General features: G+C 56.9%; 56 protein-coding genes, 1 tRNA gene and 1 pseudogene (2 of these 58 only partly in view). 25 read left to right on the top strand and 33 right to left on the bottom strand.

All coding sequences use genetic code 11. The features are described from left to right. From nuoL to B9Z44_RS11170, 22 genes are all read right to left on the bottom strand, one after another. Positions 1–1,506: the 5' portion of an NADH-quinone oxidoreductase subunit L gene (nuoL, locus tag B9Z44_RS11275; protein WP_108359110.1), read on the bottom strand. Its footprint begins 522 nt before the window's first position; only the first 1,506 of its 2,028 coding nucleotides appear in the window; it begins with the start codon at positions 1,504–1,506; the stop codon falls past the left edge of the window. Positions 1,507–1,512: 6 nt separating this feature from the next. Beyond that, positions 1,513–1,821 (bottom strand): NADH-quinone oxidoreductase subunit NuoK, encoded by a 309-nt coding sequence (nuoK, locus tag B9Z44_RS11270; RefSeq protein ID WP_104799163.1) that lies wholly within the window; start codon positions 1,819–1,821, stop codon positions 1,513–1,515. Then, entirely contained in the window at positions 1,818–2,573 is a 756-nt protein-coding gene (locus tag B9Z44_RS11265) for an NADH-quinone oxidoreductase subunit J (protein ID WP_108402479.1), read from the bottom strand. Before B9Z44_RS11265 ends, nuoK begins: the two co-directional genes overlap by 4 nt. An 11-nt stretch (positions 2,574–2,584) precedes the next feature. Further along, positions 2,585–3,097 carry an NADH-quinone oxidoreductase subunit NuoI gene (nuoI, locus tag B9Z44_RS11260; RefSeq protein WP_108359112.1) on the bottom strand — a complete coding sequence of 171 codons (513 nt, stop codon included), beginning with the start codon at positions 3,095–3,097 and terminating at the stop codon, positions 2,585–2,587. A gap of 15 nt (positions 3,098–3,112) precedes the next feature. Further along, positions 3,113–4,195 carry an NADH-quinone oxidoreductase subunit NuoH gene (gene nuoH / locus B9Z44_RS11255; protein ID WP_108359113.1) on the bottom strand — a complete coding sequence of 361 codons (1,083 nt, stop codon included), beginning with the start codon at positions 4,193–4,195 and terminating at the stop codon, positions 3,113–3,115. Beyond that, positions 4,195–6,318 carry an NADH-quinone oxidoreductase subunit NuoG gene (gene nuoG / locus B9Z44_RS11250; RefSeq protein WP_108402478.1) on the bottom strand — a complete coding sequence of 708 codons (2,124 nt, stop codon included), beginning with the start codon at positions 6,316–6,318 and terminating at the stop codon, positions 4,195–4,197. Before nuoG ends, nuoH begins: the two co-directional genes overlap by 1 nt. 14 nt (positions 6,319–6,332) lie before the next feature. Beyond that, the gene (gene nuoF / locus B9Z44_RS11245; RefSeq protein ID WP_108359115.1) at positions 6,333–7,685 is read right to left on the bottom strand and encodes an NADH-quinone oxidoreductase subunit NuoF; all 1,353 of its coding nucleotides are present in this window, start codon (positions 7,683–7,685) and stop codon (positions 6,333–6,335) included. Between the two features lie 2 nt (positions 7,686–7,687). Further along, the gene (gene nuoE, locus B9Z44_RS11240) at positions 7,688–8,203 is read right to left on the bottom strand and encodes an NADH-quinone oxidoreductase subunit NuoE (protein ID WP_108359116.1); all 516 of its coding nucleotides are present in this window, start codon (positions 8,201–8,203) and stop codon (positions 7,688–7,690) included. Then, a complete protein-coding gene (locus B9Z44_RS11235; protein ID WP_108359117.1) occupies positions 8,200–9,453 on the bottom strand; it encodes an NADH-quinone oxidoreductase subunit D in 1,254 nt (417 codons plus the stop codon). The genes nuoE and B9Z44_RS11235 overlap by 4 nt, the downstream gene beginning before the upstream one ends. A gap of 2 nt (positions 9,454–9,455) precedes the next feature. After that, positions 9,456–10,067, bottom strand: coding sequence for an NADH-quinone oxidoreductase subunit C (locus B9Z44_RS11230; RefSeq protein ID WP_108359118.1), 612 nt, complete (start codon positions 10,065–10,067; stop codon positions 9,456–9,458). Positions 10,068–10,091: 24 nt separating this feature from the next. After that, the gene (locus tag B9Z44_RS11225; protein ID WP_100132916.1) at positions 10,092–10,568 is read right to left on the bottom strand and encodes a NuoB/complex I 20 kDa subunit family protein; all 477 of its coding nucleotides are present in this window, start codon (positions 10,566–10,568) and stop codon (positions 10,092–10,094) included. 40 nt (positions 10,569–10,608) lie between these two features. Beyond that, on the bottom strand, positions 10,609–10,968 hold the full coding sequence (locus tag B9Z44_RS11220) for an NADH-quinone oxidoreductase subunit A (protein WP_108359119.1): 360 nt from the start codon (positions 10,966–10,968) through the stop codon (positions 10,609–10,611). 89 nt (positions 10,969–11,057) lie between these two features. After that, positions 11,058–11,142 (bottom strand) — tRNA-Leu (locus tag B9Z44_RS11215). Between the two features lie 109 nt (positions 11,143–11,251). Further along, positions 11,252–11,590 carry a preprotein translocase subunit SecG gene (secG, locus tag B9Z44_RS11210; protein WP_108359120.1) on the bottom strand — a complete coding sequence of 113 codons (339 nt, stop codon included), beginning with the start codon at positions 11,588–11,590 and terminating at the stop codon, positions 11,252–11,254. A 25-nt stretch (positions 11,591–11,615) separates the two neighbouring features. Next, complete coding sequence (gene tpiA, locus B9Z44_RS11205) at positions 11,616–12,374, bottom strand: triose-phosphate isomerase (protein ID WP_108359121.1); 759 nt, start codon at positions 12,372–12,374, stop codon at positions 11,616–11,618. Then, entirely contained in the window at positions 12,374–13,375 is a 1,002-nt protein-coding gene (locus B9Z44_RS11200) for an NAD(P)H-quinone oxidoreductase (RefSeq protein WP_108402903.1), read from the bottom strand. Before B9Z44_RS11200 ends, tpiA begins: the two co-directional genes overlap by 1 nt. A gap of 29 nt (positions 13,376–13,404) precedes the next feature. Continuing rightward, positions 13,405–15,537, bottom strand: a complete 2,133-nt coding sequence (gene pnp / locus B9Z44_RS11195) for a polyribonucleotide nucleotidyltransferase (protein ID WP_108402477.1) — start codon at positions 15,535–15,537, stop codon at positions 13,405–13,407. A 196-nt stretch (positions 15,538–15,733) separates the two neighbouring features. Continuing rightward, positions 15,734–15,997, bottom strand: a complete 264-nt coding sequence (rpsO, locus tag B9Z44_RS11190; protein ID WP_104799150.1) for a 30S ribosomal protein S15 — start codon at positions 15,995–15,997, stop codon at positions 15,734–15,736. A gap of 127 nt (positions 15,998–16,124) precedes the next feature. Next, positions 16,125–17,165 carry a tRNA (adenosine(37)-N6)-threonylcarbamoyltransferase complex transferase subunit TsaD gene (tsaD, locus tag B9Z44_RS11185; RefSeq protein WP_108359123.1) on the bottom strand — a complete coding sequence of 347 codons (1,041 nt, stop codon included), beginning with the start codon at positions 17,163–17,165 and terminating at the stop codon, positions 16,125–16,127. Between the two features lie 47 nt (positions 17,166–17,212). Next, entirely contained in the window at positions 17,213–19,192 is a 1,980-nt protein-coding gene (locus B9Z44_RS11180; protein ID WP_108402476.1) for a tellurite resistance TerB family protein, read from the bottom strand. 98 nt (positions 19,193–19,290) lie between these two features. After that, positions 19,291–20,676, bottom strand: coding sequence for a sensor histidine kinase (locus B9Z44_RS11175; protein ID WP_108402475.1), 1,386 nt, complete (start codon positions 20,674–20,676; stop codon positions 19,291–19,293). A 3-nt stretch (positions 20,677–20,679) separates the two neighbouring features. Next, the gene (locus B9Z44_RS11170) at positions 20,680–21,360 is read right to left on the bottom strand and encodes a response regulator transcription factor (RefSeq protein WP_108402902.1); all 681 of its coding nucleotides are present in this window, start codon (positions 21,358–21,360) and stop codon (positions 20,680–20,682) included. A gap of 170 nt (positions 21,361–21,530) precedes the next feature. Between B9Z44_RS11170 and B9Z44_RS11165 the strand changes: the two genes are divergently transcribed. The 6 genes from B9Z44_RS11165 (at position 21,531) to B9Z44_RS11140 (ending at position 25,735) form a co-directional block, all read left to right on the top strand. After that, positions 21,531–21,827: a hypothetical protein gene (locus B9Z44_RS11165; RefSeq protein WP_108402474.1), complete on the top strand. Its 297-nt coding sequence runs from the start codon at positions 21,531–21,533 to the stop codon at positions 21,825–21,827. A gap of 71 nt (positions 21,828–21,898) precedes the next feature. Continuing rightward, on the top strand, positions 21,899–22,801 hold the full coding sequence (gene ybiB, locus B9Z44_RS11160) for a DNA-binding protein YbiB (protein WP_108402473.1): 903 nt from the start codon (positions 21,899–21,901) through the stop codon (positions 22,799–22,801). A 2-nt stretch (positions 22,802–22,803) separates the two neighbouring features. Beyond that, a complete protein-coding gene (gene cobA, locus B9Z44_RS11155; RefSeq protein ID WP_108402472.1) occupies positions 22,804–23,586 on the top strand; it encodes a uroporphyrinogen-III C-methyltransferase in 783 nt (260 codons plus the stop codon). Between the two features lie 21 nt (positions 23,587–23,607). Beyond that, entirely contained in the window at positions 23,608–24,858 is a 1,251-nt protein-coding gene (locus B9Z44_RS11150; protein WP_108402471.1) for a BaiN/RdsA family NAD(P)/FAD-dependent oxidoreductase, read from the top strand. A 135-nt stretch (positions 24,859–24,993) separates the two neighbouring features. Further along, a complete protein-coding gene (gene rpsU, locus B9Z44_RS11145) occupies positions 24,994–25,206 on the top strand; it encodes a 30S ribosomal protein S21 (protein ID WP_006296472.1) in 213 nt (70 codons plus the stop codon). An 82-nt stretch (positions 25,207–25,288) separates the two neighbouring features. Next, positions 25,289–25,735, top strand: a complete 447-nt coding sequence (locus B9Z44_RS11140) for a GatB/YqeY domain-containing protein (protein WP_108359130.1) — start codon at positions 25,289–25,291, stop codon at positions 25,733–25,735. 141 nt (positions 25,736–25,876) lie between these two features. Here B9Z44_RS11140 and pmbA read toward each other — a convergent pair whose 3' ends face one another. Continuing rightward, complete coding sequence (gene pmbA, locus B9Z44_RS11135; RefSeq protein ID WP_108359131.1) at positions 25,877–27,265, bottom strand: metalloprotease PmbA; 1,389 nt, start codon at positions 27,263–27,265, stop codon at positions 25,877–25,879. 79 nt (positions 27,266–27,344) lie between these two features. Here pmbA and yjgA point away from each other — a divergent pair, with 79 nt between their 5' ends. Together yjgA and mog are read left to right on the top strand one after the other, a co-directional pair. Further along, positions 27,345–28,019, top strand: a complete 675-nt coding sequence (yjgA, locus tag B9Z44_RS11130; RefSeq protein WP_108402470.1) for a ribosome biogenesis factor YjgA — start codon at positions 27,345–27,347, stop codon at positions 28,017–28,019. 8 nt (positions 28,020–28,027) lie between these two features. Further along, positions 28,028–28,648, top strand: coding sequence for a molybdopterin adenylyltransferase (gene mog, locus B9Z44_RS11125; RefSeq protein ID WP_108359133.1), 621 nt, complete (start codon positions 28,028–28,030; stop codon positions 28,646–28,648). Between the two features lie 56 nt (positions 28,649–28,704). Here mog and B9Z44_RS11120 read toward each other — a convergent pair whose 3' ends face one another. Genes B9Z44_RS11120 through B9Z44_RS11110 form a run of 3 tightly spaced genes read right to left on the bottom strand, consistent with a single transcriptional unit; the run spans position 28,705 to position 30,684 of the window. Further along, complete coding sequence (locus B9Z44_RS11120) at positions 28,705–29,094, bottom strand: hypothetical protein (RefSeq protein ID WP_108402469.1); 390 nt, start codon at positions 29,092–29,094, stop codon at positions 28,705–28,707. A 2-nt stretch (positions 29,095–29,096) separates the two neighbouring features. Continuing rightward, positions 29,097–29,882, bottom strand: coding sequence for a serine O-acetyltransferase (cysE, locus tag B9Z44_RS11115; protein WP_108359135.1), 786 nt, complete (start codon positions 29,880–29,882; stop codon positions 29,097–29,099). Between the two features lie 10 nt (positions 29,883–29,892). Continuing rightward, on the bottom strand, positions 29,893–30,684 hold the full coding sequence (locus B9Z44_RS11110) for an RNA methyltransferase (RefSeq protein ID WP_108402901.1): 792 nt from the start codon (positions 30,682–30,684) through the stop codon (positions 29,893–29,895). A 103-nt stretch (positions 30,685–30,787) separates the two neighbouring features. Here B9Z44_RS11110 and B9Z44_RS11105 point away from each other — a divergent pair, with 103 nt between their 5' ends. The 4 genes from B9Z44_RS11105 to B9Z44_RS11090 are packed head-to-tail and all read left to right on the top strand — an operon-like array spanning position 30,788 to position 36,069. Next, a complete protein-coding gene (locus B9Z44_RS11105) occupies positions 30,788–31,681 on the top strand; it encodes an inositol monophosphatase family protein (RefSeq protein ID WP_170108496.1) in 894 nt (297 codons plus the stop codon). Between the two features lie 25 nt (positions 31,682–31,706). Continuing rightward, complete coding sequence (gene mutS / locus B9Z44_RS11100; protein ID WP_170108495.1) at positions 31,707–34,421, top strand: DNA mismatch repair protein MutS; 2,715 nt, start codon at positions 31,707–31,709, stop codon at positions 34,419–34,421. Next, positions 34,418–35,245: a proteasome-type protease gene (locus B9Z44_RS11095; RefSeq protein ID WP_108359138.1), complete on the top strand. Its 828-nt coding sequence runs from the start codon at positions 34,418–34,420 to the stop codon at positions 35,243–35,245. The genes mutS and B9Z44_RS11095 overlap by 4 nt, the downstream gene beginning before the upstream one ends. A 5-nt stretch (positions 35,246–35,250) precedes the next feature. Continuing rightward, complete coding sequence (locus B9Z44_RS11090; RefSeq protein WP_108402468.1) at positions 35,251–36,069, top strand: alpha/beta hydrolase; 819 nt, start codon at positions 35,251–35,253, stop codon at positions 36,067–36,069. A 165-nt stretch (positions 36,070–36,234) separates the two neighbouring features. Here B9Z44_RS11090 and B9Z44_RS11085 read toward each other — a convergent pair whose 3' ends face one another. Continuing rightward, positions 36,235–37,092, bottom strand: a complete 858-nt coding sequence (locus B9Z44_RS11085) for an undecaprenyl-diphosphate phosphatase (RefSeq protein WP_108402467.1) — start codon at positions 37,090–37,092, stop codon at positions 36,235–36,237. Positions 37,093–37,130: 38 nt separating this feature from the next. Further along, the gene (locus B9Z44_RS11080; RefSeq protein ID WP_108402899.1) at positions 37,131–38,603 is read right to left on the bottom strand and encodes an RNB domain-containing ribonuclease; all 1,473 of its coding nucleotides are present in this window, start codon (positions 38,601–38,603) and stop codon (positions 37,131–37,133) included. A 45-nt stretch (positions 38,604–38,648) separates the two neighbouring features. Here B9Z44_RS11080 and B9Z44_RS11075 point away from each other — a divergent pair, with 45 nt between their 5' ends. Genes B9Z44_RS11075 through B9Z44_RS11060 form a run of 4 tightly spaced genes read left to right on the top strand, consistent with a single transcriptional unit; the run spans position 38,649 to position 43,755 of the window. Next, positions 38,649–39,881, top strand: coding sequence for an efflux RND transporter periplasmic adaptor subunit (locus B9Z44_RS11075; protein ID WP_233246887.1), 1,233 nt, complete (start codon positions 38,649–38,651; stop codon positions 39,879–39,881). Beyond that, positions 39,878–41,146: an ABC transporter permease gene (locus B9Z44_RS11070; RefSeq protein WP_211308704.1), complete on the top strand. Its 1,269-nt coding sequence runs from the start codon at positions 39,878–39,880 to the stop codon at positions 41,144–41,146. The genes B9Z44_RS11075 and B9Z44_RS11070 overlap by 4 nt, the downstream gene beginning before the upstream one ends. Continuing rightward, on the top strand, positions 41,139–41,840 hold the full coding sequence (locus tag B9Z44_RS11065; RefSeq protein ID WP_199220204.1) for an ABC transporter ATP-binding protein: 702 nt from the start codon (positions 41,139–41,141) through the stop codon (positions 41,838–41,840). The genes B9Z44_RS11070 and B9Z44_RS11065 overlap by 8 nt, the downstream gene beginning before the upstream one ends. Before the next feature lie 28 nt (positions 41,841–41,868). Further along, positions 41,869–43,755 carry a glutamine--tRNA ligase/YqeY domain fusion protein gene (locus B9Z44_RS11060; RefSeq protein ID WP_108402466.1) on the top strand — a complete coding sequence of 629 codons (1,887 nt, stop codon included), beginning with the start codon at positions 41,869–41,871 and terminating at the stop codon, positions 43,753–43,755. 9 nt (positions 43,756–43,764) lie between these two features. Here the strand turns inward: B9Z44_RS11060 and B9Z44_RS11055 are convergent, their stop codons facing one another. After that, the gene (locus B9Z44_RS11055; protein ID WP_108402465.1) at positions 43,765–44,457 is read right to left on the bottom strand and encodes an SOS response-associated peptidase; all 693 of its coding nucleotides are present in this window, start codon (positions 44,455–44,457) and stop codon (positions 43,765–43,767) included. A gap of 78 nt (positions 44,458–44,535) precedes the next feature. Here B9Z44_RS11055 and B9Z44_RS11050 point away from each other — a divergent pair, with 78 nt between their 5' ends. The 7 genes and pseudogenes from B9Z44_RS11050 to B9Z44_RS11020 all read left to right on the top strand — a co-directional run bounded on the left by B9Z44_RS11050 (position 44,536) and on the right by B9Z44_RS11020 (position 49,742). Further along, complete coding sequence (locus B9Z44_RS11050) at positions 44,536–45,075, top strand: pseudouridine synthase (RefSeq protein ID WP_108359146.1); 540 nt, start codon at positions 44,536–44,538, stop codon at positions 45,073–45,075. Between the two features lie 177 nt (positions 45,076–45,252). Next, entirely contained in the window at positions 45,253–45,534 is a 282-nt protein-coding gene (locus B9Z44_RS11045) for a hypothetical protein (RefSeq protein WP_108402464.1), read from the top strand. Positions 45,535–45,544: 10 nt separating this feature from the next. Continuing rightward, positions 45,545–45,850, top strand: coding sequence for a 2Fe-2S iron-sulfur cluster-binding protein (locus B9Z44_RS11040; RefSeq protein WP_108359148.1), 306 nt, complete (start codon positions 45,545–45,547; stop codon positions 45,848–45,850). A gap of 12 nt (positions 45,851–45,862) precedes the next feature. Continuing rightward, complete coding sequence (locus tag B9Z44_RS11035) at positions 45,863–46,543, top strand: RluA family pseudouridine synthase (RefSeq protein ID WP_108359149.1); 681 nt, start codon at positions 45,863–45,865, stop codon at positions 46,541–46,543. A 62-nt stretch (positions 46,544–46,605) separates the two neighbouring features. Then, complete coding sequence (gene bktB, locus B9Z44_RS11030) at positions 46,606–47,787, top strand: beta-ketothiolase BktB (RefSeq protein WP_108402463.1); 1,182 nt, start codon at positions 46,606–46,608, stop codon at positions 47,785–47,787. A 6-nt stretch (positions 47,788–47,793) separates the two neighbouring features. Continuing rightward, a pseudogene (locus B9Z44_RS11025) lies at positions 47,794–49,125 on the top strand (MFS transporter); the annotation flags it as partial. 98 nt (positions 49,126–49,223) lie between these two features. Next, the gene (locus B9Z44_RS11020; protein WP_108402462.1) at positions 49,224–49,742 is read left to right on the top strand and encodes a hemerythrin domain-containing protein; all 519 of its coding nucleotides are present in this window, start codon (positions 49,224–49,226) and stop codon (positions 49,740–49,742) included. A 284-nt stretch (positions 49,743–50,026) separates the two neighbouring features. Here B9Z44_RS11020 and B9Z44_RS11015 read toward each other — a convergent pair whose 3' ends face one another. The 4 genes from B9Z44_RS11015 to ettA form a co-directional block, all read right to left on the bottom strand. Continuing rightward, on the bottom strand, positions 50,027–51,067 hold the full coding sequence (locus B9Z44_RS11015; RefSeq protein WP_108359153.1) for a methionine synthase: 1,041 nt from the start codon (positions 51,065–51,067) through the stop codon (positions 50,027–50,029). Positions 51,068–51,088: 21 nt separating this feature from the next. Next, a complete protein-coding gene (locus B9Z44_RS11010; protein ID WP_108359154.1) occupies positions 51,089–52,099 on the bottom strand; it encodes an LLM class flavin-dependent oxidoreductase in 1,011 nt (336 codons plus the stop codon). 61 nt (positions 52,100–52,160) lie between these two features. Further along, the gene (locus tag B9Z44_RS11005; RefSeq protein WP_108359155.1) at positions 52,161–52,793 is read right to left on the bottom strand and encodes a response regulator; all 633 of its coding nucleotides are present in this window, start codon (positions 52,791–52,793) and stop codon (positions 52,161–52,163) included. 193 nt (positions 52,794–52,986) lie between these two features. After that, positions 52,987–54,648 (bottom strand): energy-dependent translational throttle protein EttA, encoded by a 1,662-nt coding sequence (gene ettA / locus B9Z44_RS11000; protein WP_108359156.1) that lies wholly within the window; start codon positions 54,646–54,648, stop codon positions 52,987–52,989. A gap of 172 nt (positions 54,649–54,820) precedes the next feature. Here ettA and B9Z44_RS10995 point away from each other — a divergent pair, with 172 nt between their 5' ends. Next, entirely contained in the window at positions 54,821–55,261 is a 441-nt protein-coding gene (locus tag B9Z44_RS10995; RefSeq protein ID WP_108359157.1) for a hypothetical protein, read from the top strand. A 201-nt stretch (positions 55,262–55,462) separates the two neighbouring features. After that, positions 55,463–56,032, top strand: partial view of a DEAD/DEAH box helicase gene (locus tag B9Z44_RS10990; protein WP_108402460.1) — the 5' portion only. Its footprint extends 1,290 nt past the window's final position; only the first 570 of its 1,860 coding nucleotides appear in the window; its start codon is at positions 55,463–55,465; its stop codon lies off the right edge, out of view.

Below are 56,032 nucleotides of genomic sequence, written 5' to 3'. Positions count from 1 at the left end.
AGGAATGGCGAGCAAGACCAAAGGCACTGTCACCACCCATGGGGACTCGTGTGGGCCGTGGTCATGGCCGTGATCGTCGTGACCATGGTGGTCATCGTGGCCGTGGTGTGCGTCAGGGTTTTGGTCGTAACGCTCTTCGCCGTGGAACACGAGGAAGTACATGCGGAACGAGTAGAAAGCTGTCACAAACACGCCAGCCAGCACCGCGAAGTGGGCGAAGCCAGCACCAGGCAAGGTGCTTTCAGCCACAGCTTCGATGATGCTGTCTTTGGAATAGAAGCCAGAGAAGAACGGTGTGCCGATCAAAGCCAGCGAACCCAGCAACGAAGTGATCCAAGTGATGGGCATGTACTTGCGCACGCCGCCCATCCAACGGATGTCTTGGTTGTGGTGCATACCCATGATGACGGAACCGGCACCCAAGAACAGCAAGGCTTTGAAGAACGCATGGGTCATCAAGTGGAACACGGCCACTGAATAAGCAGAAGCGCCCAAAGCCACAGTCATGTAACCGAGCTGCGACAGTGTGGAATAAGCCACAACGCGCTTGATGTCGTTTTGGATCAGGCCCAAGAAGCCCATGAACAAAGCTGTGATGGCACCGATCACCAAGATGAAGTTCAGCGCGGTGTCTGACAACTCAAAGAAAGGCGACATGCGGGTGACCATGAAGATACCGGCCGTCACCATGGTCGCTGCGTGAATCAACGCAGAGATGGGTGTGGGGCCTTCCATGGAGTCAGGCAACCACACGTGCAGTGGGAACTGAGCCGACTTACCCATCGCGCCGATGAACAAGCAGATACAGATCACGGTCACCAGCATCCAGTCGGTGCCAGGGAATGTGAGTGCGCCCAATTCACCAGCCTTAGCGAAAGCTTCGGTGTAATTCAAAGTGCCGCCGTAAGCCGCGATCAAACCAATACCCAAGATGAAGCCGAAGTCACCCACGCGGTTGACCAAGAAGGCTTTCATGTTCGCGAAGATCGCTGTGGGTTTGTTGAACCAGAAACCGATCAACAAATAAGACACCAAGCCCACAGCTTCCCAACCGAAGAACAGTTGCAACATGTTGTTGCTCATGACGAGCATCAACATGGAGAAGGTGAACAAAGAGATGTACGAGAAGAAGCGGTTGTAGCCTTCGTCCTCTTGCATGTAGCCAATGGTGTAGAGGTGAACCATCAATGACACAAAGGTCACGACGCACATCATCATGGCGGTCAGGCCATCGACCATGAAGCCGATTTCCATTTTCAAATCGCCCACCACCATCCATGTGTAGAGGGTTTCGTTGAAACGTGCGCCGTCCATGGCGACGCTTTGCAGCGTCATGGCAGACAACACGAAGGCGATGAACACGCCCAAGATGGTGAGTGAGTGGGTCAAGCCGCGGCCAATTTTGTTACCGCCAAAGCGTGTACCAAAAATACCAGCCAAGGCCGAACCCACCAGCGGTGCCATGGGCACTGCCAACAATGTAGAAGCTTGCAGGGTTTGTGACATGATGAATTAACCCTTGAGCGTGTTGAGTTCATCCACGTTGATGCTGGACTTGTTGCGGAACAACTGCACCAGAATCGCCAAGCCAATGGCAGATTCAGCAGCCGCCACGGTCAAGATGAAGAAAACAAAGATTTGGCCGTTCAAGTCACCCAAGTAGTGTGAGAACGCCACGAAGTTCATGTTGACCGCGAGCAACATCAATTCAATCGCCATCAACAAGACGATCAAGTTTTTACGGTTCAAGAAGATGCCGATCACAGAGAGTGCGAACAAAATCGCACCCAGCGTGAGGTAGTGGCCTAAGGTGATGCTCATGCTTTTGTCTCCTCGGCGGCGGGTGCTGCAGGCACGGGTTTGACCGCGTCCATCTTCACCAACGTCACACGGTCACGGGCCTTGACGCGAACTTGGTCGCCCGCGTTTTGGAATTTGCTGTCTTTGCGTGCGCGCAAAGTCAAAGCGATGGCAGCAATCAAAGCCACCAACAAAATCAATGCCGCCACTTGCACGGGGTACAGGTACTCGGTGTAGAGCAACACACCCAAGGCTTTGGTGTTAGAAGCTTGCGCCACCACCACGTGGCCCACATCTGCAGCAGCGGCTGTGGTCAATGCAGCAGATGCCGCATCTACGGCAGCCGAAGCCACATCAACAGGCGCCACCGCAGTGACCGCCGCTGGGGAAATGATTTGTGCAGTCAGTTGTTTTTGAGGTTCGCTGATGCGGAAACCGCCCAACAAGACACCCGCCAATTCCAGAGCGATCACCGCACCCACAGTGGCTGCGAGTGGGAAATGCTTCCAGAAGCCTTGGCGAATGCTGTCGATGTTGATGTCGAGCATCATCACCACAAACAAGAACAAGACCATCACCGCGCCCACGTACACGAGCACGAGAGCGATGGAGAGGAATTCTGCTTTGAGCAACATCCAGATGCCCGAGGCTTGGAAGAAGGCCAAGACCAGGTACAGCGCGGCGTGCACAGGGTTGCGCGCCGTGATGACGCGGAATGACGCAAACAGCATGACTGCTGAGAACGCGTAAAAAAGAGCCGATTGAACGTCCATCATGAAATCTTTCAACGGTATTTGGCGTCAGCTGCTTTGTTGGCAGCGATTTCGGGTTCGTAGCGGTCGCCCACTGCCAACAACATTTCTTTGGTGAAGTACAGGTCACCGCGTTTTTCGCCGTGGTACTCAAAGATGTGTGTTTCAACGATCGAATCAACGGGGCAGCTTTCTTCGCAGAAACCGCAGAAGATGCACTTGGTCAAGTCGATGTCGTAGCGGGTGGTACGGCGGCTGCCGTCTTCGCGCTGGTCTGATTCGATGGTGATCGCCATCGCTGGGCACACGGCTTCGCAGAGTTTGCAAGCAATGCAACGCTCTTCGCCGTTTTCATAACGACGCAAAGCATGCAGGCCACGAAAGCGTGGAGACAAAGGTGTCTTCTCTTCCGGGAACTGAATGGTGATGCTGCGCGAGAACATGTATTTGCCTGTGAGGGCCATGCCTTTGAACAGCTCGAGCAACAAGAAGCTCGACAAAAAGTCGCGCAACGAGAAAGGAGCGGAATGTGTAGTCGTTGTCATGGTGTAGTTCCGGCCTTAGTTCCAGATATTCCAAGGTGTTTGGATCCAAACACCCACCACCAACAACCAGATCAGGGTGAGCGGAATGAAGATCTTCCAGCCCAAACGCATGATTTGGTCATAGCGATAACGTGGGAACGTGGCACGCACCCACAAGAACATGGTCACGACCACGAAGGTCTTGATGCCAAGCCAAATCCAGCCAGGGATCATGTTGAACAGTGCGTTGTCGAAGGGTGACAACCAGCCGCCCAAGAACATCACCACGGTCAACATCGAGACCAAGATCATGTTGGCGTATTCGGCCAAGAAGAACATGGCAAAGGACATGCCCGAGTATTCGATCATGTGGCCAGCCACAATTTCGGATTCACCTTCCACCACGTCAAACGGGTGACGGTTGGTTTCAGCCAAACCGGAGATGAAGTAAATGATGAACACGGGGAACAAAGGTAACCAGTTCCAAGACAAGAAGCCCAAGCCCTTGTCAGCCATCATGCCTTTGGCTTGGCCCATGACGATGTCGGTCATGTTCAAGCTGTTCGAGATCATCAAGACGATCACGAAGCAAAAGCCCATGGCAATTTCGTAGCTCACCATTTGAGCCGATGCGCGCATGGCACCAATGAAAGCGTACTTGGAGTTAGACGCCCAACCCGCGATGATGACGCCGTACACCTCAAGCGAGGTGATGGCCATCAAGAACAGCAAGCCAGCGTTGACGTTGGCCAAAGCCACATCAGGACCAAAAGGAATCACCGCCCATGCAGCCAAGGCTGGCATGATGGTCATGATTGGGCCCAAGAAGAACAAGCTGGTGGTCGCTTGAGTCGGGATGATGATTTCTTTGGTGAGCAACTTCAGCGCGTCAGCGATGGGCTGCAACAAGCCACCAGGGCCAGTGCGGTTGGGGCCTTTACGGATTTGGGTGTAACCAATGGCTTTGCGTTCCCACAAAGTCAGGTAAGCCACGCAACCGAGCAAAGGCAACAGCACCGCCACGATCTTGAGCAAAGCCCACAGAACGGGCCAAGCCAGTGTGGTCCACCACACGTCAGACATCAAGCCGAAGCCTGCGTTGTAAATGTTGTCAACCATCACAGGCCTCCTTGCGACTGGGCCGCAACCGCAGGTTGCTTCGCATCAGCGGTGAGTTGCAGCGATGGTGCGCGACGCACCAAGCTGTCGAGTTGGTAAATCGCCGCAGAGGCTGGCTGACCAGCAACTGGGCTCACGTCCACGCTGGCTGTGCATGCATTGGAGAGCAAGGCTTGCACATCAGCAGGAATCGCTTGGGCACGGACTTCTTCGATGGTCTCGAATTCGAAGCCAGGTACGTGGAGCATGGAGCCCAACACGCGCAAAACTTTCCATGCAGGACGTGCTTCGCCCAAAGGCTTGACCACACCGTGGAAACTTTGTGCGCGACCTTCGGTGTTGATGAACGTACCCGCAGTCTCAGTGAAGGGCGAGATGGGCAGCAGCACATCGCTGATGTCCATGTTGGCCTTGAAGGGAGACAAGGTGACCACCATTTCGGCTTGGCCGATGGCTTGTGCGGCAGCTGCACCGTTGGCAGCGTCGAAAGCGGGTTCGGTGTTCAGCAACACCACCGCCTTCAAACCACCTGCCAACATTTGACCGGCGTTTTGACCGCCCGCTTTTGGCAAGGCGCCCACCACTTGAGCGCCCACGGTGTTGGCAGCTTCACCGAGGTAACCCACGGTTGCGCTGGTTTGTGCGCCGATCCAGTTGGCCAAGCTGAGCAAGCTCGATGCTTTGGCGTGATGCGCCGCTGCGTTGCCCAACAAAATAGCTTTGCGTTCGCCGCCGGTCAATGACTTGGCGATGGCTTGTGCTTCAGCACTGTTGGCGTTGCCCGCCACAGGTGCAGCAGCACCCGTGATAGCCCCCACAGCCGCTGCGATGTCAGCCAAGGCTTGCACCCAGTTGGCAGCATCTGCCACCAAGGTGTTGGCCACAGGCATGGCCCAGTCGTAGGCTTGTGCGTTCAAGGCGTTGACCTTGCCACCGTTGCGCACAGCTTGGCGCAGACGTTGGGCCAACAAAGGCTGGTCTTTGCGCACGTTCGAGCCAATCACCAAGACGCGTTGCAGCGTGGTGAGAGACGCCACAGAAGTACCCAACCAACGGGCTTTGCCGTCGTGCTGGAAGTCTGCAGCGCGCAAACGTGTGTCGATGTTTTGGCTACCCAAGCCGCGCGTCAGCGCTGCGGCCAAGTACAACTCTTCAGCTGTGCTGTGTGGGCTTCCCAACGTGCCGATGGCTTGTGGGCCGTGCTGGGCTTTGACGCCTTGCAAGCCGTTGGCCACGTATTCGAGGGCTGTTTGCCAATCGACTTCTTTCCACTCGCCGCCTTGCTTGAGCATGGGCTTGGTCAAGCGGTCTGCACTGTCCAAAGCTTCGTAGCTGAAACGGTCGCGGTCAGCAATCCAGCATTCGTTGACGTCTTCGTTTTCCAAAGGCACGACGCGCATGACTTTGTTGTTCTTGACTTGAACGACCAAGTTGGCGCCGGTCGCATCGTGTGGGCTGACCGACTTGCGACGGCTCAATTCCCAAGTACGTGCGCTGTAACGGAATGGCTTGCTGGTCAACGCGCCCACGGGGCAGATGTCGATCATGTTGCCTGAGAGCTCGGAGTCGACCGATTGACCCACGAAGGTTTCAATCTGAGCGTGTTCACCACGGTGGGACATACCCAGCTCCATGATGCCGGCCACTTCTTGACCAAAACGCACGCAGCGTGTGCATTGGATACAACGGCTCATCTCTTGCATGCTCACCAAAGGACCGACGTCCTTGGGGTTCACGACACGCTTTTCTTCTTCGTAACGTGAAGTAGAACCGCCGTAACCCACAGCCAAGTCCTGCAACTGGCACTCACCGCCTTGGTCGCAAATAGGGCAATCCAGAGGGTGGTTGATGAGCAAGAACTCCATCACCGATTGTTGAGCCTTAATGGCTTTGTCGCTCTTGGTGCGAACAATCATGCCTTGCGTCACGGGCGTAGCGCAAGCAGGCATAGGCTTAGGAGCTTTCTCCACATCGACCAAGCACATGCGGCAGTTGGCCGCGATGCTGAGTTTCTTGTGATAGCAGAAGTGCGGAATATAGGTGCCGGCCTTTTCAGCTGCGTGCATGATCATGCAGCCTTCTTGGACGTCAATCTTTTTACCGTCGAGTTCGATTTCAATCATGGCACTTATCCGTGTCAAACGTAGGCAGAGACCGTGCAGGTCTTGTGCGTGATGTGGTGTTCAAACTCATGGCGGAAGTGCTTGATCATGCCGCGCACGGGCATGGCTGCTGCGTCTCCGAGGGCGCAAATCGTGCGGCCCATGATGTTCTCTGCCACGTTGTCGAGCAATGCCAAGTCGCTTTCGCGGCCTTCACCACGCTCAATGCGGTCGACCATGCGCCACAACCATCCCGTGCCTTCACGGCAAGGTGTGCATTGGCCGCATGACTCGTGCATGTAGAAGTAGCTCAAACGTTGCAGGCTCTTGACCATGCAGCGCGAGTCGTCCAACACGATCACCGCACCTGAACCCAACATCGAACCCGCTTTGGCGATGCTGTCGTAGTCCATGGTGCAGTCCATGATGATGTCGGCAGGCAACACCGGCGAAGACGAACCGCCAGGAATCACAGCTTTCAGCTTGCGACCTTTGCGAACGCCACCGGCCAACTCCAACAATTTGGAGAACGGTGTGCCCATCGGGATTTCGTAGTTGCCAGGCCGCTCGACGTCACCGCTGACCGAGAAGATCTTGGTGCCGCCGTTGTTGGGCTTGCCGCATTCGAGGTAAGCCTGACCACCGTTGTTGATGATCCAAGGCACCGCTGCGAATGTTTCGGTGTTGTTGATGGTGGTGGGCTTGCCGTACAAACCAAAGCTCGCAGGGAACGGTGGCTTGAAACGAGGTTGGCCTTTTTTACCTTCGAGCGACTCCAACAAAGCGGTTTCTTCGCCGCAGATGTAAGCACCAAACCCGTGGGCGGCGTGCAACTGGAAGCTGAACGTGGAGCCCAAGATGTTGTCACCCAAGAAGCCTGCTGCGCGGGCTTCCTCGAGGGCTGCTTCAAAACGCTCGTAAGTTTGGAAGATTTCGCCGTGGATGTAGTTGTAACCCACGCTGATGCCCATGGCAAAAGCGGCGATGGCCATACCTTCAATCACGATGTGGGGGTTGTGCTGCAAGATCTCGCGGTCTTTGCACGTACCGGGCTCGCCCTCGTCCGAGTTACAGACCAGGTATTTTTGACCTGGGAACTGACGAGGCATGAAGCTCCACTTCAAACCTGTGGGGAAGCCCGCACCGCCACGACCGCGCAAACCTGATTCTTTGACAGTGGCGATGACTTCGTCTTGCGTCATGCCTGTGGTCAAGATCTTGCGCAGAGCTTGGTAGCCACCGCGTGCGACGTAGTCTTGCAACGACCAGTTGTTACCGTTCAAGCCAGCCAAAATTTGGGGGCCGATGTGACGGTCGTGGAAACATGTTTCCACTGCGGTCGTTTGGAATTGGGAGAGAACTTGTAAAGCTTGGCTAGAGGTAGTCATGCTTATTCCTTCACCGCGCGCAAGCCTGCGACCATTTGGTCGATCTTGTCGTCGCTCATGTAGCTGCACATGGTGCGGTCGTTCACCAACAACACAGGCGCATCGGCGCAAGCGCCCATGCATTCGCCAGGTTGCACGGTGAACATGCCATCTGCGGTGGTTTCGCCGACTTCAATACCCAAGGTCTTCACCAAGTGCATCAAAGCGCCCTGCCCGTTGCGCAACTGGCAAGGCAGGTTGGTACACACGTTGATCTTGAACTTGCCAACCGGTTGTTGGTTGTACATGTTGTAGAAGGTGGTCACTTCGTGCACAGCCATGGGGGCCATGCCGAGCAACTCAGCAATCACGCGCTCGCTTTCGGCGCTGACAAAGCCCTGTTCTTGCTGCGCAATCGACAAGCAAGCCATGACGGCAGATTGCTTCTGATCGTCTGGGTATTTGGCAACTTCACGCACAAAACGCGCGTGGGTCTCGGCCGACAGCGGTGCGCTGTGGTGGGTGTTTACAGAACTCATCGGTCAATTTCCCCGAACACAATGTCCATGGTGCCAATGACCGCGACGGTGTCAGCGATCATGTGGCCGCGCGCCATTTCATCCATGGCTGCCAAGTGGGCAAAACCAGGGGCGCGAATCTTCATACGGTAAGGTTTGTTGGCACCATCGCTCACGAGGTAGATACCAAACTCACCTTTGGGATGTTCAACGGCGGCATAAGCCTCGCCTTCGGGCACATGGAAGCCTTCTGTGAAGAGCTTGAAGTGGTGGATCAACTCTTCCATGTTGGACTTCATGCCTTCACGGCTAGGCGCGGCCACCTTGTGGTTGTCAGTGATGACAGGGCCTGGATTGGCGCGCAACCAGTCCACGCACTGTTTGATGATGCGGTTGGACTGACGCATCTCTTCGACACGCACCAAATAACGGTCGTAGCAATCGCCGGTTTTACCCACAGGGATGTCAAAGTCCATGCGGTCATACACGTCATAAGGCTGGTGCTTACGCAAATCCCAAGCGATGCCTGAGCCACGCAACATCGCACCCGAGAAACCGAGATTTTTCGCACGCTCTGGCGTGACCACGCCGATACCGACCGTGCGTTGTTTCCAAATGCGGTTTTCAGTCAACAGGGTTTCGTACTCGTCCACCAACTTGGGGAAGCGTTGTGTGAAATCGTCGATGAAGTCGAGCAAAGAACCTGAACGGCCTTCGTTCAAACGTGCCACCGACTTGGCGTTGCGCACTTTGCTGGCCTTGTACTGAGGCATGCTGTCTGGCAGGTCGCGATACACGCCGCCTGGACGGAAGTAAGCCGCGTGCATGCGCGCACCCGACACCGCTTCGTACATGTCGAACAAGTCTTCACGTTCGCGGAAGCAGTAAATCAAGATGTTCATCGCGCCACAGTCGAAACCATGGCAGCCCAGCCACAACAAGTGGTTGAGCAAACGGGTGATTTCGGAATACATCACACGGATGTACTGCGCACGCTCAGGCACTTCGATGCCCATCATTTTTTCGATGGCCAAGCAGTAAGCGTGCTCGTTGCACATCATGGACACGTAGTCGAGACGGTCCATGTAGGGCAACGATTGGATATAGGTTTTGCTCTCGGCCAGCTTCTCAGTAGCGCGGTGCAACAAACCGATGTGTGGGTCGGCACGTTGGACCACTTCGCCGTCGAGTTCCAACACCAAACGCAGCACGCCGTGTGCTGCGGGATGTTGAGGGCCCAAGTTCAGGGTGTAGTTCTTGATATCAGCCATGGTCAGTGCGTACCGCCGTAGTTGTCTTCACGAATGATGCGCGGTGTGATTTCGCGCGGCTCGATGGTGACGGGTTGGTACACCACACGTTTTTGCTCGGCGTCGTAGCGCATTTCCACGTGACCCGAGGTTGGAAAATCTTTACGGAAGGGATGACCCACAAAGCCGTAATCGGTCAACAAACGACGCAAGTCGAGGTGACCTTCGAACACGATGCCGAACAAGTCAAACGCTTCGCGCTCGAACCAGTTGGCAGAGTTCCACAAGTCGTTGACGGAAGCAACCACAGGCACGTCTTCGCTCACAGCGAACACGCGCACGCGCAGGCGCCAGTTGTGAGTCACCGACAACAAATGGCTCACCACCGCAAAGCGGGGGCCATCGGTGAATTTGGAATGGGCTCCGTCTTTGTAGCCCGAGTAGTCCAGACCACACAGGTCCATCAACTGCTCAAAACCCAGACGCGCATCGTCGCGCAGGGTTTGGCACACACCGTGGTAATCGGCCGCAGAGACCGTCAAGGTCAACTCGCCCAAAGCGGATTCGAGAAGCTTGACTTTGCTGCCCAGCACGTCGTGCAAGGCCGCTTCAAGCGTTTGAATGGAATGGCTCATTTGTCTTTCCTACGCAATGTGCAATTAGCGTGCGATGGTGTTTTCGCGGCGGATCTTGCTTTGCAACTGCAAGATGCCGTACAACAAAGCCTCAGCCGTGGGCGGGCAGCCTGGCACGTACACATCCACAGGCACGACGCGGTCACAACCGCGCACCACCGAGTAGCTGTAGTGGTAGTAACCACCGCCGTTGGCGCATGAACCCATGGACAACACCCAACGTGGCTCAGACATCTGGTCGTACACCTTACGCAAAGCGGGGGCCATTTTGTTGCACAAGGTGCCAGCCACAATCATCAGATCGGACTGACGGGGACTTGGACGGAACAACATGCCGAAACGGTCGATGTCATAACGGGCAGCACCCGCATGCATCATTTCCACCGCGCAGCAAGCCAAGCCGAATGTCATGGGCCACAACGAGCCCGTTTTGGCCCAATTCACCACCGAGTCATACGACGTGGTGATGAAGCCTTCTTTGAAAACGCCTTCAAGTGACATAGTTATTCCTTATTCCCAATAGGACAGAGAGCCGATTGGGTTACTCCCAATCGATGGCGCCCTTGATCCACATGTAGGCAAAGCCTGCAACGAGGATGGCAAGGAAGATCATCATGTCGATGAAGCCAATGAAACCAATTTCCTTGAGCGCCACGGCCCAAGGGAACAAAAATGCGATTTCCAAATCAAACAAGATGAAGAGGATGGCAATCAAGTAGTAGCGCACGTCAAACTTCATGCGCGCGTCTTCAAACGCTTCGAAGCCGCATTCGTAAGGAGAGTTTTTAGCCGGATCAGGACGGCGTGGGCCTAAGAAAAAGCCGATCGCTTGGGGAGCAACCCCCACGCCAAGGCCCACAAGGATGAATAAGAGGACGGGAAGGTATTGTTCTAAGCTCATCTCAATCTCGCGGTCTGACTATCTGGTTTTTAGTCTGCGAAGTCTGCCGTAACTGGTTGACACCAGAGTTACAGCAGACTTTTTTTGGATGGTGCCGTCGGCGAGACTCGAACTCGCACAGCTTTCGCCACTACCACCTCAAGATAGCGTGTCTACCAATTTCACCACGACGGCTTTGGGTTGTTTGTTCTACAAAAGCGAAGAGGGATAACGCTTCCTGAACAGCCTCAGAGTTTACCCCGAAAAAGGGCCCCATTCGCTCTGAAGCGTGAAGGTTTTGCGATTACTTGGTGGGGATTTGCGCCGCACCAGAGGCAGGCACTTCGGCCACTGGCGCAGGGGCAACCACAGCACCTTCGAGCACGCTGCCAGAGCTGACAGGACGCAAGTTACCAAAGTAAGCCAAAGCCAATGTACAGACAAAGAAAACAGCAGCCAACACACCCGTCGTGCGCGACATAAAGTTAGCACCACCGCTGGCACCAAACAAGCTGCCAGAGCTGCCACTGCCGAAAGCAGCGCCCATGTCCGCACCTTTGCCGTGCTGAACCAAGATCAAACCAATCATGCCCAATGCAGCCAACAACTGAACCACTTGAACGATATTCAAAATCAAACTCATAAAAACTCCGAAAAATGTATTAATTTCAACGTGCCGCAGCAGCGATGATGGTTAAGAAATCTGCAGGCTTGAGGGCAGCGCCACCAATCAGGCCGCCATCAATGTCGGGTTGCGCCAGCAATTCAGTCGCATTGGCCGCGTTCATGCTGCCACCGTACAGAATGTGCACGCGCTCAGAATGCTCGGTCGCCGCTTTGAGCTGCGCACGCAACACAGCATGCACGGCTTGCGCTTGCTCGGGCGAGGCCGTTTTACCTGTACCAATGGCCCAGACTGGCTCGTAAGCCACCACGATTTCGCTGATGCAATGGCCGTTGGTGTGAATCACAGCGGCCAATTGTCGCTTGACCACTTCTTCGGTTTTGCCAGCCTCACGCTCAGCCAAAGTCTCGCCCACACACACGATGGGCGTGATGCCCGCTGACAAAGCATGTTGCGCTTTGTGCGCCACTTGCTCATCGGTTTCACCGTGGTATTGGCGACGCTCTGAATGACCGACGATGGCGTAACGCACCGCAAAGTCTTTCAGCATCGCAGCCGAAATTTCACCTGTGTAAGCGCCCTGCTCGTGCGCCGACACATCTTGTGAACCCAAGTCAATGCCCGAGCCTTTGACCAACTGCTGTACTTGCGACAAATACGCCGCAGGCACACACACCGCGACCTGGGCGTGTTTACCACCCAAGGCTTGCGCCAAGCCCTGCTGCACACCGTGCACCAAAGCTTCGTTGGCAGCCAGGCTGCCATTCATCTTCCAATTGCCCGCAATAAGTTTTTGTTTCATCACTTACTCCAAGTCAAAACAATCTTGCCAATGTGTTGATTGGACTCCATCAAACGGTGTGCATTGGCAGCACCATCGGCAGAAGCCGCCTCAAATGTGGCGTGAATCACAGACTTGATGCGCCCGGCTTCGATCAACGGCCACACATGCTCGCGCAAATTACGTGCAATCGCCGCTTTGAAAGCCACCGAGCGTGGACGCAAGGTCGAACCCGTGATGCTCAAACGACGGCGCAGCACCAAACCAGCGTTGAAGCTGCTCTTGGTACCACCTTGCAACGCGATGATGACCAAACGGCCATCCTCTGCCAAGCATTCCACTTCACGTGCCACATAGTCGCCAGCCACCATGTCGAGCACCACATCCACACCTTTGCCACCGGTCAGGCGCTTGGCCTCGGCCGCAAAGTCGTGGGTTTTGTAGTTGATCGCATGGTCGGCACCCAGCGCCACGCACGCAGCACACTTGTCGTCGCTACCCGCAGTGACGATGACAGTGGCTCCCATGGCCTTGGCCATTTGAATCGCCGTCACACCAATGCCGCTAGAGCCCCCCTGCACGAGCAATGTTTCTCCCGCTTGCAAATGCGCACGGTCAAACACATTGCTCCAAACAGTAAAGAATGTCTCAGGTAACGAAGCTGCTTCCACATCACTCAACCCTTTGGGCACTGGCAAACACTGCGCCACAGGCGCCACGCAATACTGCGCATAGCCACCACCGGCCACCAAGGCACACACACGGTCACCCACGCTCAGACCCGCAGCAGCCATCGCAGCCACATCGCCTGATTCAATGACACCTGCCACCTCAAGGCCCGGCACATCCGATGCGCCAGCGGGCACGGGGTAATTGCCGGTTCGCTGCAGCACGTCAGGGCGGTTGACGCCACTGGCGCTGACACGAATCAGCAATTCCCCCTCACCCGCCAGCGGCACGGGCCGCTGGGCCACGCGCAGCACCTCAGGGGCGCCGGGCGTGGTGATTTCAACGATGTGCATCATGTGCGCGACCGCCTCTCAAACCTGAATTAGGCTTGTGGGGCTGCGTCGTGCGCGTGGTCAGCTTGTGGGCGGTCGATCAAAGCTTTCATCGACAACTTCACGCGACCTTTTTCGTCCGTCTCGAGCACTTTGACGCGCACGATTTGACCTTCGCTGAGGTAGTCGGTGACTTTCTCAACGCGTTCGTGGGCGATTTGGCTGATGTGCAACAAACCGTCTTTGCCTGGCAACAAGTTGACCAAGGCACCGAAGTCCAACAACTTGGTGATGGGGCCTTCATAGACTTTGCCGATTTCGACTTCAGCCGTGATCTCTTCGATGCGACGCTTCGCTTCTTCAGCCTTAGCGCCGTCAGTCGCAGCGATGGTGATGGTGCCGTCTTCTTCGATGTTGATTTGTGTGCCGGTTTCTTCGGTCAACGCACGGATGGTGGCGCCGCCTTTACCGATCACGTCACGGATCTTCTCGGGGTTGATCTTCATGGTGAACAACTTAGGTGCAAAGTCAGACACTTCGGTCTTGGCTTCGCCCATGGCGGCTTGCATCTTGTCCAAGATATGCATGCGCGCTTCTTTGGCTTGAGCCAATGCGACTTGCATGATTTCCTTGGTGATACCTTGGATCTTGATGTCCATTTGCAAAGCGGTAATACCGTTGGTGGTACCGGCCACTTTGAAGTCCATATCGCCCAAGTGATCTTCGTCACCCAAGATGTCGGTCAACACAGCAAAGCGGTTACCGTCTTTGATCAAGCCCATGGCAATACCGGCCACGTGTGCTTTCATAGGCACGCCAGCGTCCATCATGGACAAGCAGCCACCGCAGACCGAAGCCATCGATGAAGAGCCGTTGGATTCCGTGATTTCAGACACCACGCGCATGGTGTATGGGAACTCTTCTTTGGTTGGCAACACAGCCACCAAAGCACGCTTGGCCAAACGGCCGTGGCCGATTTCGCGGCGTTTTGTAGAACCCATGCGGCCCACTTCGCCAGTGGCGAACGGAGGCATGTTGTAGTGCATCATGAAGCGGTCTTCGTACTCACCAGCCAAGGCGTCGATGCGTTGTGCGTCGCGCTCGGTACCCAAAGTAGTGACCACCAAAGCTTGGGTTTCGCCGCGTGTGAACAAAGCAGAACCGTGGGTGCGTGGCAACACACTGTTGCGAATTTCGATAGGACGCACAGTGCGTGTATCGCGACCGTCGATGCGGGGCTCGCCTGCCAAGATTTGGCTGCGAACGATGTGCGCTTCGATGTCGAACAACATGTTTTCGACTTTGACCGAATCAAACTCAACGCCATCGGCCTTCAAACCCGCCATCACAGCGCCGTAAGCTTCACGGCAAGCGTGCGTACGTGATTGCTTGTTGCGAATTTGGTAGGCAGCGCGCAGCTTGTCTTCGGCTTGGGCTTTGACCTTGGCGATCAGTGGCTCGTCCTTGACAGGTGCAGACCAATCCCAAGCTGGCTTGCCAGCGTCGCGCACCAATTCATGGATGGCGTTGATCGCGATGTTGCCTTGCTCGTGACCGAACACCACAGCACCCAACATGATTTCTTCTGACAACTGTTGGGCTTCAGATTCCACCATCAACACAGCCGCTTCGGTACCAGCGACCACGAGGTCCATCTGGCTGTCTTTGCGTTGTGTTTGGCCTGGGTTCAAGACGTATTCGCCATTGATGTAACCCACGCGAGCGGCACCGATAGGGCCGTTGAAAGGAATGCCTGAAATACTCAAAGCAGCAGACACAGCGATCAAAGCAGCGATGTCAGCATCGACTTCTGGGTTCAATGACACAGTGTGAATCACCACGTGCACGTCGTTGTAGAAACCTTCTGGGAACAAAGGACGGATGGGGCGGTCGATCAGACGGCTGGTCAATGTCTCGTGTTCGCTGGGCTTGGCTTCGCGCTTGAAGAAGCTGCCAGGGATCTTGCCTGCAGCGTAGGTTTTCTCGATGTAGTCAACGGTCAAGGGGAAGAAGTCTTGGCCAGCTTTGGCGATCTTCGAACCCACGACGGTGGCGAGCACCACGGTGTCGTCCATGTTGACGAGCACAGCGCCGCCAGCTTGGCGAGCCACTTCGCCGGTTTCCATGGTGACCGTGTGTTGGCCCCATTGGAATGTCTTGGTAACTTTGTTGAAAATTGACATGTGTTTTTCCTAATGAAATTTGGCAGGCCCCGGTGCAGCACACGATGCCATTCCAGAAAAGGGGGTGCTTTTTTGGAATGACACAGCTTTCGAATCTGCGCCTCGTTGTCTTGCCGGTGATGAAGAAGTGTGTTTAAAAGTGCAAAACGCCTGAGCTTGTTGAAAACTCAGGCGTTTGTCGTTAGAAATTTAACGATTACTTGCGCAGGCCAAGCTTGGCGATCAGAGCAGCGTAACGGTCAAAGTTTTTCGACTTGAGGTAGTCGAGCAATTTACGACGACGGCTCACCATGCGCAACAAACCGCGACGACCGTGGTGGTCTTTGGCGTGTTGTTTGAAGTGAGGTGTGAGTTCGTTGATACGAGCAGTCAACAAAGCCACTTGGACTTCGGGACTACCTGTATCGCCGGCGGCGCGTGCGTTGTCTTTAACGACTTCAGCAATTTTTGCTGTCAACATGGTTTTTTCCTTAAATATTTGACTTGCGTTGCACCGTGGAAGTTGGTGCAACGTGCTTTGCTTACCCCAAAAGGTAAAGCCCGCAGAGTATAGCAGGCGCAGCCGTCTTGGGCTTGGGCGCAGCGAATTAGGCCAATTCCGCCAGCGGCCAGCGGGGTTTGACGTCAAAGCTGTAGCGAGGCTGAGCTTGCGCCATGCCGCCCTCGCCGCTTTGCAGCCGCATGGCCGCCGCCATGGCGATCATGGCGCCGTTGTCGGTGCACAAGTGCAGCTCGGGGTAATGCACCCGCACACTTTGGCGCTTGCAAGCCGCATTGAGCTGCTCGCGCAAATGCCGGTTAGCGCCAACACCGCCCGCCACCACCAAGCGCTTCAGGCCGGTTTCGCGCAAGGCCGTGAGCGATTTTTTCAACAAAACTTCGACAATGGCGGCCTCGGTAGACGCCGCCAAATCGGCTTTTCGGACTTCCAAGTCACCACCCAGCTTTTTGGCCTGGGTCATCACCGCGGTTTTCAGGCCTGCGAACGAAAAATCTAGATTGCCGCTGTGCAGCAAGGGGCGCGGCAGCTTGAAAGCCGCAGGGTCACCCTGCTCGGCCAATTTCGAGAGCGCCGGGCCACCGGGATAGCCCAAGCCCATCAGCTTGGCTGACTTGTCAAAAGCCTCACCTGCGGCGTCATCAATGGTTTCGCCTAGCAATTCGTAGCGGCCAACGCCGTCCACGCGCATGAGCTGCGTATGGCCACCAGACACCAACAAGGCCACGAATGGAAACTCGGGCGGGTCTTCACTCAAAAACGGTGACAGCAAATGGCCCTCTAAGTGATGCACACCCAAGACGGGCTTGTTCAAGGCGGCACCTAAAGCGCAGGCCACGCCCGCCCCCACCAGCAACGCACCCGCCAAGCCAGGGCCACGGGTGTAAGCCACCACATCCACATCTTGCAACGTACGTTGGGCCTCGGCCATGACCTCGCGTGCCAGCGGAATCACGCGGCGAATGTGGTCTCGGCTGGCTAGTTCAGGTACCACGCCGCCATAGGCCACATGCATGGCCACTTGGCTGTAAAGGGCGTGCGACAACAGTGTGGGCAAAGCCTGCCCGTCTGAACGGACCAGCGCCACACCTGTTTCGTCGCAAGAGGATTCGATACCGAGGATCAACATAGGCCGTGAGTTTATGCGGTCAGCGCTGCACCGTGCCCCGCATCACCTCACCGAGCCATCGCCTGCGCCTCTCCCTGTGCAGAAGACAACTCAGACTCCAGCACGTGGCGACGCTCGTTTGCCCCAGGCACCAAGGTGGGCATCATGATCAAAGGCCCCGTAGCCGAACGCCCCAGCGCTGTTCGCATGTCAATCGGTGCGGCAAAGGCAACGGCAAAAGCAGCCACGGCCAGCTGAACATAAGCAAAGCCTCGCCCGCGGTACAAACCCAAGCCCGCCTGCCCGAATCGATGCTCTTTCGTGGCGGCGCTTCTGCGATTGGTACGCGCAGCCGACGGGTCTTTTTGCGGCAAAGGTGGCGCGGCTTTGGCTACCGAACCTGCAGGGACCACAGCAGCGTCTTGAGACGCTAACGCCGGCGCTCCCGCAGCCTCGGACTCGGGCACAGACAGGACTGCAGATGATGTGTCCACCAACGCCCCCCCAAGCCCCATCCTGGCGAACGACTCATCCACCAATTGGCGATTGAGATCTGACGCATCATGTTCGATTGGCACAAATGCATTCGTGAACTTCTGAGTCCGCCCGATCTGTAAAAACTGGGAATGGGCCACTTCAAAGCGGTCAAGCCTGTGATTGACCTCCTCCGCCACCACTTGAATGTTTTGCGCACGAACTTCAGGCGAAATGGCTTCTCGGTGCGTGCCATCCGCATCAACATCTATCGCTTGCAGATTGACGCCAGTGCCATCACTGCCAATCAACTGGTGGTTTGCGATGGAGACTGCACCGTCGATGGTTTGTCGATTGGCTTCAGATGCGGACGCCTCTACTTTTTGTAAATTGTCAGCGGGGTCACTCTCCCCCGCGCGTTGACGGTTCGCTGCACTGTCCCCGTCACCGATTTTTTGCAGATTCAAACCGTCCGTCGCGTTCTGCCCGACTTTGACCACATTGCCTTGGTTTTCAAAATCATCCGACACACTTTGGATGTTGTCATCCATGGTGCGCGCGATGAACTGGCTCATCTCTGTATTGGCTGCCGAGCCAACCCACACGCCCTGGTTGGCCGCCTCTGCCAATTCATTTTTGAATAAGACGCCATCCGCATCATCCACACCAGTGACGCGTTCATGGGTTACACGATTCTTGAATGCGCTGGTGTCAAAGGGTTTGAAATTCTTAGTTTCCAGAACTTGCAAATAGCGTGCAAACGTTTTTTCTGTATAACCAAATGCGGTCAGCATATTCAAGAAGAGCTTGTCTTCCAAATTCGCGACCTCACCATCCGACAGCATCGAGTCGCAAACGTTGGTCAGAATATAAATTTTTTGCTCAGGCTTCAACATAGCCGCAGCTTCGTCCAAGAACTGCTTCAACTTCACGGAACGCACGTATTTGAGGGCCACGTTTTGCAAGCCATCGAACTCACCAATGGCCGCCTCTAATTGCCCTACCTCTTGAGCCCCAATCGAGCCATCGGAGGTCAGCATATAAAGCAGCGCAATCGCCAAAGCGAAGTGAGGTGTCATTGGCCGCCGATCGTCCTTCACCCCAGCGTATCGACCTAAAACCGATTTGTCGTTTTTGAGTTCTAGTATTTTGAAATACGACTCAAACTGCGACTCGTGTACACCAAAGGCCTTGGTCATCTGCGCAAAGAGTGCCAGCTCTGCGCGGTCCGCGTGTCCATCAGCCAGCAATGCGTCGCAGACGTTGGTCAGGATGCACCACTTGTCTTTGACGCTCAACATTTCAGAGGCGGTGGCAAAAAACTGCTCGACAGGAACGGACTGCACATAGCGCAAGGCATAGCTGAGTACCGCCTTGTCTCCGCCAAGCACCGCCTGAAGCTGGCTGCTCTCTTGCGCCTCCAGCTCCCCATCAGAAGCCATCATGTAGAGCAAGCCGCATGCGAGTGCCAGGTAAGGCGTCAAAAAAATCTGCTCGCCACCGTCAAGCGCAGCCACCTCAGCATCACTTTTGAGCGTTTCTAAAAGATCAGATTTGAGGTTTGCGACGGCCATACGCCACGGTAATCACCCTGGTAAACTTCTGGGTGACAACTCCGTCATAGGCCCGCCAGATGACGCCTTGGTCATCAAACTAGCGCCGGCGTGATGCGCTATAAAGGAGCAGACAAAGTCGCTACGACCGTTTGCTTATCAGTTGCCGTCAAGGACAAGGTGGCTTTGTGCAGCTTGGCAATTTCTAAGCAAATACTCAAACCCAAGCCCAAGCCATCAATTTGACGCGTATGAGACGCATCACCTCGGTAGAAGCGATCAAACGCCCGATCACTTAGATCATCGGGAATCCCTGCAGCGGGGTTCTCAACCATCAGCTGAAAACGCCCTTGTGACTGCGTCAGGCTGAAATGAACCCATCCAGGCACTCGGTTGTAGTTCACGGCATTGGCGTACAAGTTTTGCACCAACTGGCGTATCAAGGTTTTGTCGCAACGCCAAATCACACCCGGCGTAATAGCACCTGTGATTTTCAAACTTGATTGAAACGAATGCGCATCCTTGATCAACTGTTCGAGCAACTCACTCAAATTCACATCGGTCAAGTCTTGCTTCAAGCTGTTGGCATCTGCACGCGAAAGCAGCAAGAGTTTTTCGGTAATTTCAATCAAGCGCTCGACTTCATCGCTCATGCTTCGCATGCGAATTTGGGCATCTGAACCCATGGGCAAATCGTGAATCAAACGCTCCACATTGCCTCTCAAAATGGTGAGGGGCGTGCGCAACTCGTGCGAGGCATCAGCCGCAAACCGACGCGCTTTGGTGAAGCTGTCATTCAAACGAATTCGTAAGTCATCAAACACTTGCACCAATTTTTCAAACTCTTTGAAAGGTGCCTGCAAAGCGATTGACTGGTCAAGGGTGCTCGCCGTCAGCTTTGACATGTTGTTTTGAATCAAGGTGATCGGACGCATCATCACACGGGTCAAGTAAAGCGTGAGCAACAAGAGCATGCCCAGCATCGCGGGCAAAACGTAGATGGTGTTGCGATCGCGCAGCGCCCACACGCGCTGCATCAGCGCATCAATTTGATTCCCCTCCAGCCAAACCTCAGGTCCTTGCACCCGATTCTTAAATCGAACGGCATACCAATCCTGCCCCCCCACCCAACCATGGGACAGCACCAAATCGCCATGACTCGACACGGCCGTACTTTGCCAAAAATCATCATTTGCCAACAGCGATTGACACGCAGGCATGACACCTGACTTGGCGGCACTTTTAGCTCTGTCACACAAGACATAAAAGTCTGAAGCATTGCTAAACAAGCTACCCTTTTCAATCGCCTTGAAACAGTTCACAAACGCACCATGGTTTTCAAAATGGTCTGCGCAAGTGGTCAATGCAACGCCCATTTCTTGATGGATGCGCGTCTGCAACTGGTCGGTTAAAAAATACTGCGCAATGACACGGTTTGCCCAGATCACCACGACGGTGATCAAAACTACGTGCAGGAACAAACGCGCCTTGAATGATCTTTTCATGCCTTATGCCTCGACCCGCAATCGGTAACCCACGCCACGCACAGACTCAATCGGAGACGTATGCCCACCGCTGCCTCGCTCAAGCTTTCGCTTGATGCGGCGCACGCACACATCGACCACATTGGTTTCTGGGTCAAAGTTGATTTCCCAGACATGTTTGAGAATTTGTTGTCGCGAAAAAATATGCCCCGGTGAGCGCATCAAAAACGCCAGCAAACTGAACTCACGCTGGCTCAGCACTGCGGTCACGCCAAACCATTGCACCTTGTGGCTGACCACATCCAGCGTCAAATGGCTGACTGAAATTTGCTGCACTTGCTCGGGCATCTTGCGCTGCATCACTGCCTTGATACGCGCTACCAGCTCCTCAACGAAGAACGGCTTGGGCAAATAATCATCGGCGCCCATCTCAAACCCCATCAAACGGTCCGGCAAATCGACTTTGGCGCTCAAAATAATCACAGGCGTTGCGTGCCCCGCTTCTCTCACTTGATGAAGCACATCAAAACCGTTGAGCTTGGGCAACATCACATCCAAGATCACTAAATCATGTGCGCCGGCAAGCACAGCCGCCAAGCCTCGCTCACCATCATCCATGTGCGTCACCTCATAGCCAGCAGCTGACAAACCTTTGATAACGAACTCGGCAATCTTCGCCTCGTCTTCAATCAGCAAAACTTTCAAATCAACCATCCTTTGTTTTTGTATTGATTTCATTTTGAATGGATAAGTTCAATTTCAAAGAAAGCCCCAAATGACATCTCCGTCATCAATTGGGGGATGACCGGCATGTCACTAATCTAACGCGTCCGTGGGCCGATAGTTCAGGTGTAAACGCTGAAAAAGAACCGCCTATGTCACACCTGTCACTGCTCCCAACCGCACTGGCGCATCTGGATGACGCCGTGATCAACGGCCCACCATCGCTTCCAAGCGCGGCCCCAACTGTGCAGCCGCCCGCCACTGCCGTTCGCTCGCCCAGCACGGTCGCGCTGTCGTTTGCCTTTGACAGTGTGCATAAAACCCTCAATGTCGTCGTGACCGATGAACGCTCTGGTGAAGTTTTGCGAAAAATCGAATACAACCAAATTCCGCATGATGTGCACCGCCCAGACAAACTCAGCGGGCTCTTGCTCAACCAGTTCGCTTGACCCGCGCGTGGTCGCCCCACATGAATTGACCATATAGCCATAAGTTATCAAGCCTGCGAGACAATCGCAGTATGAGTATCAGTCACTACATCAAAGACATCGGACGCGGCAGAGATGGTGCTCGCGCGCTTGACCGAGCACAAGCCACAGATTTGATGGGCCAAATCCTCGACGGCAACGTGAGCGATTTAGAGCTGGGCGCCTTCTGCATCGCCATGCGCATCAAAGGTGAAACGGCTGAAGAAATGGCTGGTTTTTTAGATGCCACACATGCCCGCTTGCAGCACATCAGCGCATCCAGTCCTGTCGTGGTGCTGCCCAGCTACAACGGCGCACGCAAGCTGCCAGTGCTGACGGCCTTGCTGGCACACCTGTTGGTACGTGAGGGCTTGGCCGTCGTCATGCACGGCACAGCCACAGAATCCAGCCGCATCACCAGCCAAGAGGTGTTGAGTGCCATGGGCGTGACCGCCTTAGACCAAGCGTGCGCGGTGCAAGCTGGCGAAGTGGTGTTCGCCCCCACCGAGGTACTTTGCCCGGGGTTGAAGCGCTTGCTGGATGTACGCCGCGTGGTGGGCCTGCGCAACCCAGCACACAGCTTAGTAAAGCTGATGAACCCCACCACAGAAGCGAACGCCTTGCTGGTCAGCAGCTACACCCACCCTGAATACGCCATCTCCATGGCCGCCACGTTTGAACTCACCGGCGCACGCGCCCTGCTGCTGCGCGGCACCGAGGGCGAAGTGGTGGCCGATGCACGCCGCACCCCGCAAATGGCCGCGTTTGTGCGCGGCACGCGCACACCTTTGGTCGAGGCACAAGCAGGTTCGCTCATCAAACTGCCAGAGCTGCCCACCGACATCGACGCCGCCAGCACCGCGCGCTACACACAGGCTGTGCTCAAAGGCGAATTGCCCGTGCCCGCGCCATTGGCTGCGCAAGTTCAAGCGGTGCTGAAAGCCTTGAGCCTTTGACCATGACACACACACATCAACCCCAGGTGACTTTGGTCGGTGCAGGACCGGGCGACCCTGAGCTGCTGACGCTCAAAGCCGTCAAGGCCATTGCCTCGGCCACCGTGTTGTTGGTAGACGATTTGGTCAGCGACGCCATCACCGCACATGCCTCGACAACCGCACGCATCATTTATGTAGGCAAGCGCGGGGGTTGCAAATCCACCCCACAAGCCTTCATTGAAAAGCTCATGGCGCAAGAAGCGCTGGCTGGCGAAACCGTGGTGCGCCTCAAGGGTGGCGACCCCTTCATCTTTGGCCGTGGTGGCGAAGAGGTGGAACACCTACAAGCACAAGGCATTGCCGTGACCGTCATCAATGGCATCACCTCTGGCTTGGCGGGCGTGACCTCGTTGGGCATCCCCCTCACCCACCGCGAACACGCGCATGGCGTGCTGTTCATCACTGGCCACGCCAAACAAGGCGCAGCCGATAGCGTGGACTGGGTCGCATTGGGCCAAACCGCGCAACAAGCCAAACTCACTTTGGTGATTTACATGGGCGTGAGCGGCGCAGCGCAGTTGCAAGCGGCTCTGCTACAAAGCATGCGTGCTGACACACCCGTGGCCGTGATTCACCAAGTGAGCTTGCCTACACAGCGCCATGTGGTGTGTGAGTTGCAGCTGTTACATGACACCATCGTCCGTGAAGAATTGGCCAGCCCATCTGTGATCGTGATTGGTGATGTGTTCAAGGGGTTGTTGGCGATGGAAGGCGGGGCTGAACTGCAAGCCTCTGCGGGCTAAGTCCCCCACTAAACTCCCTGCATGAAATCGTTTGACGTTGTGATTGTGGGCGCCGGTGCTGCCGGTTTGTTTTGTGCAGGCGTGGCCGCACAACAAGGGTTGCAGGTGCTGGTGCTGGACCACAGTGAAAAGGTGGCCGAAAAAATTCGTATCTCTGGCGGTGGTCGCAGCAACTTCACCAACCGCGAGCTGGACGTGCGCGCACCGCACAAACACTTCTTGGGCGACAACCCGCAGTTCTGCCGCAGCGCCCTGTCGCGTTACACGCCGCAAAACTTTGTGGCGCTCATGCAAAAGCACCACATCCCGTTTCACGAAAAGCACAAAGGCCAGCTGTTTTGCGACCGCTCGGCGGAAGACCTGATTCAAATGCTCTTGGCCGAATGCAACGGGTCAGCCAGCGGCGGCAGCGTCACGCGCTGGCAGCCCTGCAGCCTCAAAGACATTCGCTACTCGGATGCCGTCCCCGAAGCGCAACGCTACGAGGTCGATACGGGCCAAGGCACAGTACACGCCGGGGCTGTGGTGGTGGCCACCGGCGGCTTGTCCATCCCCAAAATTGGCGCGACCGACATTGGCTACCGATTGGCCAAGCAATTCAACCTGCGCGTGGTCGAACCCCGACCAGGTCTCGTACCCCTCACCTTTGACGACAAAGCTTGGGCACCCTATGCCCAACTCTCGGGCCTCTCGCTGCCGGTGCGTATTGAAACCGGCACCAAGAAAACCCTGCAAGGCTTTGACGAAGATTTGCTCTTCACCCACCGAGGCTTGTCCGGCCCAGGCGTGCTGCAAATCTCCAGCTATTGGCAAGTAGGCACTGACATACGCATCAACCTCGCTCCTGAGGTCGACCTGCAAGAAGCGTTGATGGCAGCCAAACAGCACTCTAAAAAACTCATCGCCAACGAACTCAACGCTTGGGTGCCCTCTCGCTTGGCTGATACGTGGGCCAGCCAAGACCCCGCGTGGCAGCGCCCCGTGATTGAGGCCAGCGACAAAGCCCTGAACCTCTTGGCCCAGCGCCTGAGCGCTTGGCCCCTCACCCCCACGGGGACCGAGGGCTACAAAAAGGCCGAGGTCACTGTGGGCGGCGTCGATACCCGCGATTTGTCGCAACAAACCATGGAATCCAAGCAACCGGGCCTGTATTTCATTGGCGAAGTGGTGGACATCACGGGTTGGCTGGGCGGCTACAACTTCCAATGGGCATGGTCTAGCGGACATGCCTGCGCAAAAGCCTTGGGTACGCGCTTAAAACCGGCTGTTTAGTCGCTATAATTTTCGTCTTTGCTGGCAAATCCCCAACGGCCTGATCAACTTAATGTTGGGGAACACCGCAGGCACGGCGCTCAGGCACGATCTTCCTAGGCACCCTCTGACTGCAAATAATTGGAAATTTTGGTAATGACCACCATCCGTGTAAAAGAAAACGAACCGTTTGACGTCGCTCTGCGTCGCTTCAAGCGCACCATTGAAAAATTGGGTCTGTTGACCGACTTGCGCGCTCGCGAGTTCTACGAGAAGCCAACCGCTGAACGTAAACGCAAAAAAGCAGCAGCCGTGAAACGTAACTACAAGCGCATCCGCAGCATGCAGTTGCCCAAGAAGCTGTACTAAGCAGCCTCTGCCCCAAAAAAGCTCGCTAGGGACGCCTCAGCGGGCTTTTTTTTCGATTGACTTCTCTCCCTAGGAATGCACCATGAGCCTCAAAGCACAAATCACCGAAGACATGAAAACCGCCATGCGCGCCAAAGACAGCGTGCGCTTGGGCACCATCCGCTTGCTGCAAGCCGCGATGAAGCAAAAAGAAGTCGACGAGCGCGTGGAGCTGGACGACGCCATGGTGATTGCCATCGTGGACAAGCTCATCAAGCAACGCAAAGACTCAGTGGCCGCTTATGTGTCAGCCCAGCGCCAAGACTTGGCTGACATCGAAAGCGCCGAAATGAAAGTGCTAGAGGTGTACTTGCCTCAGCGATTGAGCGCCGACGAAATCACAGCTGCCGTGAAGGCCATCGTGGCTGAAGTGGGTGCTGCAGGCCCTGGCGACATGGGCAAGGTCATGGGTGCTGTGAAGGCGCAGTTGGCGGGCAAGGCTGACATGGGGCTGGTGTCTGCTGCTGTGAAGTCGGCATTGGCGGGCTAAGGTTTGGCTTCCCTTCGCTGACTGTTGCGACTGAGGGGGAGGAACTCCCCTGCTCTTACTGTTGACGGGGCTAGGGCAGTTACGCCACACCGCATTCGCGCCTCAGCAAACTACAAAACCAAAACGCAACGAGCAGAGCAATTAGCTGCCAGCAACCTTCATGCGATTGATCAGCACAGAACCAATCGTCTTGGCCCCCATCGTGTAAGCATCTGAACCAATGGCCTCGATACCTTGGAACATGTCTTTCATATTCCCAGCAATGGTGATCTCTTGCACTGGGTAAGCAATGCGCCCGTTCTCAACCCAAAAGCCGCTAGCGCCGCGTGAGTAGTCGCCCGTCACGTAGTTCACGCCCTGTCCCATCAGCTCAATCACAAACAAACCGGTGCCTAGCTTTTTCAGCATGGCATCCAAGTCATCTGCGCTTTGTGTGAGGCGTGAAGACATGACCAAGTTGTGCGAGCCGCCTGAGTTACCTGTGGTGGGCATACCCAGCTTGCGGGCGGTGTAGCTGCTGAGGAAATAGCCTTCCACGCGACCTGCATCCACCACGCGACGTGCGCGGACGGTCACGCCTTCGTCGTCAAACGGTGAGCTGCCTTTGCCGCGCATGACAAACGGGTCTTCGGAAATGTCGATGTGCTTGGGAAACACGCGTTTGCCTAACGAGTCGAGCAAGAACGTGCTCTTGCGGTACAACGCACCACCGCTCACGGCTTGCACAAAGCCGCCCAACAGGCCTGCAGCCACAGGCGCTTCAAACAACACAGGGCATTCAATCGTGGCAATCTTGCGTGACTTCAAACGGCTCAAGGCACGCTCAGCGGCGTAGCGACCGACAGACTCAGGCGAGGCCAATTCGTTCGCATCACGCATCGAGCTGTACCACGCGTCGCGCTGCATGCCGTCGCCCTTGCCTGCAATGGGGGCCACCGAAATGGTGTGGCGCGAGCTGGCATAGCCGCCGCGAAAACCGTGGGTGTGTGCGCTGAAAAAATGGCTTTGCTGCGCCGACACCGCCGCGCCTTCGCTGTTGGTAATACGTTTGTCGGTTTGCATGGCCGAGGCTTCGCAACGCAATGCGAGGGTGGCCGCGTCTGCGCTGGTGATGTTCCAAGGGTGGAACAAATCCAAATCGGGGTGGTATTTGGCAATGTCTTTTTCGTCAGGCAAGCCCGCCACTGGGTCTTCGGCAGTGAAGCGGGCAATGTCGTAGGCCGCTTGCACGGTGCGCTCAATCGCGGCTTGCGAGAAGTCCGAGGTGCTGGCGTTACCTCGGCGGTGGCCCAAGTACACCGTCACGCCGAGCGATTTGTCGCGGTTGCGCTCCACGTTTTCGAGTTCGCCTTTGCGCACCGACACGCTCAAACCGCAGCCCTCAGACGCATCGGCCCCCGCATCGGTGGCTCCCAGCTTTTTGGCGTGCTTCAAGGCGGCATCGACCAGCGACTCGAAGTGTTCGCGGCTGTAGCTGAAACCTTGGGCAGGCGTGTGGGAGGAGGCTTGAGTTTTGGAGGCTTTGGTCATATCGGCGGCTATGATACTTGTCACTGCGTTTGTCCTTTGTGTTGAAGGGCAAACCGACCTATTAAAAGCCCCCCAATTTATGTCACGTAAACCCAAAAAAGGTTACTTTGTCCGAGGCCAATTTGTGGCCGAAGGCAGCGAACTCGACCTCGAACTCAAAGCCGAACTCAAGGGCACTGAGGGCCTGAGCCGCACCGACCGCAAAAAAGACAGCGACGACCGCCAAGATTTGGGCGTCGAGTTGCTCACCCTGCGCGGCGAACTGATTGAGCGCCTGAACGCGCAAGGTCACATGACGGACCAGCTGCGCGAAGCGCTGGCCGAAGCCCGCCGCATCACCAACTTTGAAGGTAAGCGCCGTCAAATGCAGTACGTGGGCAAGCTCATGCGCAAGCTCAGCGAAGAGTCGATTGAAGCTGTCAAAGACGCGCTCAACGAGCAACGCATGGGCAGCACCAAAGACACCTTGGCCCTGCACTTGGCCGAAAGCTGGCGTGACCGCCTGCTGGCCGAGGACGCCACTTTGCAAGAGTGGATGAACGAACACCCCAGCACCGACAGCCAACAGCTGCGCGCACTGGTGCGCCAAGCCCGCAAGGACGACGCCACCACCAAAGCCGACATTGCCAAAGGTTTGTTGCCGCGCCAAAGCCGTGCGTACCGTGAGATTTTTCAGCTCATCAAAGAGCAGCTCAACCTCGCGGAAGACACGTTGCACACGCCCGAAGAAGACGAAGACACCTACAAACCGTAAACCAAGCCATGACAGACACCACCTTGCCCACCCCAGATGCCCGTTGCGACACCATCAAGGTCGGCATTGTGTCTATCAGCGACCGCGCCTCCAGCGGCACCTACGAAGACAAAGGCCTGCCCGCCCTGCGCGATTGGCTAGGCCATGCTTTGTACAACCCGATTGACTATGTCGAGCGCCTCATCCCCGATGAGCAAGCCACCATCAGCCAAACCCTGATTGCGCTGGTCGATGCCGGTTGCAACTTGGTGCTCACCACCGGCGGCACAGGCCCTGCCAAACGGGATGTGACACCCGAAGCCACTTTGGCCGTGGCCCACAAAGAAATGCCGGGCTTTGGCGAACAAATGCGCCAAGTGAGTTTGAAGTTTGTGCCCACCGCCATCCTGTCGCGCCAAGTGGCGGTGATTCGCGACGAGTGCCTGATCATCAACTTGCCCGGTCAACCCAAATCCATCCAAGAAACCTTGGGCGGTTTGAAAGACGCAGATGGCAAACAAGTGGTGGACGGCGTGTTTGCCGCGGTGCCCTATTGCATCGATTTGATTGGCGGCCCATACATGGAAACGCGCGACGCGTTTTGCAAAGGCTGGCGGCCTAAGACCGCTTTGAAATCCAAGCGCATTTGATGCGACGCATGCCTACCCAAAAACCCGCCAATCGATGTTGATCTAGGCGGGCTTTTTCATTCCTTCAGAGGTGCAGCACCGATTTTTTGCACCACAGGCTCTGAGCCAGACATGTCAAAGTAAATACCATCAAAAAACAACTTCACCATGGGCAAGTCTTTGCCCAATGCGGTGCGACTGGGCATGAACTGTAGAACCTCAAACACATAGTGGTTCAAGGTATCCACAAACTTGTCAAAGTGCGGCATCTCCACGTTAAGCATGGGCTTCACGACAATCGTCCACTGCCCCCTCACGATGGGATCTTCGGCAATCGTCGTTTCGCACACGATGTCACTGGTGAGCAAACCATATTGCTCTAAATCAAACGTGAACTGCCCTTCGAACGCAGCCACGGGGTTCAAAGTTGCCCAAAGGCGCTTGGGGTACACATTCAAAAAATGCATGGTCAATCCAACAGCTGGTTGATACGTGCTGCCTCAAAGTGCTCTTGTCGAGCAGCATCGGTCGGCACGCAATCGGGTTTGGCTTGACCTGAAGAGAGTTGCTCAATGGCTTTCCAGAGCAACGCAATTTGGTGCTCTTGTGACGTGGCGTTGTCAATCAGGCCACGCATGGCTTGGCTCACAGGGTCGTCGTTTTGCGTGACGCCATAAGCTGAGAAGCCCATCTTGGATGCGGCTTCTTCACGTTTGACCTCTTTGTGTTTTGCGTCGGTTTCAGCTTGGATGATGCGCGCGGGGTTACCCACAGCGGTCGCGCCAGCTGGCACGGGCTTGGTGACCACCGCGTTGCTGCCCACTTTGGCGCCGTCACCCACGGTGAAGCCGCCTAACACTTTGGCGCCCGCGCCAATCACCACGTCTTTGCCCAAGGTGGGATGACGCTTTTCGCCTTTGTAGAGCGAGGTACCACCCAAGGTCACGCCTTGGTAGATCGTGCAGCCATCACCAATTTCAGCCGTCTCGCCCACCACCACGCCCATGGCGTGGTCAAAAAACACGCGGTCACCAATTTTGGCGGCAGGGTGAATTTCAATGCCGGTGAACCAACGCGAGATGTGCGAAATAAAGCGCCCCAACCACTTAAGTCCCAGATTCCAGCAGCCGTGCGCCAAGCGGTGCAACAGCACCGCGTGCAAACCGGGGTAGCAAGTCAGCACTTCCCAGCGGCTTCGAGCGGCGGGGTCGCGGTCCAAAATGCATTGAACGTCAGAGCGTAGGCGTGAAAACATAGTGCTGTGATTATCGTTGCCCGTCAGCGCTCTTGTGAGAAGCCTGCGACATGGCCTTGGCGATACCGCGCAAGATGTGAATTTCCTCTTGCGTCACCTGGGCGCGGTTGAACAACTGGTTCAAGCGCGGCATGAGTTTCTTGGGCGCTTCTGGGTCTAAAAAGCCGATGTCGGTGAGCGACTGCTGCCAGTGGTCGAGCAAGCCTGCGAGTTGTTGGGCATCGGCTAAGGCTGTGGGTTCTTGCGTTGCGGGTGCGCTCGCAGAAGCAGAAGCAGCATCAACAGACGGCAACATCGTGGCAAGTCCGCCCAAAGCTTCCCGCCAGTCATACGCCAACACCTGCACCGCAGCCCCCAAATTCAAAGACCCAAACTTCGGGTCGGTCGGAATGCTCAGGCAGGTGTGACAGCGGTACACGTCTTCGTTGCGCATGCCAAAGCGCTCGGAGCCAAACAAAAAGCCCACGCGAAAGTCGTCGTTTTGGCTGTGCTCGGCGGCCAAGGCCGCAAAGTGTGGGCGTGGCTCTAGCGTGGGCGGACCAAAGTCGCGCGGCGTCATGGCGGTGGCGCACAGGTGGTGCAGACCCTCAATCGCTTCGTCCAAAGTCGCCACGACGCGGGCGTTGGCCAGCACATCCAAGGCACCGCTGGCACGCTGGATGGTCTCTTCGCGGCGCAGCACGTTGTCCCAACGGGGCGCGACCAGCACCAAATCGGTGAAACCCATCACCTTCATGGCGCGGGCCGTGGCCCCCACATTGCCGGCGTGGCTGGTGTTTATTAGGATGAAGCGGGTTTTCATAGGAGTTTTGTCAGTCTTCGCGCGTAAAATCTGCGCCATTGTCGCCGCCCGCATCGCCGGGCGTTCATCTTCGGCCTGTTTGGGCCAGCTCTTCACAAAATCTATGTCGTCCTCTTCTTCTGTACACCCCATGCTCAACGTGGCCGTCAAGGCTGCACGCGCCGCCGGCGCCATCATCAACCGCGCCGCGCTCGACGTGGAAGCGGTGCGTATTTCACAGAAGCAAGTGAACGACTTTGTGACTGAAGTTGACCAAAACAGCGAACGCGTCATCATCGAGACCCTCCTCACCGCCTACCCCGACCACGGCATCTTGGCCGAAGAGTCTGGCTCCACGCACGGCAACCCCAACGCAGACCACATCTGGATCATCGACCCGCTCGATGGCACGACCAACTTCATCCACGGCTTCCCCTACTACTGCGTGAGCATCGCCCTGCAAGTGCAAGGCCGCTTAGAGCAAGCCGTCATTTACGACCCCACACGCAACGACTTGTTCACTGCTACCAAAGGCCGTGGCGCGTTCATGAACGACCGCCGCATCCGCGTGAGCAAACGCACTCGCCTGGAAGAGTGTTTGCTCGCCACCGGCTTCCCGTTCCGCCCAGGTGACGACTTCAACAAATACCTCAGCCTCATGGGCGATGTGATGCAGCGCACGGCTGGCTTGCGCCGCCCCGGTGCTGCGGCGCTTGACTTGGCTTATGTGGCCGCAGGCTTCAGCGATGGCTTCTTTGAACTCGGCTTGAAGCCTTGGGACATGGCCGCAGGCGCATTGCTCATCACCGAAGCCGGTGGCTTGGTGAGCAACTTCACAGGCGAAGGCCCTTACCTGGAGCACGAAGAATGCTTGGCCGCCTCACCCCGCATTTACGCGCAGTTGGTGCCCATCACGCAAAAGTATTCCAAGTTTGCGGGCGTTGACGACAAGCGCGCCGCCAGCACGGCAGCCAAGACCTTGAGCGTGTCACGCGCTGCGCCAGACGCGCCTTTGTAAAAACATCTTTCTGGCAGGCACTGCGATGCGTGATTTGTCTGGGCACACCCCCATGATGCAGCAGTACTTGGGGCTCAAAGCTGACCACCCCGAGACGCTGCTGTTCTACCGCATGGGCGACTTTTACGAGTTGTTCTTTGCCGATGCAGAGAAGGTCACGCGCCTGCTCGACATCACGCTCACGCAGCGCGGTCAGTCCAACGGCGAGCCCGTGGTGATGGCCGGTGTGCCATTTCACTCGCTCGAAACCTACCTCTCACGTCTGATCAAGCTCGGTGAGTCCGTGGCGATTTGCGAGCAAGTGGGCGACGTGGCGACCAGCAAAGGCCCCGTCGAGCGCAAAGTGGTGCGCGTGGTCACGCCGGGCACGCTGACCGATAGCGCTTTGCTCAGCGACAAAACCGAAGCCTATGTATTGGCCATTCACCAGAGCGACCGCCATGGTTGCGGCTTGGCGTGGCTCAGCGTCACGCAAGGCTTGGTGCATTTGGCTGAGTGCGAGACAGCCGAGCTGCCTAACTGGATTGCCCGCGTGGCCCCCAGCGAAATCATTTACAGCGCCGAAGTTAGCCCCGCGTTTGAGCAACAGCTGAAAAACTTTTGCAGCAACCTTGGCCTGCCTGCCCAAGTGCGCCCCGCGTTTCAGTTTGATGCCGCTTTAGGTGGCCGCAAGCTGCTGGAACATTTGCAAGCCGCCTCACTCAATGCGTGGAACGCACAAGACGTGCTGCAAGCCCACGCCGCCGCCGCTGCGTTGCTGGCCTACGCCGAACACACCCAAGGCCGCGCGCTCACGCACGTGCACGGCGTGTACGTGGCGCGCAACGATGCGCTGATTGACCTGCCGCTCACCACCCGTCGCAACCTAGAGCTGACCCAAACATTGCGCGGCGAAGACTCGCCCACTTTGTTCTCGTTGCTCGACACCTGCATGACGGGCATGGGCAGCCGCCAGCTGAAAAACTGGCTGCTCTCACCCGAGCGTGACCGCAGCCAAGCCATGCACCGCTTGGCTGCTATTGAGGCGCTGCAAGACAACCGCACGCAAAGCTACAAAGTGCTACGCGACGCCCTCAAAGGCTCGGGCGATGTGCAGCGCATCAGCGCCCGCGTGTCGCTGCGCCAAGTGCGCCCACGCGAATTGGTGTCGCTGGGCCAAGCGCTGCAAAAGGCGTTGCGCATTCAGCCGCTGATTCCTATCGCCTCAGAAGCGAGGGCGGTGGAGCGCTCTGCGAAGGTCAAGGAGGAGCTCGCGCAGCGAGCGGGGGACACGCAGCAGAGCGCTCTGCCGCCCTCGCTTCTGCCGCCCACGCTTTTAGTGCACATAGCCCAAGACATGGGCGTGCCGCCCGAATGCGGTGCATTGCTGGAGCGCGCATTGCTGCCCGAGCCCGCCGTCTTGGTGCGCGATGGTGGCGTCATCGGCCACGGCTACGACGCTGACCTGGACGAGCTGCGCGCCATCCAAAACAACTGCGACGGCTTCTTGCTCGAACTCGAAGCCCGCGAACGCGAGCGCACCGGCATTGCCAACCTGCGCGTGCAGTTCAACAAAGTACACGGCTTTTACATCGAGGTCACGCAAGGCCAAATCGACAAAGTGCCGGCCGATTACACGCGCCGCCAAACCTTGAAAAACGCTGAGCGCTTCATCACGCCCGAGCTCAAGACCTTTGAAGACAAAGCGCTCAGCGCGCAAGAACGCGCTTTGGCTCGCGAGAAGTTTTTGTTCGAACAACTGCTGGACACCTTGCAGCAGTTCGTGCCCGCCCTCACCCGTTTGGCGCAAGCTGTGGCCACGCTCGACGCGCTGTGTGCCTTGGCCGAGCGCTCGCTCACGCTGGGCTGGTGTGCGCCTGAATTTGTGAAAACGCCGTGCATTGAAATCAGCCAAGGCCGCCACCCTGTGGTGGAAGCCCGCTTGGCCGAAACGCATGGCGTGGTGGCTGGCGGCGCGGCCAAAACCTTCATTGCCAACGACACCATGCTGGGCCACAAGCAACGCATGCAAGTCATCACCGGCCCCAACATGGGCGGTAAATCGACCTATATGCGCCAAGTGGCCATCATCGTGTTGCTGGCCAGCATGGGCAGCCATGTGCCCGCCACAGCGTGCCGCTTGGGCCCGATTGACGCCATCCACACCCGCATTGGCGCGGCTGACGACTTGGCCAACGCGCAATCGACCTTCATGCTGGAGATGACCGAGGCCGCGCAAATCTTGCACGCCGCCACGCCGCACAGCTTGGTGTTGATGGACGAGATTGGCCGCGGCACCTCCACCTTTGACGGCTTGGCCTTGGCCAGCGGCATTGCCACGCATTTGCACGACAAGACCCAAGCCTTCACGCTGTTTGCCACGCATTACTTTGAACTCACCGAGTTCCCTGCCAACCACCGCGCGGCGGTGAACGTGCACGTCAGCGCGGCCGAGAGCGGCGCGAGCATTGTGTTCTTGCACGAAATTCAGCCCGGCCCTGCCAGCCGCAGCTACGGTATTCAAGTGGCTCGCTTAGCTGGCATGCCTTCTGCTGTACTCAGTCATGCCCGCCATGCGCTGGCCTCGCTTGAAGCGGGAGCTGATGCATCGAAGGTACAAGTCGACCTCTTTGCCCCACCGCCGTTGCAAGACGATGTGGGCCCCAGCCCGCTGCAAGCCAAGCTGGCTGAGATCGACCCCGACAAACTCAGTCCACGCGATGCGTTGGACGCTCTGTACCAATTGAAGAAACTCTTATGACCTACTGCGTCGGTATCAAACTCAAAGCGGGCTTGGTGTTCTTGTCCGACTCGCGCACCAACGCGGGCCTCGACCAAATCAGCACCTTCCGCAAAATGATTGTTTACGAGAAGCCAGGCGATCGCTTCATGGTGCTGTTGTCGGCAGGCAATTTGTCCATCTCGCAATCGGTGCGTGAGATTTTGCAAATCGAGCAACTCAAAGACACACCCGAGAGCGAACCCATCACCATCTGGAACGCCAAGAGCATGTTTGATGCGGTGCGCGTCTTGGGTGCGGCCATTCGCCGTGTGCACGAGCGGGATGCTGCGGCCCTCAAAGCCTCGGGCGTGGACTTCAATGTGTCGCTCATCTTTGGCGGCCAAATTGCAGGCGAAGGCATGCGTTTGTTTCAGGTGTACTCACCCGGCAACTTCATCGAAGCCACGGCTGAAACGCCCTACTTCCAAATTGGCGAATCCAAATACGGCAAGCCCGTGCTCGACCGCGTGTTGCAGCCCGACACGCCTTTGAACGAGGCCGCCAAATGCGCCTTGGTGTCGATGGACTCCACCCTCAAATCCAACCTGTCGGTCGGCTTGCCGCTCGACATGGTGGTGTACGAAGCCGACAAGTTTGAAAGCGATAAGGTTGTTTGCATCGACGAGAACAACCCCTACTTTCAGATGATGCACAACACCTGGGGCGAAAAACTGCGCGAGGTGTTTGACAGCATCGAAGACCCGATGTGGAACGGCGGCGCAACCGCCACGCCTTTAATGCAACCCGCACAACGGGTGCAGGCCTTGAAGAAGATTCAAACCCCAGACGAAAAACTCATCTGAACGGCATGACACAACCGCTCATCGTTTTCTCGCACGGCAACAGTTTTCCAGCTTGCACCTACCGCGTCATGCTCGACGCCATTCGCGCGCGCGGTTTTCGCGTCGAGGCCGTGGACAAGTTTGGCCACGACCCGCGCTACCCCGTCACCGACAACTGGCCGCACTTGGTGCAGCAGCTCACCGACTTTGCCACGCCCTTGGCTACGCAAAACGGTCCTGTGTTTTTGGTGGGCCATTCATTGGGCGGCATCCTCAGCATGATGGTGGCCGCCAAGCACCCCGAGCTGGTGCGCGGCGTGGTGCTGCTGGACTCGCCCATGCTGGGTGGCTGGAAAGCCAAGCTACTCAAAGTGGGCAAGCGCGTGCCGGGTGCAGAAGCCTTTTCGCCTGCCGCCATCAGCCGCAAACGCCGCACCACCTGGGCGAGCGAAGCCGACGTGTTGGAACATTTTCAACACAAGAAAGTGTTTGCCAAATGGCACCCACAAGTGCTGCAAGACTATGTGAAATACGGCACGCACGACGAGCAAACCACACAAGGCACTCGCCGCGTGTTGAGCTTTGACCGTGATATCGAGAGCGCCATCTACAACGGCCTGCCCGACCACTTAGAAACCTACTTCAAACGCCACCCACTCAAATGCAAAGCCGCCCTGATCGGCGGCTTGCAATCGCGTGAATTGAAACAAGTCGGCTTAGATTTCAGCCGTCGCGTCACGCATGGGCGCGTGATGAAGATTGACGGCACGCATCTGTTTCCGATGGAGCATCCGTTGGTGGCGGCTGCGGCTGTGGAAACGGCGTTGCTCAACCTCATCGGTTAAATTTCGTTGGCTTTGCTCGGCTGATTCACGGCGACTCAGTGGGTTTGACTCTCTCCCCCTGCTCGCCGTAGCGTAAGGCGTGAGGCAGGCGCAGTGGCCGATTTCGGTAACCGCATGAGGCCACTGCGCCTGCCTCATGCCTTGTGCGAGCTCAGCAAGAAAAAATCAAGCAGCCCAAGTCACCATATCAGTCCAAGCCGTCACCAACACCACGATGCCAAACACAATGCGGTACCAAGCAAACGGCACAAAGCTGTGGCTGGCGATGTAGCGCAGCAACCAACGCACACAAATCCATGCGCTGATGAACGAGAACACCAAGCCCACGGCAAACACGGGCGCATCGGCCATGCTCAGCAGCGCACGCTCTTTGTAAAGGCTATAGGCGCCCGCACCAATGAGCGTAGGAATCGCCAAATAAAACGAAAAGTCAGTGGCCGCTTTGCGCGACAAGCCCAGCAACATGCCACCAATGATGGTCGCGCCACTGCGGCTGGTGCCGGGGATCATGGCCAAGCACTGCACCAAGCCCACTTTCAACGCGTCGAGCGGCGACATGGCTTCCACCGTTTCAATGCGCGCTGGCTCAACGGCTGGCTCTTCTTCACCCTCGGGCTTGGCACGGCCCCAGCCTTCGGCCCACAAGATGATGAAGCCACCGATGATGAAGGTGCTGGCCACCACGGTGGGCGTGAACAAATGCGCTTTGATGAACTTACCAAACACCAAGCCCAACACCACAGCAGGCACAAAGGCAATCAACACGTTCAACGCAAAGCGACGTGCCTCGACCTGCGTGGGCAAAGCCACCACAGTGCTGGCAATCTTTTGCCAGTAAACAATGATGACCGCGAAGATGGCCCCCGTCTGAATGGCGATGTCAAACACTTTCCCCTTCTCGTCGTCCATTCCCAGCAAAGCGCCAGCCAAGATGAGGTGGCCTGTGGATGAAATAGGCAAAAACTCGGTCAAACCTTCGACCACGCCCATCACGGCGGCTTTGAGCAACAAAACGATATCCATACAACTCCTTGAACTCTCGCAATTATCGAGGGTACAGCTCAACCCCAAGCCGCGAAGTCAATGAAGCCTTGTTCGACATTGGTGTGGATCAACTTCACACGCAAGAGCTCACCCACCTCATGGTCTGAGGTGTAGGACGTGAGCATGCCTTCAACCGGTGGCGAAAATACCCGCACCCATGTGCCGCTGGACGTTTTGCCCGTGACCACGGCCTCAAACACCTGACCGATGTGGCCCGCGAGCATCAGGGCGGATTCAGATTTGCGCATGCGGCGCTCCACTTTGCGTGCGGCATCTTCTTGCTGGGTGCAATGCAAGGCCAGCGACTCTAATTCGGCACTGCTGTAGGGGGCAGGTGCCCCCATCAACACGCTTTTGATCATGCGCTGGGTCACCAAATCGGGGTAGCGGCGGTTGGGTGCGGTGGAGTGGGTGTAGTCGCGCACGGACAAGCCAAAGTGGCCAATGGCTTCGCTGTTGGCGCGCTCCACCACATATTCACCCGAGCCCATGAGCTTGACGACGATCAATGACAAATCCGGAAAGCGCACAGGGTCCGCTTTGTGGCGCTTGGCCAAAAAGGTTTCTAAGGCGGACGAATCGGGCTCGGGCGGCAAATGTTCGTCATACGTGGCGGCCAAGGCCACGATGCGCTGCCAACGCTCTGGCGAGCGCACCACGCGGCGCAGCGAGGCGTGTCCGTGATGCGCCAAAAACTGGGCCGTGCAGGTGTTGGCCGCAATCATGAATTCTTCAATCAACTGACGCGCACGGTTTTGCACTTGCTGGCGAATCGCCACCACGCGCTCGCCTTCAAACACCGCATGGGGTTGCAAAGTTTCAAACTCCAAGGAGCCATGGGCATGCCGACGTGCACGCAGACTCTGAGCGACCGCGTCTTGCAACAGCAACTGCTCAGCCATGCCATGCACCGCTTGCGCCGGATCCGGTAAAGCTTCGTCGCCTTCAATCCAATCAGAAATCGCGTCGTAGGCCAGCTTGGCTTTGTTGTGAACCTTGGCGCGGTAGAGCTGGCTGTGGGTCACTTCGGCATTGGCATTGATGCACATCTCCACGACCACGGCCAAACGTTCTTGATGCGGGTTGAGCGAGGTGAGATCGGTGCACAAACGATCGGGCAGCATGGGGAAAATGCGCGTCGAGGTGTACACCGAAGTTGTGTTGTGTTTGGCGTGCGCATCCAGGGCAGAGCTTTTGGGCACCAACACATCCACATCGGCCACGGCCACCCACACCTTGGTTTGGCCATCCGCTTGTTTTTCTGCCACGGTGAGTTGGTCTAGGTCGCGAGAGTCATCGTTGTCGATGGAGCACCACAACCAAGCAGTCATGTCCACCACGCGCGGGTCGGTGTCTTGCCCGGCGTGCGCGATGGCCTTGAGTTCTTGCAAGGCCGCCCGAGAAAACTCGGGCTCTAAGCCACGCTCGATCATGGCTTGACCCGCAATCAATGACAAATCTGAACGACCGAGAAAGTGTTTGTACCCCATAGCACGAATGTAGCTGGTGGTGGCGGGCGTATCATGGGTTTTGCTATGTCTTTGATACAAAACCTACGCGTTTACCGCACCCAAATTCTCATCGCTTGCACCGTTTTAGGCTTGGCCGTTTGGCTAGGGCTGAACTTGTGGCTGGGGCCGAAAACGCCTGTGGCGATGGTGGTGCAGCGCGATTTTGTGCAAACCGTGGTGGCCAGCGGCCACATCGAAAGTCCACACCGCGTGGATTTGGGCGTGCAAATCACCGGCACCGTCAAGGCCGTGCCGGTGAACGAAGGCCAAACCGTGACGGCAGCACAACCGTTGATTCAGCTGGAAGACGCAGAGCTGGTGGCCAATGCGCGGCAAGCCGAGTCAGCCGTCGCCCAAGCCCAAGCCAAGCTGCGCCAGTTGCGCGAAGTGCAAGCCCCATTGGCCGAGCAAACCATGCGCCAAGCACAAGTCAACCAAGACACCGCTGCGCGCGCCTTGCAACGCACGCAAGAGTTATTCAGCAAAGGCTTCATCGGTCAAGCGGCCTTGGATGAGGCCACGCGTGCCGAACAGGTGATGCGCTCACAGCTCAAAATAACCCAGCAACAACTCAGCAGCACGCGTGCGGGTGGCAGCGACATGGCCGTGGCAGAGACCGCTTTGTCACAAGCCCAAGCGGGTGCCGAGCTGGCACGCGCCCGACTTCGCTACAGCCAAGTGCTGGCGCCAGCTGCGGGCACACTGATTGCGCGCAACGTCGAGCCTGGCGATGCCGTGCAAGCAGGCAAGGTGTTGATGGTGCTCTCGCCCGAGGGTGAAACGCAGGTGGTCGTGCAGATTGATGAGAAGCATTTGAACTTGCTCAAAGTGGGGCAAACCGCCTCGGTGTCGTCCGATGCTTACCCCGATCAACGCTTCACCGCCGAGCTGATGTACATCAACCCCGGCGTGGATGCCCAACGGGGCTCTGTGGAAGTCAAGCTGCGTGTGCCCCAGCCACCCGCGTATGTGCGGCAAGACATGACGGTGTCGGTTGACATTGAAGTCGCCAAGCGCAGCCAAGCCGTGCTGGTGCCCACCGAAGCCGTGCACAACTTAGACAGCCCTGAACCTTGGGTGATGAAGGTGGTCAACGGCAAAGCTGTTCGCACGTCGATCCGCCTTGGCCTACGCAGCCAAGGCATGTGCGAAGTGCTGGAGGGGCTGGTCGCCAATGACCAAGTGTTGGCCACGGCGGCTCTACCGGTGAACGACAAAGCCCGCGTGCGGCCTGTCTCCAACCTTGTGGCGAAATGAGCGACGACACACGCACGCCGCCCACCCTCCAGCCGCTGCCCCGCTGGATGCCGTTTGAATGGCTGGTGGCGCTGCGTTTTTTACGCGAAGGTCGCGTGCAAACCATCTTCATCATCGGCGGTGTGGCCATTGGGGTGGGCGTGATTGTGTTCATGTCGGCCTTGCTCAGCGGCTTGCAAACCAACTTTGTGAAACGTGTGTTGACGGGCCAAGCCCACATTCAACTGCTGCCTCCCAAAGAAACGGCACGCGCGCTGCGCGGGGCAGACCCTTTGACCGTCGAAGGCAGCATCGTGCAACCACCGCTGCAACGGCTCAAAAGCATTGACCAATGGCAAAGCGTGGCCGCACAAATACGTGCGTTGCCCGAGGTGAACGTGGTCTCGCCCGCTGCCAACGGCTCGGCCTTGGTGGTGCGGGGCGAGGCCAGCCGCGCCATCAACGTGGTGGGCATTGAGCCCGAGCTGTACTTTCGCATCGTGCCCATGCCAGAAAAAATAGTGCGCGGCACAGCACGCATCACCATCAACGACATCTTGATCGGCACCGAGTTGGCCAACGACTTGGGCGTCTCGGTGGGCGACAAACTGCGCGTCACCTCAGCCAGCGGCCATGCCAACACGCTGACCATCACCGGCATTTTTGACCTGGGCAACAAACCGGCCAACGCACGCACCACGATGATGGCACTGCGCTCCGCACAAAGTTTGCTGGGACTTCCAGGCGGTGTGTCGACCTTGGATGTCACCGTACACGATGTGTACAGCGCAGAGTTGGTGGCGCACCGCATCACCCAACTCACAGGCGTCGAAGCAGACAGCTGGATCAAAACCAACGAGCAATTTTTCACAGCCATCAGCGCACAAACCACGGCAAACACCGCCATTCGGGTGTTTGTGGGTTTGTCGGTGGCGTTTGGCATTGCCAGCGTGCTGGTGGTGTCTGTCGTTCAAAAATCGCGTGAGATTGGCATCTTGCGCGCCATGGGCATCACGCGTGAACAAATCTTGCGCATCTTTTTGCTGCAAGGCGGGCTGCTTGGCTTTGGGGGCGCGCTGGCGGGTTCGGCGCTGGGCTCGGCGGGGCTTGTGGTTTGGCAGCAAGCCCAACGCAACCCTGATGGCACGGTGATGTTTGCCGTGAGCTTTGAGCCCTTGATGTTTGCCATGGCCTTGTTGCTGGCCACCGCCACGGGGCTGATCGCCTCGTTTGCCCCAGCCATGCGCGCCGCTCGACTTGACCCAGTGAGTGCCATCCGTGGATAAACCCAACACGACTTCCGCTCCCCGAGTGGTGCACCTGCAAGATGTTTGCAAGTCATTCAATGTGGGCTTGCCCAATGAAATTGAAATACTGCACCACATCAATTTCAGTTTGTCTCGCGGTGAATTTTGTGCCGTGATGGGCCCCTCGGGCTCTGGCAAAAGCACCTTGCTCAACATCATCGGCTTGCTGGACCGCCCGACTCACGGCCAACTGGCCATCACGGGGGAAGAAACCACAGGCCTGGACGACCAAGCCCTCACCCGCTTGCGCGGCCATGCGATTGGGTTTGTGTTTCAACACCACCACTTGCTCAACGCCTTCACTGCGCTTGAAAACGTGATGATGCCCTTGCTGGGCGCAGCAGGCTTTCCCAATGCCAGCATCGAAGCCCGCGCCGCCGAACTGCTGGACAGCGTGGGCCTGAGTGCCTTTGCCACCCAGCCCTCCGGCAGCTTATCGGGCGGCCAACAACAACGCGTGGCCGTGGCACGTGCGCTGGCCATGAACCCCGCCCTGCTGCTGGCAGATGAACCCACCGGCAACCTAGACAGCAAAAGCGCCGACGCCGTGTTTGACCTGCTGCGCCGCGTCAGCCGCGAGCAAGGCACGACGGTTCTGTTTGTCACCCACAACCCCGAGTTAGCAACGCGTTGTGACAAAACCATTCAGGTGGTGGATGGGCGGGTGATTTAAGGCCACTGGCCCCGCCTAAAATCACGACATGACGAAACCCGCCAACCCCGCGACAGAACAAGACCACAAGCCCAGCAACTTTTTGCGCCAAATCATCGAGAACGATTTGGCCCAAGGCACTTACGCCAGCCGCCGCTGGGCGGGCAGCCCCGGCGACGCCGCGCACCACGCCAAAGGCGAGCCCGACCCGGCCAAGATCCGCACCCGCTTTCCGCCCGAGCCCAACGGCTACCTGCACGTGGGCCACGCCAAAAGCATCTGCATCAACTTCGGTCTCGCCAAAGAATACGGCGGCGTGTGCCACCTGCGCTTTGACGACACGAACCCAGAAAAAGAAGACACCGAATACGTCAACAGCATCATCGACGCGGTGAAGTGGTTGGGCTTTGACTGGGCCCAGCTCGGGCAAGCACAAGGCGCAGCCGCATCCCAGGACTGCGGCGCTGCGCCCTACCAAGCCAGCGACTACTTCGACTTCATGTACCGCGCCGCCGAAGCGCTGATCGAAGCCGGCCACGCCTATGTGGACGAACAAAGCGCGGAAGACATGCGCGCCAACCGAGGCGACTTTGGCAAGCCCGGCGTGGACAGCCCCTTCCGTACCCGCACGGTTGAACAGAACCGGACGCGATTCCGCGAAATGCGCGACGGCAAGCTGGCCGACGGCGCCGCCGTGCTGCGCGCCAAGATCGACATGGCTTCGCCCAACATCAACCTGCGCGACCCGGCCATCTACCGCATCCGCCGCGCCACCCACCACCACACGGGCGACACCTGGTGCATCTACCCGATGTACACCTTTGCCCACCCCATCGAAGACGCGCTGGAGCAAATCACCCACAGCATCTGCACGCTGGAGTTTGAAGACCAGCGCCCGTTTTACGACTGGCTGATGGAGCGCCTGTGCGAATGCAAGCTGCTGGCCGCGCCCAGCCCCAAACAATACGAATTTGCCCGCCTCAACCTCACTTACGTCATCACCAGCAAACGCAAGCTGGCGCAACTGGTCAACGAAGGCAAAGTCAGCGGCTGGGACGACCCGCGTATGCCGACCATCGTGGGCCTGCGCCGCCGAGGCTACACCCCGACAAGCCTGCGCCTGTTTGCCGACCGCATTGGCGTGACCAAGAGCGACAGCTGGATTGACTATTCCACGCTCGAAGGCTGCCTGCGCGAAGACTTAGAAAACACCGCACACCGCGCCATGGCTGTGCTGGACCCCGTCAAACTCGTGCTCACCAACTGGGACGAGGTGATGGGTGCGGGCCACCTAGAGCCTTGCACGCAACCTGCGCTGCCCCCAGCACCGCAAGGTGCTTCGCAAGGCCCTGAAGAAGGCTCAGTGCCCACGCGCCATTTCAAAATTGGCAAAGAAGTGTGGATTGAGCGCGATGACTTTTTAGAAGAACCGCCCAAGGGCTACAAACGTCTTTATCCGCCCCGGGCAGGCGCGGATGGCCAAATGCTTCCCGGCAACAAAGTGCGCCTCAAAGGCGGCTACGTCATCGAGTGCACGGGCTGTACGAAAGACGCGAATGGTGTGATCAGCGAAGTGCAAGCCACCGTCATCCCCGACACCAAGAGCGGCACGCCCGGCAGCGCCACCGTCAAAGCCAGCGCCGCCATCACCTGGGTGGGCGTGAGCGATGGGTTGCAGGCCGAAGTGCGCTTGTATGACCGCTTGTTCGCCGACGCACAACCCGACGCAGGCGGCAAAGACTTCCTTGCAGCCCTCAACCCCGACAGCCTGAAAGTGGTGACCGCGTATGTGGAGCCGTCACTGGCCAACGTGCCCGCAGGTGCCCACTTTCAGTTTGAACGCCACGGCTACTTCGTGACCGACCGCGTGGACCATGCGGGGGGCAAGTTGGTGTTTAACAAGATCACGGGGCTCAAGGACAGTTGGGCCAAATAAGGTCTAGGCTTACTTTTTCTCGACCGGATTCGCCGTCAACAACTGAGCCGAGTAAGCGCGCATGAATTCACGCGCTTTCTCAGGCTTGGTATTGAGCCACGCGTCATACGCGCCCTCGCCCAAGATGACGGGCATGCGTTTTTCATTGCCGTTTTGTTGGTAGCGGTGCAGCAAGGCGTGGCTGTTGGCGTTCACTGTCAGCAGCGTGAAGCTGATGATTTCTGCACCGTCTTTGGCCCAACGCTCCCAAATGCCCGCCACGCCCATGGGCTTGCCGTCCACTCGGGTGATGCGCGTGGGCACGGCTTTGCCGCTGCGCCAGTCGTCTTCAAAGAACGCCATCATGGGCACGATGCAGCGCTGGCCTGCCAGCCATGCGTCGCGAAAGTTCTTGGACGTGGTGACAGTTTCAGAGCGGGCATTGACCATCTTGGTGGAACGCAGTTTGGCGTCAGATGCCGACTTGACCCACTGGGGTACAAAGCCAAATTGGCCCACGCCAAGTTCGCGCACCGGCGCTGCAAGCGCCTTTTCATCTGGCGAGGCATCAGGTGCAGCGCCTTCAACCGCAGGCGCATTGCGCACAAACACGCCCAATTTGCGCGGCCACAGGTCGCGCTCAAAGGCAATTCCGGGGGCTGCCACATCAAAGGCATCGGGATACATCGCGGCGTTTTGCACGCTTTCAAAATGGGCAGTCATGCGTCCATGGTAGCCGCGTGCACCAAAGCACAGCCCCGAGGCTGATACGCTCTAGCCTTCGTTCGCTTTTCATGTGCCATGCTGATTCGTTTTAACAAGCCCTACGGCGTGCTGAGCCAGTTCACCCCCGAGGGGAAATGGCGCGGCCTGAAAGATTTCATCACCCTGCCCGGCGTGTATGTGGCCGGCCGCTTAGACGCCGACAGCGAAGGCTTGCTGCTGCTCACCGACGATGGCCAACTGCAAGCCCGCATTGCCGATCCGCGCTTCAAGATGGAGAAGACCTACCTCACGCAAGTCGAAGGCATTGCCGACGACGCCGCGCTGCAAGCCCTGTGCAGTGGCGTGATGCTCAACGACGGCATGACCCTGCCCGCTCGCGCACGTGCCGCAGAAGCCCCCGCCTACCTGTGGGAGCGCGACCCACCGATTCGCGTGCGTCAAACCAAACCCACTTCATGGATAGAGCTCACCATCCGCGAAGGCCGCAACCGCCAAGTACGCCGCATGACTGCCGCCGTAGGCCTGCCCACGCTGCGCTTGGTACGCACCCACATCGGGCCATACAGCGTGCAAGATTTGCCGCTGGGTACATGGCAAGAGACTGAATTACCATGACCGCATCTCAATCCGAGATAACTACAACGAAGGTGATATGGCCAAAGGCGAACAACACAGCAAAAAAATGACAAAGAAGCCTAAAAAGGACACGTCACCTCCCAAGACTTCCGTCTCGGACCGTCCCAACCCACCCACGACTTACGTCGCACCACGCGGCAAAATCAAACCCAAGTAATGTCTGCCACCGTTGCTCTCGCTAACCTTCGTATGGCACTGACCGATTTGCGCAGCAACGCGCTGACGGGCCGTGCGTTCATTCAAACCGCACGCGCGCAGCAGGCTTTATTCAAAGCACTGCCGCCTCAGTTTGAAGAGGTGTGGCTAGGGCTGGTGGATCGGCTGGAATCGAGCGCTTTGTTCAGCGAAGAAAGCTGCTCATTCAGCCAAACCGGTTTGCTAGACAACCTCGCGCTGGTGCTGGACAAAGCGGAAGCGAAATTGACCGCCTCGAATTAACCACCTAAGCATGACTGCCCCAGAGAATTTTGAAATCTTCACCGTGAAGGTGGAGCCCGCTGGCCTGCAATACGACGTCGAGGGTGACCTTACCCTGCTCGAAGCCGCCGAGCTGTCACGCATCGAGCTGCCCAGCTCTTGCCGCAATGGCACCTGCCGCACCTGCGTGTGCCGCCTCGTGAGTGGTGAAGTGACCTACACCATCGAGTGGCCAGGCCTGAGCGCCGAAGAAAAAGCCGAAGGCTATGTGCTGCCCTGCGTGGCTCGCCCTACCACAAATGTGGTGCTAGAGCAAACACAGGCTCGCGCCACATAAACGCAACGCAACATGAATCCGATTTACGAAGACGAACACCTGCTGGTGTTTGAAAAACCCAGCGGCCTGCTGTCTGTGCCAGGCCGTGGGCCTGAGAAGCAAGACTGCCTGTCCAAGCGCGTACAAGACATTTACACCGACGCGCTGGTGGTGCACCGCCTCGACCAAGACACCTCGGGCCTCATCGTGATGGCGCGTGGCATCGAGGCGCAGCGCCGGATCAGCCGTTTGTTTGAAACCCGCCAGGTGAGCAAGCGCTACATGGCGGTGGTGGCGGGCAACCCGCTGATCACCCAAGCGCATGTGCCGACCAACGAAGAAGGCTGGCGCGCCATTGAGGGCAACATCATGCTCGACTGGGAGCGTCGCCCCATTCACATCATTCACCCCGACGGCAAGCCCAGCCTGAGCCTGTGGCGCATGGTGCAAGCAGGCGACACCGCCAGCTTGATTGAGCTAGAGCCCTTCACGGGCCGCACACATCAGCTGCGTGTGCACATGCAAAGCTTGGGGCACCCCATGTTGGGCGATTCACTGTACGCGCCGCCCGACATCTTGGCGCTCACGCCGCGTCTGATGCTGCACGCACAAGACATCGGGTTTCCCCACCCTTTTACCGAAGAACCGCTGCTTTTCACCGCTCCCGTGGCGTGGTCTGCGGCAAACCCCTATGTTTTAGGGCTTTCGGCGTAAGACATCTGTAGTCCAAGCGGCGCAAACTGATTTGGTTCTAACTTTTATAACTGGAGACAAAAATGCGTGAAGTAGTTGTGGTCAGCGGTGTTCGTACAGCCATTGGTACCTACGGCGGTAGCCTGAAAGACATTCCCCCCACCGAGTTGGCTGCCCAAGTGGTGCGCGAGTCCTTGGCCCGTGCCCACATCGACGGCAAAGACGTGGGCCATGTCGTGTTTGGCCATGTGGTGAACACCGAACCCAAAGACATGTACCTGTCTCGCGTGGCAGCCATCAATGGCGGTTGCGCCGAAGGCACGCCCGCTTTCAACGTGAACCGTTTGTGCGGTTCGGGCTTGCAAGCCATCGTGAGTGCCAGTCAGTCCATCATGCTGGGTGACTGCGACATCGCCATTGGCGGCGGCGCTGAAAACATGAGCCGTGGCCCTTACGCTTCTCTCAGCGCTCGCTGGGGCGCACGCATGGGCGACACCAAGATGGTCGACATGGTGGTGGGCGCTTTGCACGACCCCTTCCAAAACATCCACATGGGTGTGACCGCTGAAAACGTGGCTGCCAAATTTGGCATCACCCGCGACATGCAAGATGCAGCAGCGGTCGAGAGCCACAACCGCGCCCAACGCGCCACCGAAGCGGGTTACTTCAAAGACCAAATCGTGCCTGTGATGCTCAAGAGCAAAAAAGGCGATGTGGCTTATGCCACCGACGAGCACTTCCGTCCCAACTGCAAGCTCGAAGACATGACCAAGTTGAAGCCAGTTTTCATCAAAGAAAACGGCACGGTCACCGCGGGTAACGCCTCGGGCATCAACGACGCGGCTGCGGCTGTGGTGCTGATGGAAGCCAAAGCAGCGCAAGCCCGAGGTGCAAAGCCATTGGCACGTTTGGTGTCTTACGCACACACCGGCCTCGACCCAAAAATCATGGGCATGGGCCCTGTGTCGGCGTCTCGTCTCGCGCTGCAAAAGGCCGGTCTCACCACCAACGACATGGACGTGATTGAAGCCAACGAAGCCTTTGCTGCACAAGCCTGTGCGGTCAGCAAAGAGCTCGGGCTAGACCCTGCCAAAGTCAACCCCAACGGTTCTGGCATTTCTTTGGGTCACCCCATCGGTGCGACCGGTGCGTTGATTACAGTCAAGGCCCTGTACGAACTGCAACGCATCAACGGCAAGTACGCTTTGGTCACCATGTGTATTGGTGGTGGCCAAGGTATCGCTGCTATTTTTGAGCGTCTTTAAACCAACATGAACCGCCCAACCGACGACAGTTTTATCCAACGCGAAGCCAACCAATTCGCACTTTTAAATCAACGTCGGTTCGGGCCGTTTTTCTGGACGCAGTTTTGCGGCGCAGCGAACGACAACCTGTTCAAGTTCGCCTTCACCGTGATGGTGACCTACCAGCTCAGCGTGAGCTGGTTGCCCGTCTCCTTAGCGGGCTTGGTGATTGGGGCGGTTTTCATCCTCCCCTATTTGTTGTTCTCGGCCACCAGCGGTCAGCTGGCCGAAAAGTACGCACACCCCGTCATCATGCGGTGGGTCAAAAACTGTGAAATTGGCATCATGGCGCTCGCTGCTGTGGGCTTTATGACGCACCAAGCCGCCGTGTTGCTGGCGTGCACGTTTTTGATGGGTCTGCACTCCACCGTGTTTGGACCTGTGAAGTATTCGTATTTGCCACGCGTGCTGGATGAGCACGAACTCACGGGCGGCAACGGCATGACCGAGATGGGCACGTTTGTGGCCATTTTGTTGGGCAATGTGGCGGGTGGTTTGTTGGTGGCCATGCCTGACATTGGCCATGCCACAGTCGCTGTGGCTTGCGTGGCCGTCGCAGTATTTGGCCGTTGGATGAGTGGACGCATTCCCCCGCTCAGCCCAACGCACCCCAAGCAAACCATCAACTGGAACCCATTCACCGAAACGCTGCAGAACTTGGGTCTGGCGCGCGCCAACGCCAAAGTGTTTCAAACCCTGCTGGGCATCAGCTGGATGTGGTTTTTTGGTGCGGTCTTTTTGAGCCAGTTTCCTAGCTTTGCCAAAGAAGTGCTGCACGGTGACGCGCAAGTGGCCTCGCTTTTGTTGGTGCTGTTCTCAGTCGGAATTGGCGCAGGCTCACTCTTGTGCGAATATCTCAGCCGTGGCCGCGTGGAAATTGGCTTAGCGCCTTTGGGTGCGATAGGCATGACGCTGTTTGCGGTGGACCTGTACATGGCCTCTAACCAACTGCCCGATGTGCCGTTGATGGGCATTCAAATATTCATGGCACACAGCCAGCATTGGCGCATCATGGCCGACTTGTTGTTGCTCAGTCTGTTCACTGGCATTTACAGCGTGCCCATGTATGCGCTGATTCAAATCGAGAGCAAGTCCCACGAAGTGGCGCGCATCATCGCGGCCAACAACATCATCAACGCGTTGTTCATGATTGCCAGCTCACTCATCGCAGGCGCCATGCTGAGTGCGGGCATGACCATCCCCGACATCTTCTTCTGGACAGGTGTGGCCAATGCGGCGGTCACGCTGGCCATCTTCGTGGCCGAGCCAAGTTATTTGCACCGATTTGCCGCTTGGCTGCGCGGGGTTTGACCCAGCGCAAGGGTGCGCCAGCTTCTTAGAATTAAGCTCTGCACCTACAAAGTCAAAACGTCTTGCCGTTCTATTCGAAAGTTCCTATGTCCGACACACTCACCGCCACATTGCCCATCCGCGAAGTCACCCTCGCTTGGTCTGATGCTTTGTCATTAGAGCTGGACTTCATGGACGACACGCACCGTGAGTTTGTCGACTTGCTTGCCGCCACTGAACTGGCTGACGACGACACCTTGGCTGAGCGCTTCGCAGCGTTGATTGAGCACACCGAAGAGCACTTTGGCGGTGAAGACAAGTGGATGAAAGACACCAAGTTTTCATCGAGCAACTGCCACACCATGCAGCACAACGTGGTGCTGGAAGTCATGCGCGAAGGCCTGCGCCGTGGCCGCGAAAAAGGCGACATGGCCGTGATGCGCCAAATGGCGCACGAACTAGGTATTTGGTTCCCCCAACACGCGCAAACCATGGATGCGGCCTTGGCTCTGCATCTGCGTCGTGTGGGCTATGACGCTGAGACCGGCATCGTCACTGCGCCTGAGGCTTTGCCTGAAGATGAGATTCACGGCAGCGGTAGCTGTGGTGATGGTGGGTGCGCTTAACTGGCCTTTTAGTTCGCTCTGTTGCCTCTTTGGTTTGAGACGGCCCATACAACCTGGGCGCCTTTGGGTTTGCGTGCGAACGCTTGCCGCAGAGACCTTGGTTGGAAAGCCGTGACTTTAAAAGCTTACAAAGCCAAAGGCGAGCAAGCTTCTTCGTGAGCGACAAGAGGGGTTTGGGTATCTGTTGTAGCGAAGTCAAGGAGGAGATTCAGGCTTTGCCTGAATCGGGGGACATGAGCGTAAACAGATGTCCAAACCCCTCTCCCCCTAACAAAGAAGAAACATCAGGCGTACCGAGTACGAGCCAGCGCAGCCCCAGCCGCCAAAGCCTCCAACTTCTTCACAGCCACCTCACGACTCATAGGCGCCAACCCACAGTTGGTGCACGCAATCAAACGATTCTTAGGCACATACTTCAGAGCCATGCCAATGGTGTCGGCAATTTGCTCTGGCGTTTCGATCACATCGCTGGCCACGTCGATCACGCCCACCATCACGTCTTTGCCTTCCAGCAAAGCCATCATCTCAGGCGGCACATGCGAGTGGTAGCACTCCAAGCTCACTTGCTGGATGCTGCTCTTGGCCAAGGCGGGCAACACTTTTTCGTATTGACGCCACTCGTCGCCAAGTGTTTTCTTCCAGTTGTTGTTGGCTTCAATACCGTAGCCATAGCAAATGTGAACAGCGGTGGTGCAGGTCAAACCTTGTGCGGCACGCTCTAGGGCTTTGACGCCCCAGTCTGCGGCTTCGTCTAGGTAGACGTTGAACGCGGGTTCGTCAAATTGAATGATGTCCACACCGTCGGCTTGCAAAGCCAAGGCTTCTTGGTTTAGCAATTCGGCAAAGGCAAACGCCATGTCGATGCGGCCTTGCACGGCGTCTTTGCCTTTGCCATAAAAGCGGTCGGCCACGGTGTCGACGATGGTCATGGGGCCGGGCAAGGTGAACTTGAGTTTCTTCTTGGTGTGGGCGCGTGCCAGCTGCGCTTCAAACGCATGCACACGACCTTTGAGGCGCAACGGTGCAATGACTTGCGGCACTTGCGCGTCGTAGCGGTTGTTGCGAATGCCCATGGTGACTTTGTTTTCAAAGTCGATGCCTTCGACTTGCTCTAAAAAGCCGTGCACAAAGTGTTGGCGCGATTGTTCGCCGTCGCCAATCACATCGAGGCCCGCGTCTTCTTGCGCTTTGATCCACAACAGCGTGGCATCAGCCTTGGCTTGCAAAAGCGCATCGCCTTCGGCTTGCCACTTGGGCCAGAGTTTGTTGGTCTCGGCCAACCATTCGGGTTTGGGCAGGCTGCCTGCGATGGCGGTTGAAAACATGGTTTGGTCTCCGTTTTGGTTTTAGGTGGGTGTCGTCAATGAAAACTCTTTGGCCAACAGCTCATAAGAGCGGGCCTGTGCAGCGGGCTCGTGCGTCCACGTGATGATGACCACTTCGTCGAGTTGCAAACGCTCGGCGAGCTTGCGCAACTTGTCTGCCACTTGTGGTGCACTGCCCACGAGAGCACCTGCACGCAGCTCTGCCATGGCCACTTGCTCAGAGGCGTTGTAGTCGCGCACAGCCTGGTCGGGGGGCAACAAAGCACCGATACGGCCCGTGTTACGGTCCATCTTCCAACGGGCGCGGCTTTGAAACAAATGCCAAGCTTCGTCTTCGGTGTCAGCGGCCAAGGCCCACACGCACACGGTGGCGCGCGGCTTGGGGTTGCGTTCGTTGGGGCGGTAGTTGGCGCGATACAGGTTGAAAGCGTTGTCCACGCCCTGCCCTTCGGTGATGAAGTAGGCAAAAGCGTACGGCAGCCCCAAATGCGCGGCCAGCTGTGCGCCGTAGTCCGAGCTGCCCAACATCCACACATCGGGCGATGTGGCGCCGCTGGGGTAGGCATACACGCCATGGCCGGGGTGTCCAGCAGGAATGGGCTCGCCTGTGACCCACGCTTGCAGCTCCATCACTTGCTGTGGGAAGTTGTCAGAGGCGTGGCGGTCGGGATTGAGTAGTTGCGCGGTGCGACCATCGCTGCCGGGCGCGCGGCCCACACCAAGGTCGATGCGGCCAGGCGCCAAAGCATCGAGCACACGGAATTGTTCAGCCACCTTGAGCGGCGCGTAATGCGGCAGCATGACGCCCGCACTGCCCAGTCGAATGCGGGTGGTGCGTGCGGCAATGGCCGCCATCAACACCTCGGGCGCGGTGCCCACAATGCTGGGATGGCTGTGGTGTTCACTCACCCAAAAGCGTTGATAGCCCCATGTCTCGCATTGGCTGGCGAGAGCTAGGGTTTGACGAATGGCTGCGTCTTGGCTTCGGCCAGCGGCAGCAACGGATTGATCGAGGACAGATAGTTTGAGCACGAGACAGAGCTTAACTGGCTCTGGCAAGTCACGCTGTCGCCCAGGCACTAAGCCCTTGCGTTCAGGCTGCTTGGGGACGCGAACGACGGTTGATTTGGCGCACCGACATCAGTGCATCAAAGAAACCATGCAACCAGTCCATATCAATGGGTTTTTGCAGCAACTGCACGCCATCGGGCAAGCCACCTTTGGCGCGCACGTCGTCCGGGCTCAACCCTGTCATGACCACGACTGCCAAATTGCTAAACAGGTTATGCGCGCTCAAGGTCTTCAAAAACTCAAAACCGTCCACATTGGGCATCATCAGATCGGTCAACAGCACTTGGGGCTGCAAGCTGGGCATATCCAACAAAGCCTCCATGGCAGATGCGTACATGACCACATCCAAAGGCAAGCCCCATTGGTCGAAATTAGTTTGCAGCATCAAACGTGTGCTTTCGTCGTCCTCCACCACCAGCACGCGCAAGCGGTCTTCGCCCTGCATCATGGAGGCGGGTGCCAAATTGTGGCGGCGTTGGTAGTCCTGGATCGACAGCAATGAAATGCGACGGTGGCCACCTTGGGTTTTCCACGCTTTCAAATCGCTTTTCTCAACCAATCCTTGCACGGTGCCGACGGAGATGCCCAACATTTTGGCGGCGTAGCTGGTGCCGCAATAGCCGTCATAAGGCTCTTTAGAGGGGGGCATATTCATTGAAAGTTCCTATTCTTTTCACTAATCTAACTAAAGAAACGCATTAAATACAACCATTTGTATGCAATTATATATTCAATTAAACCTATCAAAGTAATAAAAACGATGAAGCACAGATCAACCAAGGGGGAACTCACACCCAAAGAAAAAGCCCAGACACCGTGAGGTGGCTGGGCTTTCAGGAAGCGAAAAATTACTTCAAAGCTTTGAAGCGCACGCGCTTAGGCTTGGCGCCCTCTTCGCCGAGACGCTTCTTCTTGTCGGCTTCGTACTCTTGGTAGTTACCGTCGAAGAACACCCATTGGCTGTCGCCTTCAGCGGCCAAGATGTGGGTGGCAATGCGGTCCAAGAACCAGCGGTCATGGCTGATCACCATCACAGAGCCCGCGAATTCCAACAGCGCGTCTTCCAACGCACGCAAGGTTTCCACGTCCAAGTCGTTCGATGGCTCGTCCAGCAGCAACACGTTGCCGCCTTCGATCAAAGTCTTGGCCAAGTGCAAACGACCGCGCTCACCGCCGGACAACATGCCGACTTTCTTTTGCTGGTCGCCGCCGTTGAAGTTGAAACGGCCGCAATACGCACGGCTTGGCATTTGGAACTTGCCCACGTTCATGATGTCCAAACCACCGGAGATGTCTTCCCACACGGTTTTGTCATCGTTCAGGTCGTCGCGGCTTTGGTCCACAAAGGCCATTTTCACGGTTTGGCCAATCTTGACTTCGCCTGTATCGGGCTGCTCTTTACCTGCGATCAACTTGAACAAAGTCGATTTACCCGCGCCGTTGGGGCCGATGATGCCCACAATCGCGCCAGCAGGCACGGTGAAGCTGAGGTTGTCGATCAACACGCGGTCGCCAAACGACTTGCTGACGTTCTTGAACTCAAACACTTCATGACCCAAACGCTCGGCCACAGGAATGAAAATTTCCTGGGTTTCGTTGCGCTTTTGGTATTCGTGATCAGACAACTCTTCAAAGCGGGCCAAACGGGCCTTGCTCTTGGCTTGACGGCCTTTGGGGTTGGAACGGGCCCACTCCAATTCTTTCTTCATGGCCTTGGAGCGTGCGTCTTCGGTACGCTGTTCGGTGGCCAAACGGGCTTCTTTTTGCTCCAACCAGGTGGAGTAGTTGCCTTTGTAGGGAATGCCGTGGCCACGGTCGAGTTCCAAAATCCACTCGGCGGCGTTGTCCAAGAAGTAACGATCGTGGGTAATCGCCACCACGGTGCCTGAGAAGCGGGCCAAGAACTGTTCCAACCAGTCCACCGATTCGGCGTCCAAGTGGTTGGTGGGTTCGTCAAGCAACAGCATGTCGGGCTTAGACAGCAACAAGCGGCACAAGGCCACGCGGCGTTTTTCACCACCGGACAGCTTGCCAATGATCGCGTCCCACGCGGGCAGGCGCAGCGCGTCAGCCGCGATTTCGAGTTGGTGATCCGAGGCGTCGCCAGCGGTGGCGATGATGGCTTCGAGTTGGGCTTGTTCAGCGGCCAAAGCGTCAAAGTCGGCATCTTCTTCGGCGTAGGCGGCGTACACCTCTTCGAGGCGGGCTTGTGCGGCCTTGATGTCGCCCATGCCGCTTTCGACGGCTTCGCGCACGGTGTGCTCGGCATTGAGCTGGGGCTCTTGAGGCAAATATCCGATCTTCAGACCAGACATTGGAATAGCTTCGCCTTCAATCTCGGTGTCAATACCGGCCATGATCTTGAGCAAGGTGGACTTGCCCGAACCGTTGGTGCCCAGCACGCCAATCTTGGCTCCGGGGAAGAAGGACAGGGAAATGTCTTTCAAGATCTGACGCTTGGGCGGCACGATCTTGCCGACGCGGTTCATACTAAATACGTACTGAGCCATTTGGTTTTCTTTCGGGTAGCGAATGCAATAAACCTCTCATTATCCTCGGCTGAGCGATACCCCCAAAAAGCCGGGTCAAAAACCAACTCAATAAAAACTAAATATACAAAATAATGATATTTATCTTTATGAATATGAGAATACAATTTGCTACCTTATTTCAGAGCCCAATATGCTTAAAAAACTGGCAATTCGAATCATTTGTCTTCTAGGACTTGTTTCTACCTTCGTTAGCGCTCAAGGCAATCAACCCACAAGTTGGAAGTTTCAAAAAGACCAAGACAACAAATGCGTGGCTCAAAACCTTGCAAATCCTGGCTTGGAACTGATGGCTCAGAAGTTGACCATCACGACAAAAGAAACGTCTGATCTCAAAAGCTACGTTGTCTCGGTGAACGAGCAAACCGTGGTGCCTATGAGCCGCGTTAACTTGACCGATACGGCCTGCAAATGCATTCGTATCCGCAACATGGGCGCATTGGCCGCGAACGATTTAAAGATTCGAATTCAAGGACAAACAACCAGCGACAAACCTGTCGAACTGGCTTTGAATGTCAAAGACATGGCCGCAGCACTGGAAGCGCTCAAGTCGGATAGCTGTAAAAAATCGTAAAAATAAAATTTGTCAGATCCGTGCGACAATCCGATCCGTTGCCGCCGCCAGTTGCCGCAACATCAGCACTTCTGCTGGAGCTGGTTCCAAACACTTCTGTTTGTGATTTCTAGAGCTCACCTGTAAATATTGCCGACCTTTGACTGGGTGGCCTTCGGGCCAAGCGGGTTGGTGTCATGCGCTGACATAAAGCGCTCCATCATGAAATTTGAAGATTTAAATTTGGCTCCGGCCATCCAAAAAGCTGTGGCCGAACAAGGCTACGAAACTCCCACCCCCATCCAAGCCCAAGCCATTCCTGCGGTTCTCGCAGGCCACGACTTGTTGGCAGGCGCCCAGACCGGCACCGGTAAAACAGCAGCCTTCACCCTACCCATGTTGCACAAGCTCACCATGAGCCGCAGCAAAGAAAACAAATTTGGCGTCTACGGCGTGCGCGCCTTGGTGCTGACCCCCACTCGCGAACTCGCGGCCCAAGTGGAAGAGTCGGTCCGCAACTACGGCAAATACTTGCAACTCACCTCCACCGTCATCTTTGGCGGCGTGGGCATGAACCCACAAGTGGCTCGCATCAAAAAAGGCGTGGACATTTTGGTGGCCACCCCTGGCCGCTTGCTCGACTTGCAACAGCAAGGCTTGCTCGATTTGTCGACCGTGGAAATCTTGGTCCTTGACGAAGCCGACCGCATGTTGGACATGGGCTTCATCCACGACGTCAAGAAAATCTTGGCCTTGGTGCCCAAAGATAAGCAAAGCTTGTTGTTCTCCGCC

The organism is Limnohabitans curvus (genome assembly GCF_003063475.1).
In the GTDB taxonomy this organism is placed as follows: Bacteria; Pseudomonadota; Gammaproteobacteria; order Burkholderiales; family Burkholderiaceae_C; genus Limnohabitans; species Limnohabitans curvus.
The sequence above is the reverse complement of the archived record's forward strand: the minus strand, read 5'-3'. Positions and strand labels throughout refer to the sequence as shown.

Excerpts from the sequence above, each read along its gene's own strand:
- B9Z44_RS11020 (WP_108402462.1), top strand. The coding sequence starts at position 49,224 with ATGTCCGACACACTCACCGCCACATTGCCCATCCGCGAAGTCACCCTC.
- B9Z44_RS11150 (WP_108402471.1), top strand. The coding sequence starts at position 23,608 with ATGAAATCGTTTGACGTTGTGATTGTGGGCGCCGGTGCTGCCGGTTTG.
- B9Z44_RS11040 (WP_108359148.1), top strand. The coding sequence starts at position 45,545 with ATGACTGCCCCAGAGAATTTTGAAATCTTCACCGTGAAGGTGGAGCCC.
- B9Z44_RS11075 (WP_233246887.1), top strand. The coding sequence starts at position 38,649 with ATGTCTTTGATACAAAACCTACGCGTTTACCGCACCCAAATTCTCATC.
- tpiA (WP_108359121.1), bottom strand. The coding sequence starts at position 12,374 with ATGAAACAAAAACTTATTGCGGGCAATTGGAAGATGAATGGCAGCCTG.
- B9Z44_RS11230 (WP_108359118.1), bottom strand. The coding sequence starts at position 10,067 with ATGAGCCATTCCATTCAAACGCTTGAAGCGGCCTTGCACGACGTGCTG.
- B9Z44_RS11225 (WP_100132916.1), bottom strand. The coding sequence starts at position 10,568 with ATGTCACTTGAAGGCGTTTTCAAAGAAGGCTTCATCACCACGTCGTAT.
- pnp (WP_108402477.1), bottom strand. The coding sequence starts at position 15,537 with ATGTCAATTTTCAACAAAGTTACCAAGACATTCCAATGGGGCCAACAC.
- B9Z44_RS11140 (WP_108359130.1), top strand. The coding sequence starts at position 25,289 with ATGAGCCTCAAAGCACAAATCACCGAAGACATGAAAACCGCCATGCGC.
- mog (WP_108359133.1), top strand. The coding sequence starts at position 28,028 with ATGACAGACACCACCTTGCCCACCCCAGATGCCCGTTGCGACACCATC.
- B9Z44_RS11015 (WP_108359153.1), bottom strand. The coding sequence starts at position 51,067 with ATGTTTTCAACCGCCATCGCAGGCAGCCTGCCCAAACCCGAATGGTTG.
- nuoH (WP_108359113.1), bottom strand. The coding sequence starts at position 4,195 with ATGGTTGACAACATTTACAACGCAGGCTTCGGCTTGATGTCTGACGTG.
- B9Z44_RS11005 (WP_108359155.1), bottom strand. The coding sequence starts at position 52,793 with ATGAATATGCCCCCCTCTAAAGAGCCTTATGACGGCTATTGCGGCACC.
- nuoE (WP_108359116.1), bottom strand. The coding sequence starts at position 8,203 with ATGAGTTCTGTAAACACCCACCACAGCGCACCGCTGTCGGCCGAGACC.
- pmbA (WP_108359131.1), bottom strand. The coding sequence starts at position 27,265 with ATGACCAAAGCCTCCAAAACTCAAGCCTCCTCCCACACGCCTGCCCAA.
- B9Z44_RS11035 (WP_108359149.1), top strand. The coding sequence starts at position 45,863 with ATGAATCCGATTTACGAAGACGAACACCTGCTGGTGTTTGAAAAACCC.
- ettA (WP_108359156.1), bottom strand. The coding sequence starts at position 54,648 with ATGGCTCAGTACGTATTTAGTATGAACCGCGTCGGCAAGATCGTGCCG.
- B9Z44_RS11055 (WP_108402465.1), bottom strand. The coding sequence starts at position 44,457 with ATGACTGCCCATTTTGAAAGCGTGCAAAACGCCGCGATGTATCCCGAT.
- bktB (WP_108402463.1), top strand. The coding sequence starts at position 46,606 with ATGCGTGAAGTAGTTGTGGTCAGCGGTGTTCGTACAGCCATTGGTACC.
- cobA (WP_108402472.1), top strand. The coding sequence starts at position 22,804 with ATGACACACACACATCAACCCCAGGTGACTTTGGTCGGTGCAGGACCG.
- B9Z44_RS11105 (WP_170108496.1), top strand. The coding sequence starts at position 30,788 with ATGTCGTCCTCTTCTTCTGTACACCCCATGCTCAACGTGGCCGTCAAG.
- B9Z44_RS11060 (WP_108402466.1), top strand. The coding sequence starts at position 41,869 with ATGACGAAACCCGCCAACCCCGCGACAGAACAAGACCACAAGCCCAGC.
- B9Z44_RS11175 (WP_108402475.1), bottom strand. The coding sequence starts at position 20,676 with ATGAAAAGATCATTCAAGGCGCGTTTGTTCCTGCACGTAGTTTTGATC.
- B9Z44_RS11265 (WP_108402479.1), bottom strand. The coding sequence starts at position 2,573 with ATGGACGTTCAATCGGCTCTTTTTTACGCGTTCTCAGCAGTCATGCTG.
- B9Z44_RS11090 (WP_108402468.1), top strand. The coding sequence starts at position 35,251 with ATGACACAACCGCTCATCGTTTTCTCGCACGGCAACAGTTTTCCAGCT.
- B9Z44_RS11200 (WP_108402903.1), bottom strand. The coding sequence starts at position 13,375 with ATGCACATCGTTGAAATCACCACGCCCGGCGCCCCTGAGGTGCTGCGC.
- cysE (WP_108359135.1), bottom strand. The coding sequence starts at position 29,882 with ATGTTTTCACGCCTACGCTCTGACGTTCAATGCATTTTGGACCGCGAC.
- B9Z44_RS11050 (WP_108359146.1), top strand. The coding sequence starts at position 44,536 with ATGCTGATTCGTTTTAACAAGCCCTACGGCGTGCTGAGCCAGTTCACC.
- B9Z44_RS11120 (WP_108402469.1), bottom strand. The coding sequence starts at position 29,094 with ATGCATTTTTTGAATGTGTACCCCAAGCGCCTTTGGGCAACTTTGAAC.
- tsaD (WP_108359123.1), bottom strand. The coding sequence starts at position 17,165 with ATGTTGATCCTCGGTATCGAATCCTCTTGCGACGAAACAGGTGTGGCG.
- mutS (WP_170108495.1), top strand. The coding sequence starts at position 31,707 with ATGCGTGATTTGTCTGGGCACACCCCCATGATGCAGCAGTACTTGGGG.
- B9Z44_RS11045 (WP_108402464.1), top strand. The coding sequence starts at position 45,253 with ATGTCTGCCACCGTTGCTCTCGCTAACCTTCGTATGGCACTGACCGAT.
- nuoF (WP_108359115.1), bottom strand. The coding sequence starts at position 7,685 with ATGACTACCTCTAGCCAAGCTTTACAAGTTCTCTCCCAATTCCAAACG.
- B9Z44_RS11085 (WP_108402467.1), bottom strand. The coding sequence starts at position 37,092 with ATGGATATCGTTTTGTTGCTCAAAGCCGCCGTGATGGGCGTGGTCGAA.
- B9Z44_RS11220 (WP_108359119.1), bottom strand. The coding sequence starts at position 10,968 with ATGAGCTTAGAACAATACCTTCCCGTCCTCTTATTCATCCTTGTGGGC.
- B9Z44_RS11095 (WP_108359138.1), top strand. The coding sequence starts at position 34,418 with ATGACCTACTGCGTCGGTATCAAACTCAAAGCGGGCTTGGTGTTCTTG.
- B9Z44_RS11110 (WP_108402901.1), bottom strand. The coding sequence starts at position 30,684 with ATGAAAACCCGCTTCATCCTAATAAACACCAGCCACGCCGGCAATGTG.
- secG (WP_108359120.1), bottom strand. The coding sequence starts at position 11,590 with ATGAGTTTGATTTTGAATATCGTTCAAGTGGTTCAGTTGTTGGCTGCA.
- rpsU (WP_006296472.1), top strand. The coding sequence starts at position 24,994 with ATGACCACCATCCGTGTAAAAGAAAACGAACCGTTTGACGTCGCTCTG.
- nuoG (WP_108402478.1), bottom strand. The coding sequence starts at position 6,318 with ATGATTGAAATCGAACTCGACGGTAAAAAGATTGACGTCCAAGAAGGC.
- B9Z44_RS11080 (WP_108402899.1), bottom strand. The coding sequence starts at position 38,603 with ATGGGGTACAAACACTTTCTCGGTCGTTCAGATTTGTCATTGATTGCG.
- B9Z44_RS10995 (WP_108359157.1), top strand. The coding sequence starts at position 54,821 with ATGCTTAAAAAACTGGCAATTCGAATCATTTGTCTTCTAGGACTTGTT.
- nuoK (WP_104799163.1), bottom strand. The coding sequence starts at position 1,821 with ATGAGCATCACCTTAGGCCACTACCTCACGCTGGGTGCGATTTTGTTC.
- B9Z44_RS11165 (WP_108402474.1), top strand. The coding sequence starts at position 21,531 with ATGTCACACCTGTCACTGCTCCCAACCGCACTGGCGCATCTGGATGAC.
- yjgA (WP_108402470.1), top strand. The coding sequence starts at position 27,345 with ATGTCACGTAAACCCAAAAAAGGTTACTTTGTCCGAGGCCAATTTGTG.
- nuoI (WP_108359112.1), bottom strand. The coding sequence starts at position 3,097 with ATGACAACGACTACACATTCCGCTCCTTTCTCGTTGCGCGACTTTTTG.
- B9Z44_RS11180 (WP_108402476.1), bottom strand. The coding sequence starts at position 19,192 with ATGGCCGTCGCAAACCTCAAATCTGATCTTTTAGAAACGCTCAAAAGT.
- ybiB (WP_108402473.1), top strand. The coding sequence starts at position 21,899 with ATGAGTATCAGTCACTACATCAAAGACATCGGACGCGGCAGAGATGGT.
- B9Z44_RS11235 (WP_108359117.1), bottom strand. The coding sequence starts at position 9,453 with ATGGCTGATATCAAGAACTACACCCTGAACTTGGGCCCTCAACATCCC.
- B9Z44_RS11070 (WP_211308704.1), top strand. The coding sequence starts at position 39,878 with ATGAGCGACGACACACGCACGCCGCCCACCCTCCAGCCGCTGCCCCGC.
- rpsO (WP_104799150.1), bottom strand. The coding sequence starts at position 15,997 with ATGTTGACAGCAAAAATTGCTGAAGTCGTTAAAGACAACGCACGCGCC.